Raw genomic sequence first — 44,602 nt, 5'->3', positions numbered from 1 at the left:
CCCTAACCCTCTCCCACAGGGAGAGGGGACCGCCCGGCAGACGCTGTTGCTCCGGCAGATAAGGCCAAACGCGACGTGAACGGAAAATCCCCCTCACCCTAATCCTCTCCCACAGGGAGAGGGGATCGACAGGCAGACGCTGTGGCGCAACACTTACCCCCGCCGATGCGCCCACTCACGCATACGCTGAAACAGCACATACAGCGACGGGATAAACAGGATGCCAATCATCGTCGCCACCAGCATACCGCTGAATACCGTGGTGCCGATGATCCGCCGGCTCTGCGCCCCGGCGCCGGTGGCGAGCATCATCGGCATGATGCCGATAATAAACGACACCGCGGTCATCATCACCGCGCGGAAGCGGCGGGTGGCCCCCTCGCGCGCAGCGTCAACTATCGACAGCCCCTCCTCGCGCCGGCTGCGGGCGAATTCAACAATCAGAATCGCGTTCTTCGCTGCCAGGGCAATCAGCAGCACCAGCCCTATCTGAACATACACATCGTTGGCATAGCCCGCGGTCCACAGCCAGAGCAGCGCTCCGCCGATGGCGAACAGCACCGAGAGCATGACGCTCGCCGGCAGCGTCCAGCTCTCATACTGCGCCACCAGGAACAGCCACGCCATCGCCACCGCCGCCAGCACGATCCACACTGCCTGATTGCCGGTCTGCTGCTCCTGCCAGGAGATCCCGCTCCAGGCGTAGTCATATCCCGGCGGCAGATGGGCCTGCAAAATCTGCTCCATGGCCGCCATCGCCGTGCGGCTGCTGACCCCCTCGGCCGCTGAACCGCTCACTGAAACGGACGGGAACTGATTGTACTTCTGAATAAACGGCGCCCCCACCGTCGGCGTAATGGTGACCAGATTGCTCAGCCGCACCCGCTCGCCGTCGCGGCTGCGGACGTACAGCTCGCTAATCTGCTCTGCCCGCTCGCGCCACTGCATCTCATTTTGCATCACCACATGATAGACACGATTGTTACGGCTGAAATCGCCGGCGCGCGTGCCGCCGAACGCCGTCTGCAGGCTGCTGAAAATCTGCGCCACCGGCACATCCAGTAGCGCCGCCCGGTCGCGGTCGACCGTCAGGGTCAGCTGCGGCACGTTGCTGCTCCAGGTGGTAAACACCCGGCTCAGTTGAGGATGCTGGTTCGCCAACTGGAGGATCTCCCGCGTCACCTGCTCCAGCTCCGCCGACGACTGACCGGCCTGCGCCAGGATGCGCAGGTCAAATCCCGAGGCATTGCCCAGGCCCGGCAGGGTCGGCGGCGCGAAGGTCATGATCGTCGCCTCGGGTAGCGACAGCAGCTGGCGCTGAATATCCGCCATCACCGCATCCAGCGGCGGCCGCTGGTGCCAGTCCTTGAGCATCACCGAGATAAACCCGCCGTTAGAGGCGCTGGTGCCGTTGAGAATGTTGAACCCGGACACCTGAATCACATCCTCCACCGCCGGGTTAGCCATCAGCAGCTTGCGCGCCTGGGCCATCACCGCTTCGGTACGCTCCAGCGACGCCGCCTCCGGCAGCTGCACGCTGGCAAACAGGTAACCCTGATCTTCCTGCGGCAGGAAGCCTTTCGGCATCGAGGTGAAGCTAAACGCCACCAGCGCGCCTGCCGCCACCGTCGCCGCCAGCGCCAGCCAGGGACGGCGGTTCATCCAGCCTACCAGTCGGCCATAGCCGTCGCGGGTGCCGTCGAGAAGACGGTTAAACGCCCGCCACACCGCCGCTGGCCGGGCAGGACGCGGGCGCAGCAGCAGCGCGCAGAGGGCCGGCGTCAGGGTTAGCGCCACCAGGCTCGACAGGGCCACCGCGGTGGAGAGCGTCACGGCAAACTGCCGGTACAGCTCGCCGACGATCCCCGGGAGCAGCGCCACCGGCACAAATACCGCCAGCAGCACCAGGGTCGTGGCGATCACCGGCCCGGCGATCTGCTGCAGCGCCTGGGCGGTGGCCTGCAGGCGATCCAGCCCTTCCGCCATTTTGGTTTCCACATTCTCCACCACCACAATGGCGTCATCCACCACCATCGTCAGGGCGAGAATGATCGCGAACAGGCTGAGGGTGTTGGCGCTGTAGCCCAGCAGATAGAGCACCGCAAAGGTGCCGATCAGTGACACCGGGATCGCCAGCACCACGATCAGCGTCGCTCGCCAGCTCTGCAGGAACAGCGACACCACCACGACCACTGCCAGCAGGGTCAGCGCCAGCGAGACGCCGATCTCTTTGATCGTCGCCGCCACAAAGCGAGTGGTATCGAACTTCACCTCCCAGGTGAGATCCGCCGGAAAGCGAGTGTGCAGGCGGTTAAGCTCCGCACGCACTGCGCTGGCGACCTGCAGGGCATTGGCGGTGGGCGTCGGGTAGATCCCCAGATAGGCCGACGCTTTACCGTTCAGCTGCGCGCCGGAGCTGTAGCTGCGGGCGCCCAGCTCAATGGTCGCCACGTCAGCGAGGCGAACCAGCTGCCCCTGCGCGCCGCGGCGGAGGATAATCTCGCCAAAGCTGGCCGCCTCGTTCAGACGCCCCAGCCCGTTGATGGTCAGCGTCTGCTGCTGGCCGTTGAATACTGGCGGGGTGCCCACCTGCCCCGCCGCGCCCTGCACATTCTGCTCGCGCAGCGCCTGGGCAACGTCATCCGTGGTGATGTTGAGCGCATTCATGCGGTCCGGACGCAGCCAGATGCGCATACTGTAATCCCGGGCGCCAAACATCTGCACCTCGCCGACGCCGGGCAGGCGGGCCAGCGCCTCGCGCACCTGGGTGCTGGCGTAGTTACTGACAAACAGCGGTGACAGCGTGCCCAGCGGCGAGTAGAGGCTCACCCCCATCAGCAGGTTGCTGGCGCGCTTGCGGACCTGGACGCCATTCTGCTGCACCTCCGCCGGGAGCTGCGCCAGCGCCTGCGCCACCCGGTTTTGCACGTCGATCGCCGCCAGGTCGGCATCGGTGCCCGCCGCGAAGGTAATGCTCAGGCGGTACGTTCCCTCATCCGAGCTGGTGGACTCCATATACAGCATATGATCGACGCCGTTGAGCTGGGTCTCCAGCGGGGCGGCGATGGCTTCCGCCACATCTGACGCGCTGGCGCCCGGCCAGCTGGCGCTGACGTTCACCACTGGCGGGGTGATCGCCGGGTACTGCTCCACCGGGATCAGCTTCAGCGACACCGCGCCGACAAAGGTCAGCAGCAGCGCGATCACCATGGCAAATCGCGGACGACGGATAAAAAAGGTCAGCATCCCTTCTCCTTACTTAGTTCAGCACCTGTACCGCAGCGCCTTCGCGTAAACGCTGCGCGCCGTCGGTGATCACCTGCTCGCCCGCCTGCAGCCCTTTCTCAACCGCAAACTGCTGCCCCTGCTGCCCCGCGAGGGTCAGACGACGCTGCCCGGCGGTGTGGTCCGGCTTCAGCACCCAGCTGAAAAAGCCCTGCGGATCCTGCTGCACGGCGGCGGCCGGGATCATCACCCGTGACTGCAGCTCCTGCGGACGGAACAGGATTGTTACGCTGCCGCCCGGCAGCAGACGGTGCTGCGGATTGGCGAACTCCGCCCGCACCGCCACGCTGCCGGTGCGGGCGTCAATCCGGTTATCGATGGAGGTCAACACCCCATCGCGCCGTTTGCCATCCACGTCAATCTGCGCCAGCCACGCCTGCTTCAGGGCGTGGATGTCGGCATGCTGGCCGGATTTGCTGAAAAATGCGGCTTCGTCGAGAGCGAACGACACCCGCACCGGATCCAGCTGCACGATGTCCACCAGCACGCCGCTGGATGGGTTAATCAGCGTCCCGACGTGAAAGGCGCTGTGGCCCACGCGACCGGTCACCGGCGCCGCAATCCGGGTGTAGCTGAGCACAATCTGCTGGGCCTCGACGCGGGCTTTCGCCTGCTGCACGGCGGCGGCGGCGACGTCGCGCTGCATCCGGGCCGTGTCGACGTCGTTGCGGCTGATGGAGTGGTTGTTAATGAGCCGCTCGTAGCGAGTGAGCAGTTGCTGCGACTGACGTAATGAGGCTTCGGCGCTTTTCAGCTCGGCCTGCGCCAGGGCCAGGGCCGCGCGGGGCTGCGCGTCGTCGAGGGTAAACAGCAGGTCGCCCTCGGTAACATACTGGCCATCCTGGAAGTGGCGCTGAACTATCACCCCTTCGGTGCGCGCGCGAATGTCGACGGCGCGGATCGCCTCGACCCGCCCGGGGATCGCGCGTTCTTCAGCATGAGGCGCCAGTTCGACCGTGGCGACGCGGACCGGCACCGCCGGCGCGGCGGTCGCCGTCAGGGCGCCGCCGGCCAGACCGCAGGCCAGCAGAGCAAAGCGGAAGGTTTTAATCATAGGGGGATCCTTGCGAAAGTAACGCGCGCCTGCAGCGAGGCGCGCGAGATCAATCAAGCCGTTTTGCGGAACCGGCGCGTCAGGCGCTTCTCAACTTCCACCACCAGGAACATGGCGACGCCGATGACCAGGGTGATAAACCAGTAGCGCAGCGGCAGCGCTTCCGTACCAAACATGCTCTGCATCAGCGGGACATAGATAATGACCAGTTGCATCAGCAGCAGGACACCGGTCACCAGCCAGATGCCTTTGTTGCGCAGCAGACCCATGCTCAGGGAGAAGCTGTCGCTGCTGCGGCAGTTGATCATGTAGACCCACTGCGCCGTCACCAGCATCTGCAGCAGCACGGTGCGGATAAACTCCGGACTGTGGCCGCGCGGCGCCAGCCAGGCCTCAAGGATAAAGGCGGCAATAGCAATCATAGACCCGACAAAAGCCACTCGCCACACGGCGAAGCCATCCATAACGTGCTGGCCGGTTTTACGCGGCGGGCGGTTCATCACGTTGCGCTCTGCGGCTTCAAAGGCCAGGCCGAAGGAGAGCGTCGCCGACGTCGCCATGTTCATCCACAGGATCAGCACCGGGGTCAGCGGAATAATGTTCCCCGCCAGCAGGGCGATGATGATCAGCAGCCCCTGCGCCAGGTTGGTCGGCATGATGAAGAGGATGGTCTTCTTCAGGTTGTCATAGACCCGACGGCCCTCTTTTACCGAGCTGGCGATGGTCGCGAAGTTATCATCGGTCAACACCATGTCAGCCGCCTCTTTGGTGACTTCGGTACCTTTGATACCCATGGCGATACCCACGTCGGCCTGGCGCAGCGCCGGCGCGTCGTTGACGCCGTCTCCGGTCATGCCGACCACTTCGCCGTTATCCTGCAGGGCTTTCACCAGGCGCAGCTTATGCTCCGGGCTGGTACGGGCAAAGATGTCGTACTCCACCGCCGCCTTCGCCAGCGCCGCATCGTCCATGTGCTCCAGCTGGTAGCCGGTCATGGCCTGGCTGCTGTTGGTGATCCCCAGCATCTGGCCGATGCTCATCGCCGTCTGCGGGTGGTCGCCAGTGATCATCTTCACGCGGATCCCGGCGGTCTGGCAGGCATGGATGGCGTCAATGGCTTCCGGACGCGGGGGATCCATCATCCCGGCGATGCCGAGGAAAATCAGCCCCTCCTGCAGGTCCTCATGGTTGAGGGTGGTGGCATCAAGGCTGGCAGGCTTACAGGCCGCCGCCACCATGCGCAGTCCCTGACGGGCGAAGCGCGCCATCTCCTCTTCCCAGTACTGCGCCTCGAACGGCACCGCGCCGTGGCGGCTCATCTGCTCGCGGCACATGGCGAAGATAACGTCCGGCGCACCGGTGATCAGCACCCGGGCCTCGCCATCGATGTGCTGCAGGGTCGACATATATTTGTACTGTGAGTCAAAGGGGATCTTGGCCACCAGACGGGCCTCCACCGCCGGGAGCTGCGCTTTCGCCGCCAGCACCTTCAGCGCCCCTTCGGTCGGCCCGCCGGTGATCCCCCACAGACCGCGCTCATCCTGGGTAAGCTGGCTGTCGTTACACAGGTCGATGGTGCGCAGCCAGGTCTCCAGCACGGTGCCGGGCTGAACCTGCACGGGCTCGTCGCTCCCCTCAAGGAAGATCCGTCCCTGCGGCTCATAGCTGTCGCCTTCCACCCGGTAGCAGCAGTCTGCCGTGATGATCGCTTTGACGGTCATTTCGTTCATCGTCAGAGTGCCGGTTTTATCCGAACAGACCACGGTCATGGCGCCGAGAGTTTCCACGGTCGGCAGCTTACGAATAATCGCCCGCTTGCGCGCCATCGTCTGCACGCCCAGCGACAGAATAATCGAGATGATCGCCGGCAGCCCCTCCGGTACCGCGGCCACCGCCAGGCTAATCAGCGACAGCAGCAGCTCGCCCATCGGGATATCCCGCAGCGCGAGGCTAAAGATAAACAGCGCCACCATCATGGCGAGGATAATGACAAAAATCGCTTTGCCGAGCTTATCCATCTGCACCAGCAGCGGGGTACGGTGCTTCTCAATGCCCGCCATCATCTGGTTGATATGGCCGAGTTCGGTCTCCGCGCCGGTGGCGGTCACCACGCCGATGCCGCCGCCAGCGCTGACGGTGGTGCCGGAGAAGGCCATGTTCACCCGGTCGCCCAGCGGCAGGTCGCCCTCCAGCGCGTCGGTGATTTTATCCACCACCGTCGACTCGCCGGTGAGGATCGCCTCTTCCACCCGCAGGTTGTGGGTTTCAATCAGGCGCATATCCGCTGGTACGCGGTCGCCGGCGCGCAGGATAACGATGTCCCCTGGAACCAGGTCGCGCGTCGGGATAGTCTCATGTTTGCCGTTACGCTGGACGCGGGCATCGCTGGAGAGCATGTTGCGGATCCCCTGCAGGGATTTTTCGGCGTTGCTCTCCTGGATATGACCGATCAGGGCGTTAATCACCGTCACGCCGAGGATCACCAGGGTATCGACCCAGTGACCCATAATGGCGGTCAGCGCCGCGGCAGCCAGCAGCACGTAAATCAGTACGTCGTTAAAGTGGGCGAGAAAGCGCAGCCAGCCCGGTTTACCCTTCTTTTCCGGCAGGGCATTCGGACCAAAGGTATTCAGGCGCTCGGCGGCGTCTGCGGAATTTAACCCAGCGGCCTGGCTTTTTGTCTGCGCCAGCACTGCGTCAACGGTCTGCTGCCAGACCTGCCGTGGCGCGGTGTCGCCCGAGGGCGTCGTAAACTTTGGGTTATTCATCTTGGTCAAATTACATTTTCCTTATAAATTCCGTGAATCGGAAAGCCTGAAATCATTCCTGGCCAATGAAGTAAAACGTGGCTAAAAAGCCGGTAAAAATGTGATCCAATATCCGCCTAAATTTTTCGCAAAATACAAAATGTGTGATAAGTTAATTCACAAGATAAATATTACAGAATATTAATAAACCAAAACTAAACGAGGTTAAATATGTTTGGAATCTACCGCGGACGCCGTCTGGCGCTGTACATCCTGCTGGCCATCATTGTTGCCACGCTGGTGGGATATAGCACTTATAGTTTTGTAAAAGCGCTGGCATAATAATGACGTTAATTTACACCCGGCTGCAATTAACTTAATTACAAATTATTTCAGATTAATTAACATGAGAGCGAAAGGCAGGCAATAATATTTAAAATAGCCGTATTATAGAGAGTAAAAAAACAAAGCATATTGCGTTAAGCATTATTTTACCGGACAATATGTTTTTTAACTGATGATTAACATGACATGAAACATCCGCTGGAAACGCTGCTCTCCGCCGCCGGGATCTTACTGCTGGCCCTGCTCTCCTGTCTGCTGTTGCCCGCGCCTTCGCTGGGCCTGACGCTGGCGCAAAAGCTGGTTGAGACATTCCATATGATGGATCTCAACCAGCTCTATACGGTGTTGTTTTGTCTGTGGTTCTTAGCGCTGGGCACCCTTGAATTTCTGGTGCTGCGCTGGGTGTGGCGTCGCTGGTTTTCCCTCGAACGGTAAACCAGGAGAGCGCGCCTCAGTGGGCGCGGCTGTGGTTTTCTTTGCGGTAGGCGCCCGGCGGCTGGTTGAAGGTCCGGGTGAAGACGCGGGTAAAGGTCTGTTGCGAATCGAAGCCATACTTCAGGCAGATATCGTAGACCCGCTGATCGGTGTCGCGCAGATCGCGGGCGGCCAGCAGCAGCTTCCTTTCACGAATATAGCGCCCAAGGCTCTCTCCCTTGTACTGTAAAAACAGCCGTTGCAGATGCCATTTCGAATACCCGGCATGGCGAGCGATATCATCAATACGCAGCGGTTGATGCAGGTTGTCATCAATCCACTCGACGATAGTGTCAATCACCTGAGCGGAAATCGTCATATGCTCTCTCCTCTGAAACTGCACTGGCGCTTAGCGCCACCAGGCGTTAAATGATTGCGTCTTATCGGCGACCCACAGCGGCTCGCCCTGCATAGGCGTCAGCAGACGCCAGGCCCTTCCTTCGCTGGCAGCCGCCAGCCGTTGATACGGTTCATCCCAGCTGTGTTTCGCCAGAACAAACCGTCCTGCATGCCCAGGCAGCACCGCGCGGGCGCGCAGGTCGTCGGCAGCCTGAGCCGTTTCATCCGGCATCATGTGAATATATTTCCAGTCCTGGTCATACTGCCCGTTCTCCATGATCGCCAGATCAACCGGACCAAATTCATCACCAATCGCTTTGAAGTGCGGCCCATAGCCGCTGTCGCCGCTGTAATAAATTTTTTGCTGCGGGGTGACGAACAGAAAACTGGCCCACAGCGTCTGGTTACGCTTCAGTCCACGGCCGGAAAAGTGCCGCGCCGGCAGAACGTGAACGGTGAATTCATCGCTGACCGGGATCGCCTGCTGCCAGTCCGCTTCGGTAATCAGCGCCCCGTCCATCCCCCAGTAGCGCAGATGCGACCCGACGCCCAACGGCGTAATGACCCGCTTAATTTTCGGCAGCAAGGCGCGGATGGTGGCGTAATCCAGATGGTCGTAGTGATCGTGGGAGATGATCAGCAGATCGATGTCTGGCATCCCTTCCGCCCGCCACGGATAGTCGCCGGGAAAGGCTTTATTGATAAAGGAGAACGGCGCCGCGTAATCGCTGAACACCGGATCGATCAGGATACGTTTTCCTGCCAGCTGCAGGTACCAGGAGGAGTGGCCGAGCCAGACCATCACATCCTGCCCCAGGGGCAGCGTCGCCAGGTCGGTCTTCACCAGCGGCAGCGGCTGAGCGGGACGGGCGTTTTCCCGTTTGGTCATCAGGAAATCCCACCACGCCGCCAGCATATTTTTCTGCCCGGTGAACCCTGGCGTGGGCAATTGGTTATGGAACTGGCCGTCCCGGTAGTGGGGAGACGCTTCCACCTGGCTAAGCTGTGCCCCCTGCGGCGCCTTACCAAAACCGGCATTGAGGACAAACGGCAATGTCGTTGCTGCTGCGAGTAACATGATGGCGACCACGCTAAAAGTGACACGGTTCATATCCTGACCAGACAAAAGCCCCCATCCCGGAGGCTTTGTGATATAACTTGATTATGAGTGAGTACGCACTCATTATTAGGAAAGTGATGAAAGTCGTCAAGACGATTTTCAATTTTTGCGTTCCGCCGTTGCAGCGACCTGGTCAGACGTGCAAAGATCGGCGGTTTGTTTAAACCTGCGTGAGGAAAAAAGTAGTGGCTCGTCCAAAGAGTGAAGATAAAAAGCAAGCGTTACTGGAAGCTGCCACCGCGGCTTTCGCCCAGTCCGGCATCGCCGCCTCGACGTCGGCCATCGCCCGCAGCGCTGGGGTGGCCGAGGGGACGCTGTTTCGCTATTTCGCCACCAAGGATGAGTTGCTCAACGAGCTGTACCTCGCCATTAAGCTGCGTCTGGTACGGATGATGATCGCCGGGCTGGATCCCGACGAAAAGCGCCCGAAAGAGAACGCGCGCAATATCTGGAACAGCTATATCGACTGGGGGGTGCGCAACCCGATGGAGCACAAGGCGATCCGCCGGATGGCGCTTAGCGAGCGCATCACCGACGAAACCCGTCGCCAGGTAAAAGAGAGCTTCCCGGAGCTCAACGAAATGTGCCAGCTGTCGGTGAAAGAGATTTTTCTCAGCGAGGCGTACCGCGCCTTTGGCGATGCCCTGTTTCTGTCGCTGGCGGAGACCACCATCGAATTCGCCAGCCACGATCCGCAGCGCGCCCGGGAGATTATCGCCCTCGGCTTTGAAGCCATGTGGAACGCCCTGCATGAGGCGGACGCCTAATGACCCCCGAGATGCTGCATCCCTGCGCTCATCGTATCGCCCTGACCTACCCGTTTACCGAGCACTGCTGGCCTTTTGGGCCAGAGTACGACGTGTTTAAGGTCGATGGCCGTATCTTTATGATCACCATGACCATTCGCGGCCGGGCGCTGGTCAACCTGAAGGCTGAGCCGCAGAAGTCGCTGCTGAATCAGGAAATTTATCGCAGTATCGAACCGGGCTACCATATGAACAAGAAACACTGGATCACGGTGGTGCCGGGAGAGGATATCAGCGAGGATCTGCTGGCCGAGCTGATTGACGATTCGTGGCATCAGGTGGTGAACAAGCTGAGTAAAAAGGCCCAGCAGCGCCTGCGTCCGCGCTGATTTTCAGCCAAATGCGATAAGTGTTATCGCATTTTTCACCCTTATCATTTGGCGATCTTCGCTGTACTCTTCCTCTCCTTAACGCACCGGTAAGGTGCTGTAAACTGTGAGGAAGAGTTATGGATATCGTATCGGTCGCTTTAAAGCGCTATTCCACCAAGGCCTTTGACGCCACGAAAAAGCTGACTGCCAGCGAAGCCGAACAGCTGAAAACGCTGCTGCAGTACAGCCCGTCTAGCACTAACTCCCAGCCGTGGCACTTTATCGTCGCCAGCACCGATGAAGGGAAAGCTCGCGTAGCCAAAGCCGCCAGCGGCACCTACGTGTTCAACGAACGCAAAATTCTCGACGCCTCGCACGTGGTGGTGTTCTGCGCGAAAACCGCGATGGACGACGCCTGGCTGCAGCGCGTGGTGGATCAGGAAGAGGCCGATGGCCGTTTCGCCACCCCGGACGCAAAAGCCGCTAACCACAAGGGTCGTACCTTCTTTGCCGATATGCACCGCAAAGAGCTGAAAGATGACGATCAGTGGATGGCGAAGCAGGTGTATCTCAACGTCGGCAATTTCCTGCTGGGCGTGGCGGCGATGGGCCTCGACGCCGTGCCGATCGAAGGGATTGATTTTGCGATCCTCGATGAGGAATTTGACCTGAAAGCCCAGGGCTACACCAGCCTGGTGGTGGTCCCGGTTGGCCACCATAGCGTGGAAGATTTCAACGCCAGCCTGCCGAAGTCGCGTCTGCCGCAGTCGACGACCATTACCGAGATTTAATTCCCTTCTGCCGGGAACGCCCGGGCCATAGCGCAGCAGCGTCTCGCCCGGGACTTTCTTCCCCCCACTCTTTCCCCTCTTATTCTGCCGTTTGTGCCAGGTTTCTGGCGCTAATGAGCCCGCTTGTGCCAGGAATAACGACTTTAGTGTGAACCAGCCGATTTAATTAATTGATAAATAATACTTTTTATTTCTGGCACGCCCTTTGCTCTTAACAGATACCGCTATCTGGATGAAGGAGAAACCGGGTGAAACATATCTATGTGGCCAGCCACGGCCATTTTGCTCGCGGACTGGTGAACAGTTTGTCGCTGCTGATTGGCGACGAACACGGCGTTATCCCGGTCTGCGCCTATGACGAAGATATCGTGACCACCGAACAGCTGGAGCAAACCCTGGAGCATCTCATCGTCCAGGCGAATGGTGATGAAGTGGTGATCTTCACCGACCTGCTTGGCGGCAGTATCAACAATAGCGCCGTGAGCGTCTTGATGCGACATCGCAACGTTTTCGTGGTCGCCGGCATCAATCTGACTCTGCTGCTGGAGTTTCTGCTGTGCGAAGAAGCCACTACCGAGGCCGCGATTATCTACGCCACCAGCGCGGCGCGTGAATCCATTGTTTTCATCAATCCTCTAATAACACAACCATCCTCTGACCCACAGGGAGAATCTCATGATTAAACTCGTGCGCATTGATTATCGGCTGCTGCACGGCCAGGTGGTTTTTGCCTGGACCCGAGCGCTGGATATCGACCATATCATCGTCGCCAACGCCAAAGCCGCGGCGGATGCCTTCATTACGATGTCGCTTAACCTGGCAAAGCCAGCGGGCGTCACGCTGGACATCGCCACCGTTGAACAGGCGGCGGAAAAGCTTAACAGCGGCAAGTTGGATCATAAAAAAGTCATGGTGGTCCTTGGCAATACTGCGGAAACCCTCGCGCTAGTGGAAAAAATCCCGGGAATTAGCGCAATTAATTACGGTGGTCTGCCACAGAAGGAAGGGGCAAGACAATTCGGCAAGGCCATCTATCTGACCGACGAGGAAATCGCCCATAGCAGAGCGCTAAAAGAAAAAGGCATTCGGCTGGAGATGCGTCAGGTACCCGCCCACTCGGCTGAACTCCTTAACGACCAACTTTAACTTCGGAGGTCACTATGTTGCTCACCGCAACGTTACTCGGCCTGATCGCCGCCCTGGGGATACTTGATGGCCGCCTGCTTGGGGTATCAATGATCGATCGACCGCTGGTGATGTGCGCCCTCACCGGTCTGGTTTGCGGTAATTTGCATGAGGGGATTCTGATTGGCGCTACGCTGGAGCTTATTTTCCTCGGCAACGTCGCCATCGGCGCCGCGCACCCGCCAGATATCGTGACCGGCTCCGTATTGGCCACCGCGTTTTCGATCATGTCCGGCCGCGGTCCGGAGGCTGCGCTCACCATCGCCATCCCTGTCTCAATGCTGGCGCAGACGCTAGGCATCCTGGTGCGCGTGGTGAACGCCCGCTTTGGTCATCTGGCGGATCGCTATGCGGCACAGGGTAATACCCGAATGGTCGGCCTGATGCACCTCGCCGGTCCGACGCTACTCTATTTTTTAAACGGATTTCTACCGGTATTTTTTGCCATTCTGCTTGGTTCTTCGGCGGTAAGCTGGTTCCTGGAGGCCATTCCACCGGTGATAACCAACGGATTGATCGTCGCCAGTAAGATCCTGCCAGCGCTCGGCTTCGCCCTGCTGATCAGCATGATGCTCAGCAGCAAACTAATGCCGTACCTCGGTCTGGGATTTCTGATAGCGGCATATACCAAACTGGATATCATCGCCATTGCGCTGTTCGCTGTGGTGTTGGCATTTATCATCAGCCAGTTCCTTAATCTTAAGCAGCAGGAGAGCTAATCATGAGCGAAATGACGCAAACTGTGACTGGCGCTACCCAGCCGCAAAGCGATGACGCAAGCCGCATCACCGCCCGCGATTTACGCAGCGTGTTCTGGCGCTCCTTTACGCTACAGGGCTCGTGGAACTACGAGCGCCAGCAGCATATGGGCTACGCCTTTGCCATGTCGCCAGCCCTGAAGCGTATCTATCAGGACCCAACGGAGCTGGGGCGCGCCCTGCAGCGTCATCTGGTGCTGTTTAACACCACGCCCCATCTCTCGACCTTTATCTTCGGCCTGTCGATTGCCATGGAAGAAGAGAACCAGCGTAACCCCGAATTTAATGAGGAGTCGATAAACGCGATTAAAACCAGCCTGATGGGACCGCTGGCGGGCATCGGCGACTCCATTTTCTGGGGATCATTAAAGGTTATCGCCGCCGGGATGGGTATCTATTTCGCCCAGCAGGGCAGCCTGCTGGGACCGATACTGGCGCTGTTAGTTTATAACCTGCCGCATCTTTTGTGCCGCTGGTATGGCCTGAAGCTCGGCTACCGGGCGGGTACGACCTGGCTGATGAGAATTTACCAAAGCGGCCTTATGGACCGGGTGACCTATATCGCATCAATTGTTGGCCTCATGGTCGTCGGCGCGATGACCGCCAGCATGATAGATATCACCACCCCGCTCAGCTTTACCGCCGGGCAGACCACCATGAAGGCGCAGGAGTTTATTGACAAAATTCTTCCTTCGCTGCTGCCGCTGCTTTTCACCCTCGGGATGTACAAGTTGATCCGTAAGGGAGTCAATATTAACTGGATCCTGCTAGGAACCGTCGCGTTTGGCATGGCGGCCAGCGCGCTAGGCCTGCTTTAAGAAGAGGAATATCACCCATGCACGTAGAAGACTATATGAATGAAACACCCGCCCGTCTGCTCGCTATGCTGACGCAGACGCGGGAAGATCTCTGGCAGGCGGCGAAAGCGCTAACGGAGCGCGGCATCACGCGTATTATCCTGACCGGCTCCGGTACCTCTTATCACGGCGCGCTGACCGCCCGCTCGTTTATGCAGCAGTGGTGCGGGCTACCCGTTGATGTCTACTGGCCTTTTCTGCTGGATGATTCGGCGCTGACCCTCAGCGACAAAGCGCTGGTCATCGGCATTTCTCAGGGAGGCGGCAGCCTCTCTACCCTCGCCGCAATGGAACGCGCCCGGGCAGCCGGGCATCTCACCGCTTCCATGGCCGGGGAAGCGCCAGCCGTTATCGACCGGGCGGCAGATTTGGTCTTAACAGTACCCTGTGGAGAAGAGCGGGCTGGCGCTAAAACCAAAGGGTATCACTGCACCATACTTAATCTGATGCTGCTGGCGCTTGCTGTCGCCAGTCGCCAGCGGCGCCTGAGCGATGAGGAGCGCAAAGCGCTACTCATCCGCATGGATACCACGTTTAATCATTTGCCGACGCTCATTGAGGCCTCGCAGGCGTGGGTTCTCAATCATGCCCGACCGCTTATCGACAGCGCGGACATTCGCCTGACCGGTCCGGCAAGGCTGTTTGGCACCGTTCAGGAAGGTGCGCTAAAGATGCTTGAAACGCTACGCTGTCCGGTTGCCGGTTATGAATTTGAGGAGTTCATCCACGGGATCTATAACGCCTTCGACGAGCGCTCTACCCTGATCATGCTCGATCCGTTTCCCGATGAGCGTCAGGATCGCCTGGCGGAAATACTTGGCGGCTGGACTCAGCATATTTATCGCATTGGTCCACAAGTCGAAAATAACGGCAAAAATATGCCCTTCGCATTTATTAACGATCCCGACTTTGCGGTCTTTGAATATATCATTCCGTTACAAATGGTTTGTGCCCGACTGCCACCAGTGAAGGGCATCGATCCCGCGATACCGAAGGATCCGCAGTTCCACCAGAAAATGAAAAGTAAACAACCCAATTAATTGACGCATAGTAAAAGTTATCCGCTATTCAGCGGAGGACCCGTTACATCTCAAGGAGACCAATATGTCTATAGCTCATAAAAACGCACATACTATTATTCGCGATATTTTATCTAAGCAGCACATTGAGCGCGTATGGTTTGTTGGCTGCGGTGGTTCATTAACCGGTTTCTGGCCGGGGAAATATTTTCTCGATTGTGAAGCTAAAAAGCTGGCCGTCGGCTATGTTACCAGTAATGAATTTGTCCACGCGACGCCGAACGCGTTAGGTAAAAACAGCGTAGTGATCCTCGCCTCGCAGCAGGGCAACACCGCTGAAACGGTGGAAGCCGCCCGCATCGCGCGTCAGAAAGGCGCCGCCACTATTGGACTGGTATATACCCCCGGCACGCCGCTGTGCGAACACAGCGATTACACTATTGAATACTGCTGGGCGCGCTATCCCGAAACCGTCGATCCGACGCAGCAAAAAGCGGCATACAGCCTGTGGCTGGCGCTGGAAGTGCTTGCGCAAACTGAGGGATACGCCCATTACGATCAGATGGTCAGCGCCTTTGCCAGTTTTGAATCCGTGGTACGCGGCGCTCAGCAGCAGGTTCAGGCGGATGCGCGCCATTTTGCCGAAGCCTGGAAGAGCGAAAAGGTCATCTACATGATGGGCAGCGGCCCCTCATTCGGCGCCGCGCATCAGGAATCCATCTGTATTCTGCTGGAGATGCAGTGGATTAACTCCGCGAGCATCCATAGCGGCGAGTATTTCCACGGTCCCTTTGAGATTACCGAAGCGGGAACGCCGTTTATTTTATTAAAAAGCAGCGGCCGCACACGCCCGCTGGATGACCGCGCGATCCGCTTTATCGAACGTTACCAGGGAAAACTGCAGATTATTGACGTGGAAAAGGTGGGAATCGACACACTGCACACCAGCGTGCGCGAATATTTCTGCGGCCTGCTGCACAACTGCGTACTGGATGTTTACAACCTGGCGCTGGCCACCGCCCGCAACCACCCGCTGACCACCCGCCGCTATATGTGGAAAGTCGAATATTGATTCGCTAGCCGCCTGCCAGCCCCGGCGTAATTCTCCGGGGCTGCGTTGAGAATTACCAGCTAAAATCTTCAATACGTAATTCAAAAATATCGTGAATATAGCCAATTTCCGCTACCGGTAGCGCCACGTTATAGAGTATTTTCAGGCGCTGGAACGAGTGATTCACCATGGCAATAAATTCGCCATGCTGGCGGGTAAATTGCTCAAGATCTTTATAATGGCTAATTTCATTACGCATTACCAGACGCTCAATCATACAGCTGAGATGCACATATAAACTGATAATTAAGTTATTATTAAAATGAAAACCAAGCGTATTTTGCCACTCAGCGATAATGGTTTCGATATGGCCCATGGTTTTTCCGGCATTCAGTATCGTCAGAGAGTTGACAACGTTATGCAGCGAAAACTCACGAACCATATTTTTATTAATCAGCGCAATTTGCTTTTCATTAAGATAGCCACTTAAGAGCTGACTCAGATGTCGATGCCCCTGCTCGCCAAGTAGTTCCTCAATGCCAACCCAGGGCACTCCGGCCAGCTGCGGGTCGTGGGTACCCACGACCGCAATAACTTCATACTGGTGGAGTAACGATACCGCCGTACGACTGTTTTTTAAGCGCGTATACTCGCAGGCGATGATGTTAATATCAAAATCGTTGAGCAGGCTCTTCTCCATCAGATTTTTAAATTTAAATGCGGTACCGATACCTGTAATACAGGTCACCAGCAGCGCACGCTCTTTTTTTTCTGCGGGCCAGAACACATCCCAACGCGACTGATTAAGCGGCACGATCTCTTCGGCGATTTGTTCGATGTTTTTTCCCAGCGCGATCTCGCTGGCAACGTTCAGCGCCATGCGGGTCGTTACGTTATCCACCACCACCAGCGGGCCGTGAATCACCGACAAAAGCGCATCGGCAATCTCCTTGGTGTAGCCCATATCAATAAGCACCATCACACCCGCACGCGTGTCCGTATGCTGGAGATAATCAACCACGGCGCGACTGACATCGTTAAACGCCACCTCCATCGGCATATCCATGGCCTGGTAGATCTTCTCGCCAATCAGGCGGTTAGCAACGCCGGCAATGCTGCTGGCGGTCGAATAACCGTGGGCGATTATCAGCGCTTTCACTTTTCCGCCGCTGGTCGCATCAATCGCATTGCTGACGATAGCGGCAACCGCCAGGCGGTCAAGCGTATCGATGAGCAGATCGTATTTATTATTGACGACATCCAGTAGTTTCTCCGCGATACGCTGCGCCAGCCCCGCCGAGGAGTCCAGCCAGCGCTGCATCACCAGACGCACGGGCTCAGCAACGCTACGCGGCGCCAGAGGGAGGCTGGTGAGGTAGCGGCCGGTAAGATAAGCGAATTCGACATTTAGCTGAAGGTCATAATTGACAGCGATTGCTTTGCCCACATCTTCAATAAAGCGCAGCCGTTTGTCCTGCAGAGAGACCGTACTCTCCTGATTCATCAGCGCATCAAGATAGAGCGTCACGTTCTGATAAATAAGCTTTTCAAAGGTCCGCACGCTAATATTATCCTGAGCCAACTCCTCGCACAGGCTACAAATATTTTCCGTTAGCCGTTGGTATTCATGGTGACGACCAGAAAAAAGAGGCTGCGCGTCGCCATCGCGGTAAATCATAACCCGCTCGCTATTTTGCTGAAGGGAAAAAGGCGCATCCGCCAGTAATCGGTCGGGCAGCAAACCCGCTTTTATGTGTAAAAGACCGCTATCACGTTCGCCAAATGTCCAGGCGCTGGCGCAAATATTGCGAATCAAATTTTCCAGCCCACCGACATTTCCTTCAAGCGTTTCACGCATGAGCTGGCTGACGATTTCGCCATCCAACGCCAGATCGTGGTTCAAACGCTGGGCTTCACGGCGGAAAAAGTGGTGGATAAACGCCAGCCGCTCGAATTGGCCGCGTTCAGCGATCGGCAGAATTTTTACAATTACCGGAATACGGCGAATAAAGGTCGCCAGGAAATGTTTTTCCAGATCCTCGGTTGAAGCAAAAATTAGCCGCACCGTGGCGCTGCGCTCATCGGTGCTCTCCCCCAGCCGGCGCCAGCTACCGTTATCCATAAAATGAAACAGCTTTTCCTGACCTTCGGGCGGCAGCCGATGAACCTCATCGATAAACAACACCCCACCGTTGCTGGTCTCGATAAGACCAGGAACGGCTTTATCGGCGCCGGTAAAGGCCCCCTTCGCATGACCAAATAACTTCGAGGTCAGTAGTTCTGGATTATTCGCGTACTCGGCGCAGTTAAATACGGTAAAAGGCGCATCGGCAGGTAAAATGCCTTCATCTATTGCGTAGTGCCAGAGCTGGCGAGCTAGAAAACTTTTCCCAGTGCCAGTAGGGCCCCGCAGCAGCAGCGGCAGACCTGCGCCAGGGTAGCTGATGGCAGCCTTGCACTGGCGCAATGCTTCCTGCAGGCTGCCCTGCGCGCCAATCAGCTGCGCCAGACTATCCTGACGCTCCGCGCACAGCGCCTGAATGGAGGCGTATTCGCCGTGCCGAACCGCCAGGCGGTGATGATCGCGCAGAACGGTAACGGGTAAAAACAGCACCGGGCGACCATTCACTTTGACCACCCGCTGCTCGCGATGGAGATTATTCAGATGATGGCTGATGATGCTGCGTTTTTGCTTCAAGCTATCGGCAATGGCCATAGCGTTAAACTCGCCCAGCGCTTCCGCCGTCAGCGCTCGCCCGGCGATCCGTTGTTCTAGCTGGCGAAAAATCGACTCCTTGTTCATCTCGCTCCCCTGTCAAAAGCGTAAAATTCGCTTATACGACAATTCGCGCAGGACGTCGCTGCCGTCAGCCACACTTCTTTAAAAGCGCTTAATTTTTCATGGCTTAACGTTCCCCGCGTGCCAGATGCGCTCGGCATAGCGGCCAATCACCGCCAGCGAGACGGCAAGGATCAGGAAAAACAGCACTTTGTGCATCCCGTTCCAGAAAAACTCAAAGAAACGGGTATAGAGATTGATCGCCAGGAAGGTTAGTCCGAAGCCGCGCAGCATTCCGTCATCGGTTTTCAGGCTGATAAAAATGCAGACGCCGGCCGCTACGGCAAACAGCAGCCCCCACGGCAAGAGTCGCGCCTGGCTCACCTGGTACCAGCTGTCTGCGTCGTAATTGCCGAAAATCGACAGGATCCACAGCGCAATAAACAGGTACGTGAGGCCCATCGCCTTGCTGACGGTAAACAGCTGCCGCTGGCGAAGCAGGGATTGCGCGCCGTAGCAGAGCGCCAGCAGCGCGCCGCCGAACAGGACGAAGCGAATCGGGTAGTTCATGCCCAGCCAGTAGGCGCCCCACCCCGAGACGTAGCCGGTTTCCGCGCCGAACCAGTTGCCCAGCGCCAGCAGAAAAAAGAGCCACACCAGCCCGGAGCGGGCAATATAGCCGATGGCGCCGTAAATCACGCATCCGGCCAGAAACAGCGGTGCGATATGGCCGCTGCCGTTATCCAGCCGTTCGCCAAGCTGCCATAGCGACACGGCGGTAAAGACGACGCCCAGAAACAAAATCGCCTCGGTGCTGTAGTGCCATTGCGTTTCCCGTCGCTGGCGGCGAAAGCCCCAGCCGTAGCAGACGACTGCCAGCAGCGCAGGCAGCAGGATCCGCGTCAGCGCCGAGTGGCTGAACAGGCTCAGCAGCCACGCCACCAGCGCGCTGTCGGCGAACAGGCTGCCCAGAGCAATCAGCACGCAGGCCAGCGCGGTCCAGAAGGCATAGCGGCTCAGGCGCCGCCAGTCGAGGGGGAGACGCGCAGCGTGTGCGCCAGCCGCTGACTGTCCGACGGGGTTAACTCCCCGCTGGCCTGCCAGGCGTTCAGCGCGCGCTGAATAATGCGCTGCTCTTTTCGGGTTACGTTCATAGGCATTCCTTGAGACTGATGACAAACCTGTTTTCGCTAATGTGCTCGCCTTTTTGCCGGGTGGCGGCGTACGCCTTACCCGGCCTACAAACCCAAATCACCGCGGGTCCTGGGGCTGCTGAAACTGCCGGTGTTGCGGCCTCAACATCGCTGAGACGTTCCCGGCAGGCCGGGGCAGCCCGCATGGATGCGGGCTGAGGGCCGTGTTTTGCACGGACGCTGCCTCGGCCCGACCCGAAGCCTGCAGGGATAAGTCGAAGGCACCACGCAGTGGCGATGTTGCTGGCCGGAGCCCGGGGGTACAGGGGGCGGCGGCGACTGGCCGCCCCCTGTGCGCTCCCTGCGCCATGAGAGACATAACGCAGAAGGCTAACCGGGAGCGCAATGTGCGCTGAAGTCGCAGATAACATAAAAGACTTCCCGGCAGGGCTTTCCCTCACCCTACCCCTCTCCCGGAGGGTAAGGGAACCGTCCAGCAGCGCCGGCCGGGAATACCCGAAGATGGCACATTGCCAGCCATCTGATTCCTTGTGATTAATGTTGGTCCAGCCACGCCAGCGCCTGCTCGCCCGCCTCGTCCATCGGCAGATAGACCAGCAGGCGCGAACCGTTGCGCGGCGCCGAATACCAGTACATCTGCTGCAGACTGAATCGCCCGAGCTGCGGGTGGTTAAAATGTTTAATCTGGTTTTCCACACCGCGCACCTCGTAACGCTGATGCCACAGCGCTTCAAACTCCGACGAGGCGGCGAAAAAGCGCGCCAGCTTGTTTTCCCACGCCGGATCGCCACGGTGCTCGGCCATCGCGGCGCGGAAATAGGAGACGAAGGTCGGCAGCACATCGCGATTTTCGATCCGGCTGCGCCAGGTCTCATGGGTCAGATAGAGATAAATACAGTTGCGATCTTCTTCCGGGAGGGTGGCGAAATCGATGCCCATCAGGCGGCAGAAGCTGTCGTTCCAGGCCACAATATCAAAGTTCGGTTTCTGAATGCTGGCCGGCTGCGGCATCAGGCTGTCCAGCATCCGGCGGGTGCCGGGGCTGATGCCTTCGCACACTGTCACCTGGGTGGCTTCCGGCGGGGTCAGCCCGGCCAGTACGAACAGGTGCCGGGTCTCCAGCGGACTGCACTGTAAAGCATTCGCCACCCCCACCAGCACCGCCTCCGACGGATTCACCTCCCGCCCCTGCTCCAGCCAGGTGTACCAGGTGACGCCGACGTCGGCGAGCATCGCCACCTCTTCCCGACGCAGGCCCGGCGTGCGCCGGCGGCCCACGCGGGGCAACCCCAGGCGCTGCGGATCGAGGCTTTCACGGCGGGCGCGCAAAAATGCCCCCAGCTGTTTGCGTCGATCGTCCGGCACGGCGATCGTCAACTCCCGTTGCGGCATCGTGGTCATCACCCCTCCAGCATAGTAGTGCCAGTACCAGTATAGGCAGGAACTGGTACCCGTTTAATTTATCGGTAATGCTACGTCGGTCTGCTGAATGACGCAATGGAGAATCCCATGAATACGTCTGCTGTTTCACCCGGCCGCGCCGGTCTGTTGCTGCTGCTGGGCGGCCAGATGCTGCCGCTTATTGATACCTCGATCACCAATGTGGCGCTGGACGCCATCACCCACACCCTGGCGGCCAGCGCCACGCAGCTGGAACTCATCGTCGCGCTCTACGGCGTCGCCTTTGCCGTCTGCCTGGCGATGGGCAGTAAGCTTGGCGATAACTATGGCCGCCGGCGCCTGTTTATGTGGGGCGTCGCCCTCTTTGGCATCGCTTCCCTGCTGTGCGGGATGGCGAACAGCATCGGCGCCCTGCTGGCGGCCCGCACCCTGCAGGGCGCCGGGGCGGCGCTGATTGTGCCGCAGATCCTCGCCACTCTGCACGTGACCCTCAAAGGCCCCGCCCACGCCCGGGCTATCAGCCTGTATGGCGGCATCGGCGGGATCGCCTTTATTGTCGGACAGATGGGCGGCGGCTGGCTGGTATCGGCGGACATCACCGGACTGGGCTGGCGCAACGCCTTTTTTATCAATGTGCCGATCTGCCTGCTGGTGTTGGCTCTGAGCCGCCGCTATGTGCCGGAAACCCGTCGCGAGACGCCGTCGCGTATTGACTGGCAGGGCACGCTGTACCTCGCGCTGATCCTCTGCTGCCTGCTGTTCCCGATGGCCCTCGGTCCGGAGCTGCACTGGCCGCTGTGGCTGCAGCTGATGCTGGTGGCGGTCCTGCCGCTCATGTTCGCCATGCGTCAGAGCGCCCTGCGCCAGCAGCAGCGCGGCGACCATCCCCTGCTGCCGCCGCGTCTGCTGCAGTTGACCAGCATCCGCTTCGGGATGGCCATCGCCCTGCTGTTTTTCAGCGCCTGGTCCGGCTTTATGTTCTGCATGGCGCTGACCATGCAGGAGGGGCTGGGGATGGCGCCGTGGCAGTCCGGCAATAGCTTTATCGCCCTCGGCGTGGCCTATTTTATTTCGGCGCTGTATGCCCCGCGGCTTATCGCCCGCCACAGCATGGGGCGGATCCTGTTGACTGGTCTGGCGGTGCAGATCGCCGGGCTACTGCTGCTGTGCGCCACCTTCTCCCGCTTCGGCATCGCCACCACCGCCCTGACGCTGGTCCCCGCCACGGCGCTGATCGGCTACGGTCAGGCGCTGATCGTCAACAGCTTTTACCGGATTGGCATGCGCGATATCAGCGCCAGCGACGCCGGGGCCGGGAGCGCCATCCTCAGCACCCTGCAGCAGGCGACCCTCGGTCTCGGACCGGCTATCCTTGGCTCGCTGTTCCTCGCGCTGGCCCGCCGCGGCGGCGGGAACTATCCGCAGGCGCTGATTGATTTTCTGCTGGTCGAGGTGGTCATGATGCTGTTGCTGGGGGCCATCGCGCTGTGGCTGCGCCATCATCTCAACCGACAGCCGGCGACGGTAGCGTCGTAATACCGGCGGCGGTGATTTGCATAATAGCTATCCAGCGGTCATCATACCCGCTGGATATTCAGGAGACGTTATGCAGGAATTAATATCGCAAATTGCCGCCTTAGGTATCGAAATAACCCCCACCCGCTCGCTGATGATTATCTTCGGCATTATCTTATTCACCGCCGTGGTCGTGCATCTGATATTGCACAAAGTGGTCCTGCGCGCTTTTGAAAAACGGGCGTTGGCCAGCAGCCATCTGTGGCTGCAAATCATCACGCAGAATAAACTCTTTCACCGACTGGCTTTTACCCTGCAGGGGATCATCGTCAACGTGCAGGCGGTGCTGTGGCTGCAAAAAGGCAGCGAGGCGGCGGAAATATTAACCACCGTGGCTCAGCTATGGGTGATGATATATGCCATGCTGTCCTTCTTCTCGCTGCTGGATGTGATCTTAAAGCTGGCGCAGAAATTTCCTGCCGCCTCTCAGCTGCCGCTGAAGGGGATATTCCAGGGGATTAAGCTGGTGACGGCGATTATTATCGGCATCCTGATTATTTCGCTGCTGATAGGCCAGTCACCGGCAATCCTGATTAGCGGGCTCGGCGCGATGGCCGCGGTGCTGATGCTGGTGTTTAAAGATCCGATCCTCGGTCTGGTGGCCGGTATCCAGCTCTCTGCCAACGATATGCTCAAGCTTGGCGACTGGCTGGAGATGCCGAAGTACGGCGCCGACGGCGCGGTGATCGATATCGGCCTCACCACGGTCAAGGTACGCAACTGGGACAACACCATCACCACCATTCCAACCTGGTCGCTGGTCTCCGACTCGTTTAAAAACTGGAGCGGCATGTCGGCCTCCGGCGGCCGCCGCATCAAACGCAGCCTCAACATCGACACCACCAGCATTCATTTTCTTGATGAACAGGAGCAGCAGCGCCTGATCCGGGCGAAGTTGCTTAAGCCCTATATGGATTCGCGCCACGAGGAGATTAGCGCCTGGAACCAGCAGTACGCCGGGGAACAGTCGGTTCTCAATGAGCGGCGAATGACCAATGTCGGCACCTTCCGCGCCTATCTGCAGGAGTATTTACGCCATCATCCACGTATCCGCCAGGATATGACCCTGATGGTGCGCCAGCTGGCGCCGGATGCCAACGGGTTGCCCATCGAGATCTACTGCTTCACCAACACCGTGGTGTGGGCGGAATATGAGGGGATCCAGGCGGATATTTTCGACCATGTCTTCGCCGTGGTGGAGGAGTTTGGCTTACGCATTCATCAAACGCCCACCGGCAACGACATTCGCGCGCTGGCGGGCGCCTTCTCCCGCTGATCCTCAGGCGCTGGCGCGGGCTATCACGCGCCAGTCCATCATCACCCGCTCGACGGCGGCGTCGGGATCGTCGATGCGTTTCATTAACAGGGCCACCGCCGTGCGGCCGATCGCCCGGGAGGGCTGTTCGACGGTGGTCAGCTGCGGGGAGACCACTTCCGCCAGCTCGGTGCCGTCGAAGCCGATCACCGCGATATCCTCCGGCACCCGCAGTCCGGCCTGGTCAATCGCCCGCAGCGCCCCGGCAGCAAGTGAGTCCGAAACGGCAAACACCGCGTCGGGCTGCTCGTCTTGCGACAGCAGCTGCTCCATCGCCCGTTTACCGGCCGCCGCGCTAAGATCCTGCGCGTAAGTCACCTGCTGATACACCAGACCGTGCACGTGCAGCACGCTTTTATAGCCGCGCTCGCGCAGACGGGCATAGCGATAGCTCAGGTCGTGATTAATGAGCGCAATGCGGCGGCGGCCGCTATCGGCCAGTCGGGACACCGCCCCCTGAGCCGCCTCGACGTCGTTAATCCCGACGCAGGAGATGCTGCCGGTGTCGGCATACTCCGCGCACTGCACCCAGGGCGCATCGCCAATCATGGTGGTCAGTTCCGGCAGGCTGGAGAGCGCGTTCATGGTAATAATGCCGTCGACCATTTTGCCGGAGAGCAGCTGCAGGCCCGAGGTCGAGCGGGCCAGATCCGACCCGGAGTTACACAGCAGAATGCGGTAGCCATTCTTCTCCGCCTCTTCTTCTATCCCTTTCACCACCTCGGCGCAAAAGGGGTTAGCGATATTGGAGACCATCACCAGGATCATATTGCTGCGAGCGGTTCGCAGCTGACGCGCCAGCAGGTTCGGCTGATAGTTGCTCTCTTTGATCGCCTGCAGCACGCGCTCACGGTTTTTGGCTTTTACCGTATCGCTGTTGTTCAGCACCCGCGACACCGTGGCCACCGAGACGCCGGCCAGACGAGCAATTTTCTGAATAGACATAAACCCTGCACTTCCTGCGATAGAGGTGGATCCTGCAGGCTATCATAAATGACCTCTGGTCAGCCTGCCAGCCTGGCGCGAAAGCGCGGGAACGCACGAGAAAACTATTAAAAATCAGGGCTTCTCTCCCACGCCGTTAACGCGCATCCTTTTGCCGTTCCACCCGGTTCGCGCTCTGGCGACAGCCCCCTGGCGCCCTATTTCTTCATTTATGATTAAGGATGATATCTCCATGAGGCTCTCCAACGCAGTTCTCGCCCTCAGCTGTGCCCTGGCAACGATCACCGGCTGCACCTCGTCAAAATCGTCACCGGAACGCCACGCTTACGCGTTTGTCGCCCACCGCTCCGATTTTGTCGGCGGCAATTTCACCGTCAACCGCCAGGAAAATTACCGTTTAAACCTGCCGACCTTCACGGCAATGTACGCCCGCGGCCAGCAGGATAAAGCCGCTGGCATGAGTGAAAGCGACGCCCGCCGCACCGCTGAGGCCATCAAACAACAGGCGGCGCATGGCACCCGCACCGAGCACGCCTTTACCGGCAACGCCAGCGACAAATGGGATAATGCGATGGAAAATAAAGATGCCGTCCTGTTCGGCAACGAGCTCTCCGGTGCCTATCTCGACGGCTATCTTGGGGTGAAATAATCCTGCGCCCCGCCTGCGCTCAGCGTTCGACGCTGACCCAGCGCTGCTGCTGATGGCTTTTGACGATCGCCTCGATGATGTACATCACATCGGCGCCGTCGTCGAAAGCGGCGAAGCGCCGGGCCCCGGCCTCCGGCATCTTCCCGGCGCGCACCGCCTGATAAAAATGCCCCATCATATTCTTGAAGGCATCCGGCCAGCCCTCAATATGGCCGCCGGGATAATGGGCGCTGGCGGCGGCCTCCGGCCGCAGCAGGCTCGGGTCGTCGCTGAGCAGGCGATCCGGCTGCTCGCGGTGGCCGATCCACAGTCGCTGGGGCACTTCCTGATCCCAGGCCAGAGAACAGAGGCTGCCGTTAATCTCCACCGCCAGACGGTTTTTCCGCCCGGCGCTCACCTGGGAGACCATCAAGCTGCCTTTGCTGCCATCGTCAAAACGCAACAGCACCGAGCCAAAGTCCTCAGTATCGACAGGCCGGGTTTCATATGCCTGCGCCTCGTGAACGGCGCTGAAGGTCGCTTTGCCATTGACTGGCGCTTTACGCGTCGGCCAGACAATCGACAGATCCGCCATCACCTCGACAATCCGCCGACCGGTCATAAACTGCACGGTATCGCACCAGTGGGAGCCGATGTCGGCCACCGTCCGCGACGCGCCGCCCTGCGCCGAATCGACCCGCCAGTTGTAGTCGGTCTCCAGCAGCATCCAGTCCTGTAAATAGCTGCCGTGCGCCGCGAAGATCCTGCCGACCTCGCCATGGCGGATCATCGCCGCCGCCTGCTGGACCATGGCGAACTGGCGATAGACGAAGCTGACGCCATGCACCACGCCGGCCCGGGCGGCAAGCGCCACCAGCGCCCGCGCCTCCTCCGCCGTCATACACAGCGGCTTTTCCGAGAAGACGTGCAGCCCGGCGGCGAGGATCTGCCGGTTAATCTGGGCATGCAGATGGTTCGGCGTACAGTTATGCACCACCTGCAGCCCCGGATGGGCCAGCAGCGCCTCCACGCTGTCGTAGGCATGGGCAATGTTCAGCGCCTGCGCCTTGCGCTGCGCCGCCTCAAGGCGGCTGTCGCACAGCGCCACGACCTCGACATCTCCCAGCCGCCGCAGCGCCTCCAGATGCGCCGGGCCAATAAACCCTGCCCCGATTATCGCAACCTGAATCATGTTATTCCCTCCCGCCGGCGGCAAAGTCATCGAAGGCCCGTCCGGCAACGGGAATGATATGGCGGCGGATAAACTCGCTGCCCTCGCGCGCGCCGGTCTCGGCGTCCTTCAGGCAGCACTCCCACTCCAGCACCGCCCAGCCGTCAAAATCATATTCGGTCAGCTTACTGAACACCCCTTTGAAGTCGATCTGCCCGTCGCCGGGAGAGCGGAAACGCCCGGCCCGCTGCTGCCAGGGCTGGTATCCGCCATAGACGCCATTGCGCCCGTTGCGGCGAAATTCGGCGTCCTTGACGTGAAACGCTTTAATACGCGAGTGATAGATATCGATATAAGTCAGATAGTCCATCTGCTGCAGATGCAGGTGGCTCGGGTCATAGAGCATATTGCAGCGCGGATGGTTATCCACCAGCGCGAGAAAACGCTCAAAGGTCACGCCATCGTGCAGATCTTCGCCGGGGTGGATCTCATAGCAGACATCGACGCCCTGTTCGTCGAAGTGGTCCAGCAGCGGCCGCCAGCGCCGGGCCAGCTCGGCAAAGGCCTCATCCAGAAGCGGCTGATTGTGCGGCGGCCACGGATAAAAAAAGGGCCATGCCAGCGCCCCGGAAAAGGTCGCATGGGCCTTCAGCCCCAGACGGCCGGAGGCCACTGCCGCCTGGCGCACTTTCTCCACCGCCCAGCGCTGACGCGCCTGCGGATCGCCATGTAACGCGGCTGGGGCAAAGGCGTCAAACGCCGCGTCATACGCCGGATGCACCGCCACCAGTTGCCCTTCAAGATGAGTGGACAGCTCGCTGATGACCAGCCCATGCTCCGCCAGGGTGCCGCTGACCTCGTCGCAGTAGGTCTGGCTCGCCGCCGCCCGCTCGACATCGAAAATCGCCGGGTGGTTGCAGGGGATCTGCAATGCCCGGTATCCCAGGCCGGCGGCCCACTGCGCCACCCCCGCCAGCGTGTTAAACGGCGCCTGCGGGCCAATAAACTGCGCCAGAAAAATGCCCGGTCCCTTAATCGTTTTCATACCCCCTCCTGAAAAATTAGTGCGGCTCTTTCTCGTTGTACTGGAAAGAGAAAAGGAAAATCAGCGCGATAACCGCGGCGGCCACCGCCGGGATCCACCAAAAGGTCACCCAGGCCTGCGGCACGCTCTGGCCGGCCACCAGATGGTTATACAGCGCGCCGGAGATCTGCGAGCCCAGCAGCATGCCGATCCCGTAGGTGAACATCACAATCATGCTCTGCGCCTGGCCTTTGACCTTCTCGCCCGCCACGCGGTCGGTGTAGATAAAGCCGACGACAAAGAAAAAGTCATAGCACACGCCGTGCAGCAAAATGCCCAGATAGAGCAGGAAGCGCCCCTCTTCGCTGACCCCGAGGGCAAAAAAGGCGTAGCGGACAAACCACGCCACCATGCCGATGAGCAGCATGTATTTCACCCCGAGGCGACGGAACAGCAGCGGGATCACCAGCATAAAGACGATCTCTGACATCTGGCCGAACGACATCGCGGTGCTAACATCTTTGACGCCGGCATCCGCCAGATACGACGCGGTATAGGCGTAATAGGTGCCTAACGGCACGGAAATTAAGGTGGCGCAGAGGGAGAAAATCAGGAAATGGCGGGTTTTCAGCAGCGCGAAGGCGTCCGCACACAGCAGATCGCGAAACTGAACCGGCATGCCTTTGGCCGGCGCCGGGGTGTGGGGCAGCGTCAGGCTGTAAATCGCCAGCGCCACCGAACAGAGCGCCGCCAGCGTGAAGATGCCGGTGGTATCAGAGATACCGGTCACCCCGATGCAGATCCCGGCGATAATCCAGCCGATGGTGCCGAACACGCGGACCACCGGGAAGGTTTTATCGATGTTCGCCAGGCTGTGAAAGGCGATATTGTTGGTCAGCGCCAGAGTCGGCATATAGCACAGCGTATAGCCGAACAGCAGGCCAATCAGCAGGGCGCCGTTCTGCGCCACCAGCGCCTGGGGGACAAACCACAGGATCGCCGCCCCGGCCAGGTGCATCACCGCCATCACCTTCTGCGAGGCGAAAAAGCGGTCCACCAGCATCCCCAGCACAAAGGGGGACAGGATGGAGGCGATCGGCCCGGCGGAGAACGCATCGCCGATCAGCAATGACATCTCATACCGGGTCATCACCAGCCCCAGGGTCACCGACCAGCTGCCCCAGATAAAGAACTGCATAAACATCATTAACGACAACCGCGGCACCAGAAAACGGTGGCTCACGCGGACACTTTCCCGACCTTCTGTTGTTGTGACCATGTTGCTCGCCCTCAAAAAGTAATCGATTACAAAATCGCTCAACACAAAAGTAATCGATTACAAAAAGAAGATCGCCAGGCAAATTCCCCACCTGCGAAGAGGATCACAATAAAAAGGCAGGCAGCCCCGCCGGACGGCGGGGCGTCTCGCTTACGCCGGGCGGCGCAGCAGTTTGAAGGCGATAAACAGGAACAGGATCCACACCGGCAGCAGGATCGCCGACAGGCGCATCCCATCAATGGTGCACATCAGCACCAGGATCAACCCAAGAAAAGCAATGCAGAAGTAGTTGCTGGCGGGCGCCAGCAGCGCTTTAAACCTCGATTCACGCCCTTTACGGCGCTGGGCGGCACGGAACTTCAGGTGCGCCATACAGATCATGATCCAGTTCAGCAGCAGCGTCGCCACTACCAGGGCCATCAGCAGCCCCAGCGCTTCATGCGGCAGCAGGTAGTTCAGCACCACCACCAGCGAGGTAATGACGCCTGACAGCAGCAGCGAATTCACCGGCACGCCGCGCTTGCTGACACGGGCGAGGAACGTCGGCGCATTACCCTGCACCGACAGGCCGAACAGCATCCGGCTGTTGGAGTACACGCCGCTGTTATAGACCGACAGCGAGGCCACCAGAATGACGAAGTTCAGCGCGGACGCCACCATGTTGCTGTCGAGATGATGGAAAATCATCACAAACGGGCTGCTGTCGGATTTGATCTCCACCCACGGGTAGAGCGCCAGCAGCACCACCAGCGAACCGATATAGAACAGCAGGATACGATAAACCACCTGGTTCACCGCTTTCGGGATGCTCTTTTCCGGGTTTTGCGCTTCGGCGGCGGTGATGCCGATAAGTTCCAGCCCGCCGAAGGAGAACATAATCACCGCCAGCGACAGAATAAGACCGTGCCAGCCGGTGGCGAGGAAGCCGCCGTGTTTCCACAGGTTGTCGAACCCGGCTTTGCTGCCGCCGTGGCCGCCAAACAGCATCCACAGGCCAAAGGCAATCATGCCGATAATCGCCAGCACCTTAATCAGCGCGAACCAGAACTCCGCTTCGCCATACAGACGGACGTTGACCAGGTTGACGGCGTTAATAATGAGGAAGAAGGCCGCCGCCCAAACCCAGGTGGGCACGTCGGGGAGCCAGTACTGCATGTAGATCCCGGCGGCGGTCAGCTCCGCCATCCCCACCAGCACGAACATCACCCAGTAGTTCCAGCCGGACAGGAAACCAGCGAACGGGCCCCAGTATTTGTAGGCAAAGTGGGCAAAGGAGCCGGATACTGGCTCTTCCACCACCATCTCGCCCAGCTGGCGCATGATCAGAAAAGCGACAATCCCGGCCACGGCGTAGCCCAATAAGACCGCCGGGCCAGCCATTTGAATCGCAGGACCAATGCCAAGAAACAGGCCGGTACCAATCGCGCCGCCAAGGGCGATAAGTTGAATGTGTCGGTTCTGTAAACCGCGATGAAGCGTCGGGCCGCTCTCTTCTACGGCATCCGACGACGTTGACGCGTCTTTCACGTCGTTCCCCTGTGTGTTTTTGTGAAGGGGCACCTTTTATCACTTAGGGGGAATTGTCGCAAGTTGCGCGGGGCGAGCGTCAGCCGCCCGCCCCGCTTTTTTAGCGTCAGAAGTCGTAGCTCATTGAGACGCGCACGGTACGCGGATCGCCTTCGAACAGATAGGTACCGGTATCGTCAATGCCAGACCAGTACTTCTCGTTGGTCACGTTGGTCACCCCGACGCGCCAGGTCATTTCGTTCTGGTCGGCGTTCAGGCGCATACGATAGCGCAGGCCTAAATCCAGGGTGGTGTAGCTATCCAGCTTCTTGGTATTGGCCGCATCGGCATACTGCGACCCGCTATGATTGACGCGCGCGGTGGCGGTCAGGCCTTCCACCGGCTTGATATCATACTCGGCGCCGAGCACTGCGTAGAAGTTAGCCACCCCGATGGCATCTTTACCGTCGGTTGCGCCTTTAGCGGTTTTAGTCTGTTTGGCATCCAGCCACACCGTACTGGCGTTAAGACGCAGCCCCAGCATCGGCTCGCCGAAGACGTTCATCTCTACGCCGCGGTTACGCTGCTCGCCGTCGAGGCCGTAATTGCCAGCGGTATCGGAAATAGCGTTCGGTTTTTTGATTTCAAACAGCGCCAGCGATCCGCCGATCGTTCCGTAGTCGATCTTGACGCCCACTTCGTCCTGCTTCGAGTGCGCGATCCCGGTACTCTGCCCGGCATTGGCCGCCGTCGTCGGCGCCACAGAGCCCGGCTGCAGCGCTTCGGTATGGTTAGCATACAGCGACAGCTGCTCCCACGGCTTGTACACCAGGCCAAACGTCGGCATCCAGCGGCTTTGGGTATAACGCGAAGAAGTATCTTCCAGCCCGGTGGCGTTGCTGTAGTTGCGCACAACCACTTTCTGATGACGAGCGGCGGCGGTAAACAGCACTTTATCGTTAAAGAAGCCGAGGGTATCACTCAGCAGCCAGCCCTGCGTACGGCTGCGCGAGGTGACCAGCGGATCGTGGTAGTTGCCGCCAAAATAGGCGTTATCCGGCATCGCCACATCACGGTTGTCATAGATATTGGTGGTCGGATTCTTCGCCGACATCCGCCAGGCGGTAGCATCGGTATGCACCTGCGCCGCATAGCCGAGGTTCACCTTATGCGAAATCGCGCCGGTATTGAAATCGCCGCGTACCCCGCCCATGCCGCTGATCGCGTCAATAATGCGGTTAGTATCCAGGCGGCCCACCGTCGCATCGCCGTTTTTATTCAGAAGCTTCGGCGCGCTGTAGGTGCCAATTTCATGCGAATGCTGGCCGCCGAGGGCGCTGTATACCGTCCAGCTATCGGTCAGGTCATATTCTGCCTTCGCCATGCCGAATTCGCTTTCGATATCGCTATAGCCCCACTTCTGGCTGTAGTTTTTGCTGTTGTCCGGCAGCGCCGGAACGAAATCCACGCCGCTGATATTGACGCCCATTGTACCGCCGTGGAACGTTTTCTTCTGGTAGCCGAAATCGAGCGAGGAGCGGAAACGGTCGCCGCGGTAATCAAGCCCCAGCGAAGCCAGCGTAGTACGACGTTTATCATTATCGATAGCGCCTTCACCCTCGCGATGCACCAGGTTGACCCGGGCGCCGAACTGGTTGTTGTCGCCGAAACGGCGTCCCAGGTCGAGGGTGCCGCCCACCTGAGAATCAGAGGTATAGTCGACGCCAACGCGCGCGGTCGGCAGATCTTCCGCCCGTTTCGGCTCAAGGTTAATCATCCCGCCGACGCCGCTGCTGGCCGCACCGTTAAGCAGGCTGTTAGCTCCTTTGAAAATTTCAACGCGCTCCAGCATCTGGGTGTCCATCACCTGACGCGGCACCACGCCCGCCAGGCCGCCCATGGTCATGTCATCGCCATCGAGCTTAAACCCGCGGATTCGATAGGTCTCGGCGAAGTTGCCGTAGCCCTGTACGGCCTGCACGCCAGCGTCGTTACTGACGACATCGGCGATGGTTTTCGCCTGCTGATCCTGAATCAGCTTCGAGGTATAGCCGATAACGTTAAAAGGAACGTCCATCGCCTTTTGTTCGCCAAGCATCCCCAGACGGCCGCCGTGAGCGATCTGCCCGTCGAGGAATGCCGGAACCACAAGGTTGCCGCCGGATTTAAAATCGCTGGTTTCGTTAGCCTCGACGATGAGGGTCTCTTCGCCAGGTTGCTTCGCGGCGGCAGCGTCCGCGGCCATCGCCGTTTGACTGGCAGCGCCGATGGCTAAGGCCAGCAGCGTTTTACGCAGCGGGAAGGATGAATAGTGCGTGGTGTGCATAATTTGCCCCATGGATGAGGATAAATGAATCAAAGGGCCCGTCGCCGGACCCGTTATTTTTATTGCGCGTTCAGGTCAATGCGTACGACGCTGTCCGGGCCTTTTGTGGAGTGGTCTTTATTGAAGGGCTGTTTGACGGTGACAAATAGCGTCTGACCATCGGCGGAAAGCAGCAGGCTGTTGGGATTGGCCGGCAGCGCCCAGCTTTTCTTCAGCGTGTAGCGGCTGGCGTCAAGGCTGATAACCTTGCCTGATTCACGCTGCGAAATATAAATTTCGTGGCGTTTCTTATTGAACTGCACTGCCAGCGAATCGCCGACGTCGAGCTGTTTAAGCAGCTTGCCGCTGTGGATATCCAGCACCAGAGTGGTTTTCGCTTTCGAGTTATCAGTCACAAACAGGCGGCCGGTGTCGCTATCTTCGGCCATATTAAGCAGCAGCGCTGGCTTGTCGCCCAGCGGCTTCCAGCGCTGTTCAATGCGCTGGTTATGTGGGTTGATCACCAGAATTTCACCGCTGCCGTTAGCGGCGTACACGCGACCGGTTTGTGCGGAGTAGTGCAGGCCGGTCATCCATTTACCGGTATTTTTAATCCGTGTTTTCAGCTTCAGAGTGGTGGCGTCAACCACCCAGATTTGCGCCGGGTCGGCGACCGCACCAACGTAGAGAGTATTATTCAGCAACAGCAGCTGACGGGCCCCATAAGGGCGACCTTTTTCATTGCGCTCGCTGAACAGCAGGCGGTTTTTTACCTTGCCGGTGGCGGTGTCGATAGCGCTGATGCCGCCGTCCAGCGAATTGCTGACATACAGCGTTTTACCCTCCGCAGAGAGCTGTAAAGCGAAGTTTTTCAGATCGGTGTGCGTCAGGCCGATGGTATTGAGGGTGTGCGGATCCAGTGTGTAGACCGCCCCGCCCTGCACATTTTTAAAGCCTTCGGCGCTGGCGACGTACAGCGCATCACCCTGCGGGCTTAACGCCATCTCGTACAGCCCTTCCGCTAGCTGGCGCTGCAGCGGTTGCGCCACGTTAGGGGCTGGCGAGTCGACAACCGGTTGGGAAACGGCAGAGGAATGAGGCATCGCGCAGCCGCTTAACGCCGCGCTGATGGCCAGCGTCAACGTCGGAAGTGTGTATTTCATTGGATCAACCCTATAAAAAATCAATGACCCGATGGACGCGCAGCGACCGATATTGTCTGTTTCCAGCCTGCTGTCTTTACGTCACCCTACGCCTTCGCGACTCTTAGTGAACGACTCACTGGCGCAGCTCGAACCTTGCCAAAATTACGAATGAAAAAGAGAATGAGAACTATACTCATTATCTAATATCAAACAAGTCCTGGCGGGCAAAAAAGATAATCTGCTGATTTTTTTTACGGCAATGGCGGATAACGAGGGGAAGAAAGGATCCGCGAAGGGAAAAAGAGTCCCGGAAGCGAGGCAGTGCCCCCTCCCGGTTTCAGGGCCAGAAGGCGCAGGATGTGTCGCCCATCTGGCGCAAAACGACAAATGCCTGCGCTATGTCGCTGAGCGGCGGTTAATAGCGCACCATCACCGACTTCAGCTCCGTATAATCATCGATAAACGCGCTGCCGAATTCGCGTCCGATGCCCGAGCCCTTCATGCCGCCGAACGGTACCGCCGGGTCGAGGAAGGTATGCATATTGACCCACACGATGCCGGCGTCAATCGCCTCCGAGTAGCGCAGCGCCTGGCGAATATTATCGGACCAGACGCTGGCCGCCAGGCCATATGGCGACGCATTGATCCGCGCCAGCGCCTCTTCTTCACTGCGATAGCCGATAAAGCTGCATACCGGACCGAAGGTCTCCTCGCGCATCAGGGTGCTCTCTTCGCTGCGGACTTTGACCGCAGTCGGCTGCAGGAAATACCCCTCTCCCGGCAGCGCTTCGCCGCCGCAGACGATGGTATCCCCCTCGTCGCGCGCGGTCTGGATCAGTTTGAGCACTTTCTCGTACTGCTGGCGGTTGGCCAGCGGCCCCATCAGCGTCTGTTCATCCAGCGGCGATCCCGGCGCGAAGGCGCTGAGCTTGTCTTTCAGCAGCGCCAGCACTGCATCCAGTTTGCCCTGCGGCAGATAAAAACGCTCCGCAGCGGCGCAAATCTGCCCCTGGTTCAGGTAGCCGGCTTCAATAATGCCGTTGACCATCGCCTCCGGCGTCAGGTCATCGAGGAACAGCGCGGCGTTTTTGCCCCCCAGTTCAAGGGTCACCCGTTTACCTGACGCGCAGGCCGACTGCTGGACTTTTTCACCGGTGGCCACCGAGCCGGTGAAGCTCACCTTGGCGCAGGCCGGATGCGTCATCAGCCGCTGGGCAATCTCGCCGCCGGTGCCGTTGACCACGTTAATCACCCCATCCGGGATACCCACCGCTTTCGCCAGCTCCGCCACGCGCAGCAGCGTCAGCGGCGTATACTCGCTCGGTTTGAGGACGATGGTGCAGCCGCAGACCAGGGCCGCCGCCAGCTTCCAGATGGCAATCATGATGGAGAAGTTCCACGGCACGATGCCGACCACCACCCCCAGCGGCTGGCGGCGGGTGAAGGCGGTATATTTCTCACCGTTCATGGAGGGGAGCGAGACATCCAGCGTTTCGCCGGTGACTTTCCCCGCCCAGCCGGCGAAGTAGCGCAAAAACGCCACCGATTGATCCAGCTCCAACATCCGCGCCAGCATGATGGTCTTGCCGGAGCAGAGACTTTCCAGCTGCGCCAGCGCTTCGCGATGCTCAGCCAGGGCATCCGCCAGCTTCAACAGCAGCGTACCGCGCGCCAGCGTCGGCATCTCACGCCACTGACTGAACGCCTGGCGGGCGCTCTCCATGACGCGATCCGCCTGATCCACATCCGCTGCCGTCACCTCAGCAATTGCCTGACCGGTGGCCGGGTTAATCACCGCGAACGGCGCGCCGTGGCCCGCCTCACGTTGACCGGCAATAAACTGCCCGTGTGGCTGGCGTAAAAAGGCGGTCACTTCCGCCAGTAAGGTTATCTCGCTCATCGTCAGCACCCGTTTTTTTAGCAAAGTTGGCCTATCACAGCACGGTTGCTCTGCGCCGCCCATCGTTCTAAAGAACGTCATTCTTCCGGACGATATTCAACGCCCGCATGGCGTGCTGTGATGAGGACCTTGAGCCAGGCAAGACCACAGGGTAACGCGATGAACATTAAAATCGATGCGCTGAACTACTACGGCGCGACGAAGAAATACCACCTCCATTTCCCGGCGCTGCGGGAAGATATTGAAGCCGACGTGGTGATTATCGGCGGCGGCTTCTCGGGGATTAACACCGCCCTTGAGCTGGCGGAACAGGGTATCACCAACGTGGTGGTGCTGGAGGCGCGCCATCTTGGCTACGGCGGTACCGGGCGCAACGGCGGCCAGGTGATGGCCGGTATCGGTCACGACATCGAAGCGGTGAAAAAGCACGTCGGCAAAGAGGGGCTGGAGACGCTGTTTAAAATCGCCAACCTCGGCGCGGGCATCATTCGCGAACGCATCCGCAAATACCATATCGACGCCGATTTCGTCCCCGGCTACGGCTATCTCGCCTATAACCAGCGGCAGCTCAAAACGCTGCGCCAGTGGGAGAAGGAGTTTAAAGCCGCTACCCCGGATGAAGAAATCGAACTGTATACCGGCAAAGAGGTGCAGCAGGTGGTTGGCTCCGAGGTCTACTGCGGCGCGCTGAAACATATGGGCGGCGGGCAGATCCATTCGCTCAATATGCTGCTCGGTTCGGCGCAGGCCGCCCATTCGCTGGGGGTAAAGATCTTCGAATCCTCGCCAGTGGTGGAGGTGAATTACGGCAAACAGGTGCGGGTACGCACCGCGATGGGCAGCGTCAAAGCCGCCAAACTACTGTGGGCCTGCGACAGCTTCCTCAACAATATGGAGCCGGAGATCTACAACAAGACGCTGGTGACCTACTCCTATCAGGTGTCGACCGAGCCCCTTTCCGATGAACTGATCGAGCGCATCAGCCCACTGCGCGGCGCCTTCAGCGATATTCGCCCGGTGATTAACTACTACCGCGTCACCCGGGAAAATCGCCTGCTGTTCGGCAGCGCGACTCGCTTTGTGGAATATACGCCGAACGATTTCGCCGCCTGGAATCGCACCCTGCTGGCGGAGGTCTTCCCCTATCTGAAGGATGTGAAGATCGATTTCGCCTGGGGCGGGCCGATGGCCTGTAGCGCCAACCTGTTCCCGCAGATCGGCACCCTACGCGATCACAACAACGTCTTTTACGTCCAGGGGTACTCCGGCTTCGGCGTCACCCCGTCGCACATCGTGTGCAAAATCCTCGCCGAAGGGATCAACGGCGGTTCCGACCGCTATCGCCTGCTGAGCAGCATCCCCCACGCGACCATCCACGGCCGTGACAGCCTGCGCTTGCTATTAGTCACAGCCGGAAAATTGATGCATCAAACCGCCGGTTTCTGGAAAGGCCGGAGTTAACCAGGAGAACGCTATGCACGCTTTTAAACTTAAACACCCGGTACCTGACCTGCAGCCGATCGGCAGCGTCAGCCTGCTCGGCGCGACGCCGACCGCGGGAGACCCGCAGGTGGCCGGGGCGATGATCTACGGCGAGCCGCAGGACGCCTTTACCTGCGGACTGTTTTCGTCCACTGAGGGGAGCTTTACCATGACCTATCCGTTTACCGAGCATGCCACCGTGCTGGAAGGCGAAGTGGAGCTGACCGTCGCCGGTGGCGAGCCGCAGCGCTTTGCGCCGGGCGACAGCTGGTTTGTTAAACAGGGCACCGAAGTGGAGTGGAAAATCCTGACGCCGCGCTTTGTGAAGCACTACCTGGCGAACGTCGAGACGCGCTAACACGCTGATAATGCCCGGCGGCGCAGGGAACGCACAGGGGGACCCGGAGGCGGCGCATTGCGCCTTCTCCGGGCTACCAAATCGCACAGCGCTGTAGCCCCGGTAAGCAGCAGCGCCACCGGGGGTTTTGAGGCCGCCAACACCGGCGTTTCAGTCAGCATGGTGAATAAATTAAAGGCAGGCCGCACGGACCGTAGGCCGGATAAGGCGCAGCCGCCATCCGGCAGAAATACGCGCAACGTGGCAAGACGGATGGCCCCGGTTTTCGGGGTCATGTTGTTTATCCACCGCGACATTCATCGACTGCGTCACAGAATCATGCGCCGCCCTCCACCTTCCGGACGATATTCATTGAGCAGGATGCCCGCCTAAATTATGACTATCCGGGAGTGGCGCTGGCTATTCCCTGCCCTACCCCATTATTGTGCAGAGGTTGACTATGTTTAGTAACAGACTCGCCAGCCATCTTGAGCGCGGCGTCGTCGGCTTCCCGACCACCCTCGCCAGCTCCGTCGGGCTGATCATGGCCAGCCCGGTGATCCTGACGGTCACCAGCGGCTTCGGCATGGGCGGCGATACCTTCGCGCTGGCGGTGCTGCTGGCCTTTATTATGATGCAGGCGCAGGTCACCACCTTTGCCGAGGCGGCGACGCTCATTCCTACCACCGGTTCGGTGTACGACTATATCGCCTGCGGCATGGGCCGCTTCTTCGCTATCACCGGCGCGCTGTGCGCCTATCTGATCGTCCATATTTTCGCCGGGACGGCGGAGACGATCCTGGCGGGCATTATGGCGCTGGTAAACTTCGAATCGATCAACGCTCAGATGGCCGCCCACCAGAACACTTGGATGGTGGGTGTCGGCATGGTGGTGATTTTCGGCTTGCTCAACGCCATCGGCGTGGAAATCTTCGGCAAGGTCGAAGTGGTGCTGACCTTCGGCATGTGGACCACACTGACTATTTTCGGCCTGTGTGGCATTTTTATGGCGCCGGTGACTCATCTTTCCGGCTGGTTCGGCACGCCGCTGAACATCAGCGATATCAACGGTCTGTTCGGCTATATCGGCATGGCGATGTTTATGTTCGTCGGCTGCGAACTGGTGACGCCGATGGCGCCGGAGATTAAACAGGCCCACCGCACTATTCCGCGGGCGATGGCGCTGGGCCTGCTGGGAGTCGCCAGCTGCATGTTTATCTACGGCGCGGCGATCAACCGCCAGGTGGAGAATACCGTGCTCGACGCGGCCAACAACGTCCATCTGCTGGATACACCGATGGCGATCCCGGCCTTCGCCGAACGGGTGATGGGCCACGCCGGCCAGTACTGGTTGGGGGTCGGGCTGCTGCTGGCCGGCTGCGCCACCATCAATACGCTGATGGCCGCCGTGCCGCGTATTATCTACGGCATGGCACTGGACGGCGCGCTGCCCCGCTTCCTGACCTGGCTGCACCCGCGCTTTAAGACGCCGGTGATCGCCATCGCCATCGGGGTGGCGATCCCCTGCCTGCACGCCTGGTATCTGAACGGCGATCTGGACCGCATCGTGCCGCTGATCCTCGCCGCGGTCTGCGCCTGGGGCGTCGCCTATCTGCTGGTGACGCTGTCGGTGGTGATGCTGCGTATCCGCCGCCCGGACCTGCCGCGCGCCTACCGCTCGCCGTGGTTCCCGCTGCCGCAGATTATCTCCAGCGTCGGGATCATCATCGCTATCGTCAATATCACGCCACCGGGGATGGACAGCCGCCAGGTGCTGGTGCCGTTCGGCATTATGCTCGGCCTGACCGCCGCCTACGCCCTGTTCTGGACGGTGTGCGTGCAGCGCGTCAATCCGTTCAAGCCGCTGGTAGTGGAAGAGGTGGTGGAGCGCGCCATCAACAATTATGAAAAACAGACCCGCGGGGAGATGACGCCAGATGTCCTCCGTCCCCTGGTTTGAGACGCCGTTAATGAACGCGGTGCAGCGCGATCTGGCGGGCTGGCCGTGCGAAAAGCTGAGCGAACGCAGCGCATTGCTGCGGTTGAACGACGCCACCGCCGTGACCTTCAGCGTGCGTCAGAAGCGGCTGTTTATGGCCAGCATTCACAGCTGCGAGTTTGTCGTCGAGGGGCCGGTGACCCGGCCCGCTCGCGGTAACATTCGCGCCCATCAATCCGGCTGGTGGAAACGCCAGCCGATCCGCTTTATCGGCGGCAAAGACAGCGAGGAACTCGCCGGCTATCTCAACGGTTTTCCTAATCTCCAGCAGACCTTAAGCGAGCTGGATTACCGCCGCTTTTCGCTGACCTTTGATAGTAGCGGCTGGCGCTGCAGCATTGAACCCTGGGCCGCCAGCGAAGTGGTCTGTAAAATGCCGCCGCTGCGCCGTTATCTGCGGCTGGAAGCGCAGCAGCGGATGCTGCTGCTCAGCGTGCTGGCGATGATTAATCAGGCGGTAAGTCAGTGGATGGATGAGTGAGCGGATGCCCGCGCCATCACGCGCCGATCAGGCTCTCAAGGGGGATGCCGAACTGCGCATGAAGCCGGCGAATCATCGGGAGCGTCAGGTTGCGCGTACCATTGAGAATTTCATAGACACGATTCGATTTACCAATCGCCGGCTCCAGATCTTTGACGGTCAGCCCCTGCTGCTCCATGCGAAACTTGATCGCCTCTATCGGCGTCGGCGGCTCGATGGGATAGTGCTTTTTTTCATACTCAGCAATCAGCAGGCACATCACCTCAAAAAAATCGCCCTCTGGCGTATCAAGCGCTGGTTCATTATCAAAAAAAGGTTCAACCGCGCTTAGCGCGGCTTCGTAATCTCGTTCAGTGCGGATAGGTTTTATTTTCATCATTTACTTCCTCTCAATCGTCTCAGCGTTTATCTCGTCATATTCCTTATGCGAACCGATAAACTTAACGAACACCCACCCCCGCAGATAAGCAACGGCTACGATTAACCGGTAATCATTTCCTTTAATGTTGAATACCACCCGCTTATTTTTCAATATGCTTGCGCTGCGGTATTGGTCCTTTATCTCCGCCGGGGTTTTCCAGTCTGCTTTTGTCGCTTCGTCTACCCAGGCCTTTAGCGGTTGTTCAGCGTCGGGATTCTCCGCCCAGAAGTCCCTTAAGGTTTTCACTGAGATTATCTTCATGTGCAGAGACTAGTCCCATTTCGGGACTAAGTAAAGAAAAAGTCCCGTACCGGGACTTTAGCGATCACCGTGAGCGTGAGCGATTACTGCAGGCCAAACCGTTGCGCCAGCCGATCGAGAGCCTGCCTCTGGAACTGCGCAAACTCCGCCCGCGGCTGCTGCTGCTGAATAAATTCCAGCAGCGGATCCTGGACCTCGGTACGGATACCGCTCAGCGTTTCCATCACCGCCAGGCCGCAGAACGGCACGTAGGATTCGGCGTAGCCGCCCTCGTGCACCATCACCAGTTTCCCGCCGCACAGGCGATCCGCCGCCTGCTGGACCTGTTCGGTCATCGCCCGGAAGCTGTCGCTATGTAGCTGCATCCGCGCTAATGGATCCATGGCGTTGGCGTCATAGCCGCAGGCGATAATAATCAGCTCCGGCTCAAAACGCGCCAGCGCAGGAATGACGATAGTTTCCAGCGCATAGCGCCAGCTGTCATCCCCCGCCCCGGCCAGCAGCGGAATATTAATGTTGTAACCTTCGCCCGCGCCCACGCCGCGATCGTCCTCGCCGGCGTAGCCCGGCGGGAAGCAGCCGTCCTGATGCAAGGAAATAGTCAGTACGTCGTCGCGCTGCAGGTAGATATGCTGGGTGCCGTTGCCGTGGTGAACATCCCAGTCAATGATCGCCACCTTGCCCAGCCCCAGCTGCGCTTTCGCCCGCTCGACGGCAATGGGAATATTGGCGAGGAAACAAAATCCCATCGACTGGTCCGGCAGACAGTGGTGTCCGGGCGGGCGCGACAGCGAATAGGCATTATCCAGCTCCCCCTCCAGCACCGCTTCCACCGCCGCACAGGCCAGCCCGGCGGAAAGACAGGCGATTTCATAACTGCCCGGCCCCAGCGGCGCCTCTTTGCCGAGCATGCCGCCGCCGTTATCGCTGATCGCCTTGAAGCGCTCCAGATAGCTGTCGGGGTGGATCCGCCGCAGGTCCTCAAGGCTCGCCGGCGCCGCGCTGCGCAGCGCCAGCTGCGGCGTCAGCCCGGAGACGTCCATCAGGTTTTTCATCCGCCGTTTGGTCTCCGGCGATTCAGCATGACCGCCGCCTGCGGGCGGCTGCACCCACCCGCCCACCGGCAGCGTCACCGCGTGCAGACCGGTACTGTGCCAGAAACAACGTTCATCAAAGAAGAAACCGGTTTTTCTTTTCACTCTATCCTCCCGTGGGCTAACTCTTCCCGGCGGCGGACGCCGCCGCAATCAAAATCAATGACAGCAGCGCGCAGACGCCTGCCGCCGCCAGCAGCGGGTCGGCGCTGGCAAAACGCTGCAGTAAGGCCCCGGCTAAGGCCGGACCGGCCGCCATGCCGCCGCCGATCACCAGATTGATGCTGTTCATCAGCCGGCCGTTGCTATCGAGCCCGGCCACACGGGCAAGAATAAAGGGCAGCACGAAGGTCCAGGTGAACTTAAACAGCAGCGCCGCGATGGCGTAGCGCACCAGCAGCGGCTGGCCGATCAGCAGCCCAACGCTGACGATCAGCAGGCCGTAGCCCAGCCACACCGGTAAACGATCGGCCCGCTGGGTACCCCGCAGCGCCGCGCCGCCGGCGCCGATAATGCCGCAAACCGTCGCCGCCGCCAGCACCAGACCGACCTGCGTCGGGGTTAGCCCCGCCGCGCTGCCGATGGTGCCGATAAAGGTCCACACTGCGCTGAGGCTGATATAGAAAGTGAGTACCGCCAGCACCGCCAGCGCCTGACGCCACAGCGCCGTCGACGGCTGCTGGTGGGAGGCAGAGAGCGGTTGAAAGCGCGGAGGGAAAGCGGACACCAGCGGCAAACAGCAGAGCATAATGGCGGCGAGGATCAGATAAACCACCTTCAGGCCAAAGGTCGCGAACAGGCCGGGCAGCACCAGCAGGCCAAGCATGCCTAACAGCAGTTGCCCGAGCACCCAAAAGGCGTAGACCCGCGACGGGTTCGGCGTCCCCGCCGCGCAGCTGATACACAAAATCATCAGCGTGCCGCCCGCCAGCGAGGCGAGAAAGCGCGCCGCCAGCAGCGTCTCGTACTGGGTGACCACCGCCGAAGCGAGGTTGGCGGTCAGAAACACCACCCCGGCCATCAGGGCGACCCGCCGCCAGTCGAGGCGGCTCATCCACCACCACGCCGGGAGCGTCGCCAGACTCATCGCCCCCAGCTCCGCCGAGAACAGCCAGCCGATCTGCCCAGGTTTAAGCTGCCATTCGCTGGCCAGCTGCGCCGCCACCGCCGGCGCGGTCATCAGAATACCCGGCGCAATAGCGGCAAAAATCACGATCGCCGCCAGCAAACGCAGGGAGACCACCAGCCCGGCGGGCCGGGAAAGCGCATTATCAGTGAGAGGGGTACTCGACATCGTAGGGCGTGCTCCGGTCAAAAAAGCCTCCCCCCGGAGGATCCTCCAGGGAGTGATACCCACAGGCATCAGGAAAACGCCGTGCTGCCACGGCGCGCGCGGGATGCGAAAGTCAGATCACAGATGCAGCGTACGCTGAGCGGCCGGCATCCAGGTTCGGGAAACCAGTTCGGTACGATTGACCACTTCGGTCTTGGCGAAAATGTTGCGCAGGTGCGTTTTTACCGTCGAGAGCGAGATATCCAGCTGGCGGGCAATCAGCTTATTGCTGGCGCCTTCGCGCACCATGCCGACGATTTCCCGCTCTTTCGCCGTCAGGATGGCGGGCAGGTCATCGTCTTCCTGCAGACAGTCGCGAATGGCCAGCTCCACCAGCGGCAGCACCGCCTGAGCCCGCTGGCGCTCTTCGCTGGAGAAAGGCACGTCGCGCATCAGCGAGATACCGGCGATGATCCGCCGCTCGCGGCGAATAAAGATCTCGGTCATGTCGCGTACGTTATTCGGCAACATGAATTCATGATAGTAATGGCGGTTGCGGTCGCAGAGCCGCGGCGTCATCGCCGCCACGGTGGTGTTCTGGTGGCTAAAATGCGAGGGCAGAAGCGGATCCAGCGGCTGGAAGTTTTCCAGATATTGTTGGTGCGTATTATCGGAAATATTATGCAATATATAGCTTTCGGGTTTTAAACGATTATTTACTCGATAAAAGACCGCTGAAGTCAGTGGAATTAGCTGGGAAATAGTCTGTAAACAACGGGCTATTATCGCATCATTACGGCTGGCTTTTAACAAAGCAGACATGATAGGGCCTCCCCGTCGAGATGATGGTACATGACACATGGATGACTACTGATAATTGAAGCATACATTTCACATTTAAGTAACACAATCATTAACATATTAACAATGTGATAGCCGTTACATAATTTTCAACAAACCATTGTTATATAAAGCATTTAAAAAA

At 59.3% G+C, this 44,602-nt stretch carries 37 protein-coding genes and 1 pseudogene; 17 read left to right on the top strand and 21 right to left on the bottom strand.

The annotated features are described in order from the left end of the window. Positions 1-153: 153 nt before the first annotated feature. The 3 genes from NKJ21_RS24275 to NKJ21_RS24265 are packed head-to-tail and all read right to left on the bottom strand — an operon-like array spanning position 154 to position 7,116. On the bottom strand, positions 154-3,246 hold the full coding sequence (locus NKJ21_RS24275; RefSeq protein WP_131002947.1) for an efflux RND transporter permease subunit: 3,093 nt from the start codon (positions 3,244-3,246) through the stop codon (positions 154-156). Between the two features lie 13 nt (positions 3,247-3,259). Then, positions 3,260-4,339 carry an efflux RND transporter periplasmic adaptor subunit gene (locus NKJ21_RS24270; protein WP_023297184.1) on the bottom strand — a complete coding sequence of 360 codons (1,080 nt, stop codon included), beginning with the start codon at positions 4,337-4,339 and terminating at the stop codon, positions 3,260-3,262. Positions 4,340-4,392: 53 nt separating this feature from the next. Beyond that, entirely contained in the window at positions 4,393-7,116 is a 2,724-nt protein-coding gene (locus NKJ21_RS24265; protein WP_239270573.1) for a cation-transporting P-type ATPase, read from the bottom strand. A 501-nt stretch (positions 7,117-7,617) separates the two neighbouring features. On the opposite strand from NKJ21_RS24265, the gene NKJ21_RS24260 reads away from it, so the two are divergent. Continuing rightward, a complete protein-coding gene (locus NKJ21_RS24260; RefSeq protein ID WP_008805539.1) occupies positions 7,618-7,866 on the top strand; it encodes a DUF1158 domain-containing protein in 249 nt (82 codons plus the stop codon). A 16-nt stretch (positions 7,867-7,882) separates the two neighbouring features. On the opposite strand, the gene NKJ21_RS24255 is transcribed toward NKJ21_RS24260, so the two are convergent. Together NKJ21_RS24255 and NKJ21_RS24250 are read right to left on the bottom strand one after the other, a co-directional pair. Next, positions 7,883-8,224, bottom strand: a complete 342-nt coding sequence (locus NKJ21_RS24255; protein ID WP_002893035.1) for a RamA family antibiotic efflux transcriptional regulator — start codon at positions 8,222-8,224, stop codon at positions 7,883-7,885. A 30-nt stretch (positions 8,225-8,254) separates the two neighbouring features. After that, positions 8,255-9,370, bottom strand: a complete 1,116-nt coding sequence (locus tag NKJ21_RS24250; RefSeq protein ID WP_162493283.1) for an MBL fold metallo-hydrolase — start codon at positions 9,368-9,370, stop codon at positions 8,255-8,257. Positions 9,371-9,549: 179 nt separating this feature from the next. Here NKJ21_RS24250 and NKJ21_RS24245 point away from each other — a divergent pair, with 179 nt between their 5' ends. From NKJ21_RS24245 to NKJ21_RS24205, 9 genes are all read left to right on the top strand, one after another. Beyond that, positions 9,550-10,131: a TetR/AcrR family transcriptional regulator gene (locus NKJ21_RS24245; protein ID WP_046881940.1), complete on the top strand. Its 582-nt coding sequence runs from the start codon at positions 9,550-9,552 to the stop codon at positions 10,129-10,131. Continuing rightward, entirely contained in the window at positions 10,131-10,499 is a 369-nt protein-coding gene (locus NKJ21_RS24240; RefSeq protein ID WP_008805536.1) for an MmcQ/YjbR family DNA-binding protein, read from the top strand. Before NKJ21_RS24245 ends, NKJ21_RS24240 begins: the two co-directional genes overlap by 1 nt. Positions 10,500-10,618: 119 nt before the next feature. After that, the gene (gene nfsB / locus NKJ21_RS24235) at positions 10,619-11,272 is read left to right on the top strand and encodes an oxygen-insensitive NAD(P)H nitroreductase (protein WP_239270572.1); all 654 of its coding nucleotides are present in this window, start codon (positions 10,619-10,621) and stop codon (positions 11,270-11,272) included. Positions 11,273-11,520: 248 nt separating this feature from the next. After that, the gene (locus tag NKJ21_RS24230; RefSeq protein WP_002893017.1) at positions 11,521-11,955 is read left to right on the top strand and encodes a PTS sugar transporter subunit IIA; all 435 of its coding nucleotides are present in this window, start codon (positions 11,521-11,523) and stop codon (positions 11,953-11,955) included. Next, positions 11,948-12,418: a PTS sugar transporter subunit IIB gene (locus tag NKJ21_RS24225; protein WP_008805534.1), complete on the top strand. Its 471-nt coding sequence runs from the start codon at positions 11,948-11,950 to the stop codon at positions 12,416-12,418. Before NKJ21_RS24230 ends, NKJ21_RS24225 begins: the two co-directional genes overlap by 8 nt. 14 nt (positions 12,419-12,432) lie before the next feature. Continuing rightward, the gene (locus NKJ21_RS24220) at positions 12,433-13,176 is read left to right on the top strand and encodes a PTS mannose/fructose/sorbose/N-acetylgalactosamine transporter subunit IIC (RefSeq protein ID WP_004183295.1); all 744 of its coding nucleotides are present in this window, start codon (positions 12,433-12,435) and stop codon (positions 13,174-13,176) included. Positions 13,177-13,178: 2 nt separating this feature from the next. Continuing rightward, the gene (locus NKJ21_RS24215; RefSeq protein WP_004176976.1) at positions 13,179-14,033 is read left to right on the top strand and encodes a PTS system mannose/fructose/sorbose family transporter subunit IID; all 855 of its coding nucleotides are present in this window, start codon (positions 13,179-13,181) and stop codon (positions 14,031-14,033) included. Between the two features lie 17 nt (positions 14,034-14,050). Next, positions 14,051-15,112 (top strand): SIS domain-containing protein, encoded by a 1,062-nt coding sequence (locus NKJ21_RS24210; RefSeq protein ID WP_004176977.1) that lies wholly within the window; start codon positions 14,051-14,053, stop codon positions 15,110-15,112. A 64-nt stretch (positions 15,113-15,176) separates the two neighbouring features. Then, entirely contained in the window at positions 15,177-16,163 is a 987-nt protein-coding gene (locus tag NKJ21_RS24205) for an SIS domain-containing protein (RefSeq protein ID WP_004176978.1), read from the top strand. Between the two features lie 52 nt (positions 16,164-16,215). Here NKJ21_RS24205 and NKJ21_RS24200 read toward each other — a convergent pair whose 3' ends face one another. The 3 genes and pseudogenes from NKJ21_RS24200 to NKJ21_RS24190 all read right to left on the bottom strand — a co-directional run bounded on the left by NKJ21_RS24200 (position 16,216) and on the right by NKJ21_RS24190 (position 21,476). After that, entirely contained in the window at positions 16,216-18,945 is a 2,730-nt protein-coding gene (locus NKJ21_RS24200; RefSeq protein ID WP_008805532.1) for a sigma 54-interacting transcriptional regulator, read from the bottom strand. Positions 18,946-19,041: 96 nt separating this feature from the next. Continuing rightward, positions 19,042-20,075: pseudogene (locus NKJ21_RS24195) on the bottom strand (DUF2157 domain-containing protein). A 534-nt stretch (positions 20,076-20,609) separates the two neighbouring features. Then, a complete protein-coding gene (locus tag NKJ21_RS24190; protein ID WP_008805530.1) occupies positions 20,610-21,476 on the bottom strand; it encodes a helix-turn-helix transcriptional regulator in 867 nt (288 codons plus the stop codon). Positions 21,477-21,584: 108 nt separating this feature from the next. On the opposite strand from NKJ21_RS24190, the gene NKJ21_RS24185 reads away from it, so the two are divergent. Together NKJ21_RS24185 and NKJ21_RS24180 are read left to right on the top strand one after the other, a co-directional pair. After that, positions 21,585-23,012, top strand: coding sequence for an MFS transporter (locus NKJ21_RS24185; RefSeq protein WP_254733258.1), 1,428 nt, complete (start codon positions 21,585-21,587; stop codon positions 23,010-23,012). Between the two features lie 70 nt (positions 23,013-23,082). After that, positions 23,083-24,327: a mechanosensitive ion channel family protein gene (locus NKJ21_RS24180; protein WP_004202471.1), complete on the top strand. Its 1,245-nt coding sequence runs from the start codon at positions 23,083-23,085 to the stop codon at positions 24,325-24,327. Positions 24,328-24,330: 3 nt separating this feature from the next. Here NKJ21_RS24180 and NKJ21_RS24175 read toward each other — a convergent pair whose 3' ends face one another. After that, on the bottom strand, positions 24,331-25,311 hold the full coding sequence (locus NKJ21_RS24175; RefSeq protein ID WP_040973771.1) for a LacI family DNA-binding transcriptional regulator: 981 nt from the start codon (positions 25,309-25,311) through the stop codon (positions 24,331-24,333). 232 nt (positions 25,312-25,543) lie between these two features. Between NKJ21_RS24175 and NKJ21_RS24170 the strand changes: the two genes are divergently transcribed. Next, positions 25,544-25,960, top strand: a complete 417-nt coding sequence (locus NKJ21_RS24170) for an Exc2 family lipoprotein (RefSeq protein ID WP_110221982.1) — start codon at positions 25,544-25,546, stop codon at positions 25,958-25,960. A 19-nt stretch (positions 25,961-25,979) separates the two neighbouring features. Here NKJ21_RS24170 and NKJ21_RS24165 read toward each other — a convergent pair whose 3' ends face one another. The 7 genes from NKJ21_RS24165 to NKJ21_RS24135 form a co-directional block, all read right to left on the bottom strand. Further along, complete coding sequence (locus NKJ21_RS24165; protein ID WP_110221980.1) at positions 25,980-27,131, bottom strand: Gfo/Idh/MocA family protein; 1,152 nt, start codon at positions 27,129-27,131, stop codon at positions 25,980-25,982. A 1-nt stretch (position 27,132) separates the two neighbouring features. Next, positions 27,133-28,155, bottom strand: coding sequence for a sugar phosphate isomerase/epimerase (locus NKJ21_RS24160; protein ID WP_012968760.1), 1,023 nt, complete (start codon positions 28,153-28,155; stop codon positions 27,133-27,135). Between the two features lie 16 nt (positions 28,156-28,171). Beyond that, positions 28,172-29,377, bottom strand: a complete 1,206-nt coding sequence (locus NKJ21_RS24155; RefSeq protein WP_162499996.1) for an MFS transporter — start codon at positions 29,375-29,377, stop codon at positions 28,172-28,174. Positions 29,378-29,563: 186 nt separating this feature from the next. Then, positions 29,564-30,940 (bottom strand): phenylalanine transporter, encoded by a 1,377-nt coding sequence (gene pheP / locus NKJ21_RS24150; RefSeq protein WP_012542532.1) that lies wholly within the window; start codon positions 30,938-30,940, stop codon positions 29,564-29,566. A 106-nt stretch (positions 30,941-31,046) separates the two neighbouring features. Further along, the gene (locus tag NKJ21_RS24145; RefSeq protein ID WP_012968763.1) at positions 31,047-33,245 is read right to left on the bottom strand and encodes a TonB-dependent siderophore receptor; all 2,199 of its coding nucleotides are present in this window, start codon (positions 33,243-33,245) and stop codon (positions 31,047-31,049) included. 59 nt (positions 33,246-33,304) lie between these two features. Continuing rightward, on the bottom strand, positions 33,305-34,387 hold the full coding sequence (locus NKJ21_RS24140) for a YncE family protein (RefSeq protein ID WP_110221979.1): 1,083 nt from the start codon (positions 34,385-34,387) through the stop codon (positions 33,305-33,307). Positions 34,388-34,784: 397 nt separating this feature from the next. Further along, on the bottom strand, positions 34,785-36,269 hold the full coding sequence (locus NKJ21_RS24135; protein WP_110221978.1) for an aldehyde dehydrogenase family protein: 1,485 nt from the start codon (positions 36,267-36,269) through the stop codon (positions 34,785-34,787). A gap of 159 nt (positions 36,270-36,428) precedes the next feature. Here NKJ21_RS24135 and NKJ21_RS24130 point away from each other — a divergent pair, with 159 nt between their 5' ends. The 4 genes from NKJ21_RS24130 to NKJ21_RS24115 all read left to right on the top strand — a co-directional run bounded on the left by NKJ21_RS24130 (position 36,429) and on the right by NKJ21_RS24115 (position 40,568). Next, the gene (locus NKJ21_RS24130; protein WP_012542535.1) at positions 36,429-37,730 is read left to right on the top strand and encodes an FAD-binding oxidoreductase; all 1,302 of its coding nucleotides are present in this window, start codon (positions 36,429-36,431) and stop codon (positions 37,728-37,730) included. Positions 37,731-37,743: 13 nt separating this feature from the next. Next, a complete protein-coding gene (locus NKJ21_RS24125) occupies positions 37,744-38,109 on the top strand; it encodes a cupin domain-containing protein (RefSeq protein WP_002892824.1) in 366 nt (121 codons plus the stop codon). 439 nt (positions 38,110-38,548) lie between these two features. After that, positions 38,549-40,048, top strand: a complete 1,500-nt coding sequence (locus NKJ21_RS24120) for an APC family permease (RefSeq protein WP_038422219.1) — start codon at positions 38,549-38,551, stop codon at positions 40,046-40,048. Beyond that, positions 40,026-40,568, top strand: a complete 543-nt coding sequence (locus NKJ21_RS24115) for a DUF3156 family protein (RefSeq protein ID WP_071582590.1) — start codon at positions 40,026-40,028, stop codon at positions 40,566-40,568. The genes NKJ21_RS24120 and NKJ21_RS24115 overlap by 23 nt, the downstream gene beginning before the upstream one ends. Before the next feature lie 16 nt (positions 40,569-40,584). On the opposite strand, the gene NKJ21_RS24110 is transcribed toward NKJ21_RS24115, so the two are convergent. The 5 genes from NKJ21_RS24110 to NKJ21_RS24090 all read right to left on the bottom strand — a co-directional run bounded on the left by NKJ21_RS24110 (position 40,585) and on the right by NKJ21_RS24090 (position 44,439). Further along, on the bottom strand, positions 40,585-40,947 hold the full coding sequence (locus NKJ21_RS24110) for a type II toxin-antitoxin system HigA family antitoxin (RefSeq protein WP_023297173.1): 363 nt from the start codon (positions 40,945-40,947) through the stop codon (positions 40,585-40,587). Beyond that, positions 40,948-41,250 carry a type II toxin-antitoxin system HigB family toxin gene (locus NKJ21_RS24105; RefSeq protein ID WP_004178884.1) on the bottom strand — a complete coding sequence of 101 codons (303 nt, stop codon included), beginning with the start codon at positions 41,248-41,250 and terminating at the stop codon, positions 40,948-40,950. An 83-nt stretch (positions 41,251-41,333) separates the two neighbouring features. Then, positions 41,334-42,449, bottom strand: a complete 1,116-nt coding sequence (locus NKJ21_RS24100) for a class II histone deacetylase (protein WP_040973762.1) — start codon at positions 42,447-42,449, stop codon at positions 41,334-41,336. A 16-nt stretch (positions 42,450-42,465) separates the two neighbouring features. Further along, the gene (locus NKJ21_RS24095; protein WP_012542539.1) at positions 42,466-43,638 is read right to left on the bottom strand and encodes an MFS transporter; all 1,173 of its coding nucleotides are present in this window, start codon (positions 43,636-43,638) and stop codon (positions 42,466-42,468) included. A gap of 117 nt (positions 43,639-43,755) precedes the next feature. Further along, complete coding sequence (locus NKJ21_RS24090) at positions 43,756-44,439, bottom strand: response regulator transcription factor (RefSeq protein ID WP_012968769.1); 684 nt, start codon at positions 44,437-44,439, stop codon at positions 43,756-43,758. Positions 44,440-44,602 lie beyond the last annotated feature (163 nt).

It is taken from the genome of Klebsiella sp. SWET4 (genome assembly GCF_024296565.1).
In the GTDB taxonomy this organism is placed as follows: Bacteria; Pseudomonadota; Gammaproteobacteria; order Enterobacterales; family Enterobacteriaceae; genus Klebsiella; species Klebsiella variicola.
Note: the sequence above shows the minus strand (reverse complement) of the source record. Positions and strands in the feature narration are given on the sequence as shown.

What these genes read in the sequence shown, in the direction of transcription:
- NKJ21_RS24275 (WP_131002947.1), bottom strand. Translation starts at nt 3,246, where the DNA reads ATGCTGACCTTTTTTATCCGTCGTCCGCGATTTGCCATGGTGATCGCG.
- NKJ21_RS24270 (WP_023297184.1), bottom strand. Translation starts at nt 4,339, where the DNA reads ATGATTAAAACCTTCCGCTTTGCTCTGCTGGCCTGCGGTCTGGCCGGC.
- NKJ21_RS24260 (WP_008805539.1), top strand. Translation starts at nt 7,618, where the DNA reads ATGAAACATCCGCTGGAAACGCTGCTCTCCGCCGCCGGGATCTTACTG.
- NKJ21_RS24255 (WP_002893035.1), bottom strand. Translation starts at nt 8,224, where the DNA reads ATGACGATTTCCGCTCAGGTGATTGACACTATCGTCGAGTGGATTGAT.
- NKJ21_RS24240 (WP_008805536.1), top strand. Translation starts at nt 10,131, where the DNA reads ATGACCCCCGAGATGCTGCATCCCTGCGCTCATCGTATCGCCCTGACC.
- nfsB (WP_239270572.1), top strand. Translation starts at nt 10,619, where the DNA reads ATGGATATCGTATCGGTCGCTTTAAAGCGCTATTCCACCAAGGCCTTT.
- NKJ21_RS24225 (WP_008805534.1), top strand. Translation starts at nt 11,948, where the DNA reads ATGATTAAACTCGTGCGCATTGATTATCGGCTGCTGCACGGCCAGGTG.
- NKJ21_RS24220 (WP_004183295.1), top strand. Translation starts at nt 12,433, where the DNA reads ATGTTGCTCACCGCAACGTTACTCGGCCTGATCGCCGCCCTGGGGATA.
- NKJ21_RS24215 (WP_004176976.1), top strand. Translation starts at nt 13,179, where the DNA reads ATGAGCGAAATGACGCAAACTGTGACTGGCGCTACCCAGCCGCAAAGC.
- NKJ21_RS24210 (WP_004176977.1), top strand. Translation starts at nt 14,051, where the DNA reads ATGCACGTAGAAGACTATATGAATGAAACACCCGCCCGTCTGCTCGCT.
- NKJ21_RS24205 (WP_004176978.1), top strand. Translation starts at nt 15,177, where the DNA reads ATGTCTATAGCTCATAAAAACGCACATACTATTATTCGCGATATTTTA.
- NKJ21_RS24200 (WP_008805532.1), bottom strand. Translation starts at nt 18,945, where the DNA reads ATGAACAAGGAGTCGATTTTTCGCCAGCTAGAACAACGGATCGCCGGG.
- NKJ21_RS24190 (WP_008805530.1), bottom strand. Translation starts at nt 21,476, where the DNA reads ATGACCACGATGCCGCAACGGGAGTTGACGATCGCCGTGCCGGACGAT.
- NKJ21_RS24185 (WP_254733258.1), top strand. Translation starts at nt 21,585, where the DNA reads ATGAATACGTCTGCTGTTTCACCCGGCCGCGCCGGTCTGTTGCTGCTG.
- NKJ21_RS24180 (WP_004202471.1), top strand. Translation starts at nt 23,083, where the DNA reads ATGCAGGAATTAATATCGCAAATTGCCGCCTTAGGTATCGAAATAACC.
- NKJ21_RS24175 (WP_040973771.1), bottom strand. Translation starts at nt 25,311, where the DNA reads ATGTCTATTCAGAAAATTGCTCGTCTGGCCGGCGTCTCGGTGGCCACG.
- NKJ21_RS24170 (WP_110221982.1), top strand. Translation starts at nt 25,544, where the DNA reads ATGAGGCTCTCCAACGCAGTTCTCGCCCTCAGCTGTGCCCTGGCAACG.
- NKJ21_RS24165 (WP_110221980.1), bottom strand. Translation starts at nt 27,131, where the DNA reads ATGATTCAGGTTGCGATAATCGGGGCAGGGTTTATTGGCCCGGCGCAT.
- NKJ21_RS24160 (WP_012968760.1), bottom strand. Translation starts at nt 28,155, where the DNA reads ATGAAAACGATTAAGGGACCGGGCATTTTTCTGGCGCAGTTTATTGGC.
- NKJ21_RS24145 (WP_012968763.1), bottom strand. Translation starts at nt 33,245, where the DNA reads ATGCACACCACGCACTATTCATCCTTCCCGCTGCGTAAAACGCTGCTG.
- NKJ21_RS24140 (WP_110221979.1), bottom strand. Translation starts at nt 34,387, where the DNA reads ATGAAATACACACTTCCGACGTTGACGCTGGCCATCAGCGCGGCGTTA.
- NKJ21_RS24135 (WP_110221978.1), bottom strand. Translation starts at nt 36,269, where the DNA reads ATGAGCGAGATAACCTTACTGGCGGAAGTGACCGCCTTTTTACGCCAG.
- NKJ21_RS24130 (WP_012542535.1), top strand. Translation starts at nt 36,429, where the DNA reads ATGAACATTAAAATCGATGCGCTGAACTACTACGGCGCGACGAAGAAA.
- NKJ21_RS24125 (WP_002892824.1), top strand. Translation starts at nt 37,744, where the DNA reads ATGCACGCTTTTAAACTTAAACACCCGGTACCTGACCTGCAGCCGATC.
- NKJ21_RS24120 (WP_038422219.1), top strand. Translation starts at nt 38,549, where the DNA reads ATGTTTAGTAACAGACTCGCCAGCCATCTTGAGCGCGGCGTCGTCGGC.
- NKJ21_RS24115 (WP_071582590.1), top strand. Translation starts at nt 40,026, where the DNA reads ATGTCCTCCGTCCCCTGGTTTGAGACGCCGTTAATGAACGCGGTGCAG.
- NKJ21_RS24110 (WP_023297173.1), bottom strand. Translation starts at nt 40,947, where the DNA reads ATGATGAAAATAAAACCTATCCGCACTGAACGAGATTACGAAGCCGCG.
- NKJ21_RS24105 (WP_004178884.1), bottom strand. Translation starts at nt 41,250, where the DNA reads ATGAAGATAATCTCAGTGAAAACCTTAAGGGACTTCTGGGCGGAGAAT.
- NKJ21_RS24095 (WP_012542539.1), bottom strand. Translation starts at nt 43,638, where the DNA reads ATGTCGAGTACCCCTCTCACTGATAATGCGCTTTCCCGGCCCGCCGGG.
- NKJ21_RS24090 (WP_012968769.1), bottom strand. Translation starts at nt 44,439, where the DNA reads ATGTCTGCTTTGTTAAAAGCCAGCCGTAATGATGCGATAATAGCCCGT.